Genomic DNA, 47,562 nt, shown 5'->3' with positions numbered 1-47,562 from the left:
TAAATATGAAGGGAATATCGCAAGCACTTCATTTTGGAAAAAGCGTCGCTGATAATGCTTGGGGTATGTTCACTTCTTTCTTAGCTTATAAACTAAATGAACAAGGCAAACAGCTTGTGAAAATAGACAAATGGTTTCCTTCGACAAAAACATGTAGCAGTTGTGGAAATGTGAAAAATATGTCATTGTCTGAGCGAGTCTATTCTTGTATATGCGGTGTAAATCTCGATAGAGATTATAACGCCGCTATCAATATCAAAAATGAAGCAATACGCCTATTAGCGTTAGCATAGATAGCAATAAAATAACCCTTGGAACAAGGGAGTTAGCTTGGCTGTCTTAGGACGAATTCGTTAGCTACCAAAAGTAACGACTAACCGAGAAGCCCTCACTTCAAACAGTCCGTTAGGACGTTAAGTGGCGGGTAGTTCACTTGTATAAATTCTTAAAATTATGATATATGAGGAAATCACAAAAAAGGGAATATGTGTTACCAATCTGTTTAATTGATAAGGTATGGATTTTTTGAGCCGCAAAATATCACATGCCTTATAATCAAAATTAAAAAATAAATTTCAAATTATTTTATCTTATATTTTTGATTTATGTGAGGGACACACCTTAGGTACCACTCCAATGGTATAGGTGTGTCCTTTAATTTTATATAATTAAATAATGTTAGTGATTCTCGTGTAAACTAGGGATTATTATATAATGAGAAATTAGTAATTTAAAGTTTATCTCAAATCTTATAGCTCTGTGTTGTTTTAAGGAATGATAGTTAGGGCTTGTCTGCCTAATTGAACCCATGCTTCTTCAAAATCCTTCTTATCAATTCTTTTATTTTTTTCCGTATCTAATGGATCATTAATGTATACATATTGATCGGTGTATCCAGTTAGTAAAACACTATGTTGACGGTATGTAACCTGTCTCTCACCCATATTTGTTTTCCAAGTACGAAATTCATAATCAGGTAGTTTGCGAAAGCTCGCGTTTGTTAAAATCCAAACAGGGTGTTCTTTATCAATTGCTTTATATAAATCCTCAGGATTACTTCCGGTTAAGTCTATAATACAATTCTCTGATATGTATAATTTGGCTAACTCTAAAATCGGCTTAATATGCACACCTAAACCAGGCATATCTATGTCATACATATCTCCAACAAATCCTTCGTCCATATTTCCCATAAATCCATTGTTTTGAAAAGGTACATATTTAATATTTTCAGCTAACTCTAATTTATCAACGGATAGACCCTTAAAATTTAAAAGCATTGCTAAACTTGTAACTTCACATCCACGTTCTAATTCTGGATTTTGTAAAATCAAAGGGACTTCTAAAGGATTATTCTCTTTAGAAGATAGTTTTTTTTCATCAATTTTAACAAGTTTATCCATCTCATATGTTGTATTTTTAACGCTATTATTTTCACCTTTATGGACTAGAATTATTATACATAATACCGTGCATAAAATAATTAATAGATAAATATTTTTGTGTCGTTGCATTTTAGTATGTCTCCTTAATTAAATTAATACTTTAATTTAATACGTAACGTGGTTGCAAATGTGTCAATATTACAGTGTTCTCTTTAACACGTTTTCAAAGGTTTAAAACTCTTCTTAAACAATTATTAAGAAGAGTTTTTTAGATAAAAGTTATAAAGAATTATTTTTAATTAACTAAGAAATTATGCAAAAAGAGTATTTGTCTGTACATTTGTTATATGCTCGGCTAATACAGTAGCTTGTGCGTGGAGGGGGGCTGGAAATCCTAATGTAATACCATTGTGTTCAGTGCATTCACCAATTGCATAAATTAATTTATCATTTGTTTGCATATACTTATTAACAACTATGCCACGTTTAACATATAAGCCAGCTTTTTTTGCTAAATGTGTATTAGGTCGCCTACCAATAGGTATTACAATTAAATCGTATTTTTTAATAGTGCCATCTTCGAATTGGATCCCCTCTGCATAGTCTGTACCTAGGATTTTAACCGTGTTTTTTTCCATGAGAAATTGAATCCCTTTTGCTTTTAGCTTGTTACATAGTAATGAACAAGCCAAGATATCTTGTTTTGCCATTAAGTGTGAACTGAAATGAACTACGTGGACGTCTATTCCAAAATCAAATAATTTTTGTGCAATTTTTAGACCGAGCATGCCATTACCAATAATAATAGCTTTTTTTGCATGCTTCTTAATATTTAATAGAAATTGGATTTCTTCAGTTGTTCTAAGTTTATTTACTCCAAATAATTGCAGTCCTTTAACGGGAAAAATAAAAGCAGTAGATCCTGTTGCAATGATGAGTTTATCGTAGAAAACAATACGGCGTTTATCTGTAACAATGACCTCGTCCTCACGATCAATTTCTATTACCTTTTCGTTTGTAAAAAGCTTAATATTATGTTGTTTGTACCAATTATATTGCTTTTGTATTCTATTTTTAATATCTAATTGTAATGAAATAGTGTTTATTTGATTGTAGAGAGGATAGAGTTCATCACTGAAAATAGAAATGCTATACATATTAGGATTTTGTATTAAAATCTCTTCAATACAGCGTAAACTAGATATACTATTACCGATTATTACTAAGCGTTTTCGTTTTCTCATATCAATTTCTCCTTTCGATTGTGAAGTATTGAGCAAAGATGTTCGTTCATATTATAACAATTTTAAAAAGCAGATTGCTTGATATATAGTTTATTTTAAAATATGTCACAAATTATCTTTATTCGGGTAATGAGATACAAAGATGATCCCATTAAACTCATAGGTTAGAGGAAATTTTAAAAATGTTACTAAGATATTTCAGATGGAAAATGTTGAATATGTTTGCTGCTAGTAGTATTTCTTCAATTTTTAAAGAATAACGCATACAAACACACTGTAACCTTATAATTAAAGTTTTTTTATGTATAAATGCGAATAATTTCCTGATAGGTCACTATACAAGTAAGTGAAAATTAAGATGGAGTGCTTTTCCTAAACATGATAAATTAAAACTTTTTATACCAGATTAATTATTCTTTTATTCTATATTGACTAGGTATATTCGTGTATTATGCACCTTCTAGGATTTAGTGAATATAGCAGATTGCACATCATTTGAATCATTTTGTAAAGTGAGTATGTTTATTTTGTGAAATATTGAACAAAATCTTGAAAGTGAATATTGAAACATGTAGTTTATTCTTAGGATTATTTATAATAACCATGAACTAAAGGAGTGTGTAATTTTATGTTAGAACAAGGGATAGCTGATGCTATAAAACTTGCACAAAAGAAGAAACAAATATTAGATATAAACCCAATACAATATTTTGTTCGTGCATTACTAGCCGGCATCTATATTGGATTTATTATAGTATTATGTTTTAAATTAGGGGATTTTTTTCACGTTGTAAATTCACCTGCAACTTATTTAAGTGCTTCTTTATTTTTTGGAATTGCACTTATATTAATAATATATGGTGGAGCGGAATTATTTACTGGGAATACAATGTATTTTACAATTTCGACCTTACGAAAAAAAACAACGGTCTTAGATACTTGTCGTAACTGGGGTGCTTGTTTTTTAGGTAATCTGGTAGGTGCAATATTTTTTGCGTTATTATTTTATGGTACTGGTATTTTTGATCAAATTGAATATGAACATTTGATAAGTAATGTTGTTGAAGTAAAAATGAATACACCGACAATACAGCTATTTTTCAAAGCTATTTTATGTAATTGGCTTGTTTGTCTAGCATGCTTCCTTCCTTCTCAAGTAAAAGGGGATACAGCAAAAATAATTGTTATGATGTTATTGGTTTTTACATTCTTTTTATCTGGATATGAACATAGCATTGCAAATTTATCGCTATTTGCAATCTCCCTGGTATCGCCACATCCCAATACTATTTCTTTTAGTGGGGTTATTTATAATTTAATTCCAGTTACAATTGGAAATATTATTGGTGGATCTGTATTTGTTGGCATGGTATATCATTATATAACCCAAAACAACCCTACAGCTGAACAGAAGGGCGATTTAGTTGAATCTCAATGTGAGGAAAACATCCCATTACAAACACAAATAAAAATTTAAGCTACTAATATAATCATTTTCGTATAAAAATAACATAATTATTTTGAATGTTATTTTTATATCAGTTGGCCTAATTAGCCGGAAATACCGTTTTAATAATTCTTTTAAATATATTTTTTTCTTTTATAAAATATATTATTTGTTTTTGTTAGACATATAAGGGAAGGGAAATATACAAAAAACATTCACAACTTATGTGACCTAAATTTGTTAATATAAAATGCAAGATCACATGTCGAATTTATTACAGAAAACTCTAAAAAATCAGTGGGAGGTTTACTAGAAAATGAATTTTGAAAAAGTTTGTTTGGTATAGAAGTGCTTTTAGGGGGTTATTGCTAAAATAGGTGAAATAACCTTCGATATACAAAATAAAAATTTGCAGTAATTAGATTTGAATGAAGATAATATAAGCATGAATGTCATTATGAAAAGTGATAATCCGTTAGTGAATCTTAATAAAAATGTAAGCGTTAACAATTTTATTTAACTAGATGTATAAACTAGATTTTTCACAGAATATCAAAGAATCTTTGAAATGTAGATAAAGAAAAATTATCTTATCTAGTGAAGCTATACATAATATTTTTTTGAGTTAAATAAGAAATAATGTTGGAGCAATATTTGCTGGAAATACATATAAAAAGGAATTTAAGTTTAACTATGTGGTATTGAACATTAATGTATTTCGAGTTCATTATTTGTTTATTCAAAATCAATTAAATCTCTTTTTATTAGAATAACAACAATGCACAAAAACATAACATAAATAGTGAGGGATCTATAAATGAATAAAAATATTAATCGTGTAGTTTTAATTGGTACAGGGGCCGTAGGATGTAGTTATGCATATTGTATGATTAATCAGGGCCTGGCAGAAGAATTCGTTCTTGTGGATGTAAATGAAGCAAGAGCAGAAGGAGAAGCAATGGATTTAAGTCATGCAATTCCTTTTTCACCATCACCAACAAAAGTATGGAAGGGTAGCTGTGACGACTGTAAAGATGCGCAAATAGTTGTAATTACAGCTGGATTACCACAGAGACCAGGTGAAACACGTTTAGACTTAGTTGAAAAAAACACTAAGATTTTTAAAGAAATTATACGTAATGTTATGTCAAGCGGATTCGATGGCATTTTCTTAATTGCAACAAATCCAGTGGACATCTTAACATATGTAACTTGGAAAGAATCTGGGTTGCCGAAAGAACGCGTAATTGGTTCAGGTACAACACTTGATTCTGCACGTTTCCGTTACATGTTAGGAGAATATTTTGAGATCGATCCTCACAATGTTCATGCTTATATAATTGGTGAACATGGTGATACGGAGCTTCCGGTTTGGAGTCATGTGTCAGTTGGCGTTCAAAAGCTGCAAACCATTTTAGAAAATAAAAGTCAGTATAATCAAAGTGACTTAGACGAAATTTTTGTTCGTTCACGTGATGCGGCCTATCATATAATTGAACGTAAGGGAGCGACCTGTTATGGAATTGGAATGTCTTTATTACGTATAACAAAGGCAATTTTACATCATGAAAATAGTGTGTTAACAGTATCTGCATACCTTGAAAATGAATATGGTCATAATGATGTATATATAGGAGTTCCTGCTGTTATTAATCGCGAAGGTATTCGAGAAATTATAGAAATTGAGTTAAATGCGGAAGAAAAGTTTAACTTTAATCATTCGGTACATACATTAAAAGATACCATGTCACCAATACTATAAGATGAATTTATCGTATAACGTTATGTTGAATATATAAATACTTAGCAACAGTTTAAAGGTACCTAATCTAATATACTCAGAAAGCAAATAGTATAGAAAAAATGTTTGTTTAAATAGAAATTAAGTACTTTCATCTTGTAAAGAATCATTTTATAAACATTTTTAAGAAATTAAGATTCTGTACGACATTAGTTCATAATATATCAAGATTGAACGTTTTTAGAAGCGACATAACTATTTATAGCCAAATATGTTATGAATTTCACAAATGATTGATACCTTTTTTGTATACTTTCTACTTAGTCACTAATTGCAGATAAATTTGATTAAATAAAAAGCACTTTTTTTAAAATTCAAGGAAGTGCTTTTTATTTGTTAATCAACTACATACATTTATATGAGAAGAGCGGTTCCTTTGTGCATCTGGCTATCGTTTAATTACATCCTTAAAGGATATTTATATAACAATGAACATACGTAAGAGATGTGATAATTAAGGAGATAATGGAACATACAAAGTTGACAATACACCTTAGGGAAAAGGAGGGAACGAGATGAGAAATTTTTTTGAAGAAAAATATACAAATTTAGAATTTAAGAGAGAACTAATAAATACTATAAGTAAAATCAGTGAATATAAGGGAGCGATAGCGGCATATCAAACTCAAAAACCAGAGATATTTAATCTTTTGGAAAAGAGTATATCACTGCAATATATTAAAACTTTTCCTAATATATATGAAAAGTTTACATTCTCAAATAAACAGTTAAAAAAATTAGTTGATCATCATGCTAGCCCTCAAACATTAGAAGAGGACGCTTTATTTTGTTATTGCAAAACATTAGAACTTGTGCAAAAAGAAAGCCACAAATTACCTATTAAACCGCAAACAATTCAAGAATTGCACTTCCAATTAATGAATTATTCAACTTCTGAAAGTGGTAATTGGAGAAAAAGCGAACTTGTACTATCTTCTATTCCAAAGTTAAAAGATCAATTTAAATTACGTACAGTTGTTTTATATGATATGGTTCCGCAATATTTGTATCATCTATGCGAACAGTATAATGCATTAAGGGCTAAAGGGAATTTTCATCCGCTCCTACTAATTCCTCAATTTATCTTAAATTTCCTATGTATTTATCCATTTAATAAAGGGAATGGCAAGTTAGCAAAAATATTAATTCAATGGTTATTAATTGAAAGTGGATTTACATTTGTAAAATATACATGTATAGATAAATATTTCAAAGAATATGAATCAGATTATTATGATGCTCTGTATAAATCTGCAGCTCACTGGTATCAAGGCGATCATAATGTAGTTTTCTGGATGAAAATTTTTTTAGATATTGTTTTAGTTGCATATAAAGAATTAAATTATGTAATAAAAAATTGTATTAGCACTCATACTAAAAGAAAAAGAATTGAAAAATACATAGACAGACAAGATAATCCTTTTACTAAAGAAAATATTCGAAACATGTATCCAGACATAAGTGAAAGTACTATAAATAAAACATTACACGCTTTAAATTCACAGGGATACATTAAATTAGTTTCTAAAGGTAGAAATGCAACATGGATAAAGCGTAAATTAACTTAGGGTAAAGAACTAGAACACTGGCAAATAATAAACAAGGAGAACCCTAAAAGGGTTCTCCTTGTTTATTATTTGTTAGACTAATGTATCTTTTAGAAGGATAAAGAAGTAAAATAGACTATTTATTAATTGCAATCTAATCATAAAGTTTTGTATCACATCTTTAAGAAAGGCTGGTCTACTCGTTATGATTTTCTAAACCAAATTGTCCCTTTTTACGCATAGTGTAATAAATAGGGAGGCCGAGTGCAGTTAGACCTATTCCACATAAAGCTAGCAGAGGTTGAGTGAATAAGGTATTAATAACAATGAACAATCCGCCAATAATAGCAACTAATGGTATAAAAGGATACAATGGAACTTTATAAGGTCGCACAAGTTCGGGTTCCTTTTTTCGTAAGATGAATACAGCAAGGAATGTCATTGTGTAGAATATCCATATTACAAATACCAACATATCAGTAAGAGTATTGAATCCGCCGACGGCCATCATAATAATTGAAATAAATAGCATAAATAGACCAGAATTATAAGGGACCCGACTATTTTTAGATAATGTAGCAAACCATTTACTAAATGGTAGTTTGTTCTCAATAGCCATGGCATAAGGAATTCGCATTCCTGTCATAATATAACCATTAATTGTTCCAAATACGGAAATTAAAATGCCAATGGTAACTAGTTTTCCTCCCATAGCTCCAAATAGAATTGTAGCTACTTGAGAAGCGGGTGTATCAGTACCTGCGAGCGATGTTGCAGACATGACCATTAGAAACGCGACATTAATTAGTAAATAAACAACCATTACTGTTGATAATCCTAATACGATTGCTTTAGGCAAGTCTTTTTTAGGGTTTTTCATTTCTCCAGCAATATTCCCTACATGAATCCATCCATCATAGGCGAACATTGTTGCGAGTAAACCAGATCCAAGGGCAGATATCATAGATTTGTTCGGCCCTGCCTCAATTGGAAAAAGCTGAAAAGTAACGTCACTTTTGTGTAGTAATCCAAAAATAATAATCAATGCTAATGGAACCAATTTGCATATAGTCGAAGCCATTTGGATTCCACCAGCTGCTTTAGCTCCTAAAAAGTTCATAAGAGTTACAAATGTTGCTGTGATAATTGCAATTGCGATAATTAGCATTTTGTGTTCATTAACATTTAGGCCAAATAAACTAACCGTTTGTGTCCCGAAAATAATAGCAAGAGCTGCAATATTTGCAGGGAAGTATATGACAGTTTGTGCCCAGCCAAGCAAGAAAGCAGTTAAGTTTCCATAAGTCCTCTTTAAATATGCCATCATTCCCCCCGTTTCAGGAATAGCGGCAGATAGTTCAGCAGCAGTTAGTCCTGCGCAAACGGTCAAGATACCACCAATTACCCATGCAAGTAATCCTAGGCTAGCTGTTCCTGTTACTCCATATAATGCAGTGGGCTTGAAAAATACTCCGGCGCCGATAACGGTACCAATAACTGTGGTTAATGCTGCAAAGAAACCAATATCCTTTTTTAGTTGTTGTTGTGACAAAATAATCACTCCCAATTAGAAAAATATATAAATTCTCTTATGAATTCTTTATCCTGTTTGTTAAATTATTTGATAGTATATCCTGTATCCATACAAATAGCCGCCCCTCATCCTTACCAGCTAGAGAATTTGAATACATTTCAGATACTAAATAAAAAAGAAATTAAACGTATAAGTAAAGAAAGTTTAATTTCGCCTCAAATCATGTGAAATTTTTCACATGATTTGAGGCGAGTAAAATTCCATGAATTATACATTAAAAGAAATTCTTTAATTTAACCCGAAACATGAAGTTAAAAACGAGATTTCTTTTATATGAATAATAAGAATAAATGGGGTATTTTAATATTGTGATATAGTAAAATGAAGAATCAAAATTCAAAAGAGAAGATATATTCTTGTGAAGAATATCACAAAGTATTGAGGGATTCAATCATATTTTCGATATAAAATATAGAAAATCAACTAAATAAAACATTTTGTGAAATGTTTCACAAAATTGTTGACCTCTTATTTTTACTAATGGTATCTTGTAGGTGCAATCCAATGTTATAAATTAAATTATATTTGAAAAATATTGTAAGGATGAATATTTAGAATCTTATATTTATCTGACAATAATTAATTTAATTTATAACTCACTCTAAAAAAGGATGTGTAGATATGAAAATTGGTGTAGTGAAAGAGATAAAAAAAGGGGAAGCTCGTGTAGGGATGACTCCAGAAAATGTTCAAAAATTAGTTTCAGCTGGAAATGAAGTTTTAGTACAAAAAGATGCTGGATTAGGTTCTGGTTATACAAATGATGAATATATAAATGCAGGAGCAAGCATAGTAAATCAAGGCCAGGCATGGGATGTTGATATGGTAGTAAAGGTAAAAGAACCACTACCTGCAGAATACCATTACTTTAAAAAGGATCTAATCGTTTGGGGCTTTTTACATCTGGCTGCGTCGAAAGAGTGTGTAGAAGCAATGAGAAATGCTGGTACTACTGCGATTGCTGGTGAAACTATTAGTGAGGATGGAAATTTAGCATTATTAAAACCTATGAGTGCAATTGCTGGAAGACGTGCGGTATTTATGGGAGCTTATTATTTAGAAAAACAACATCAAGGAGAGGGGATTTTATTATCAGGTATTGAGGGAATCCCAGCCGGAAAAGTTGTAATCCTAGGTGGAGGGAATGCTGCAACTAATGCCTGTGATATGGCAATTGGAATTGGATGTAGTGTTACAATCCTAGAGGTTAATCAAGAAAGAATTGCATATTTAAGAAAGCAATACGCAACAGAAGAAGTAAATATAATTGAATCTAATACTGAAAATCTAGAGCGAACGATTAAAGAAGCAGATTTATTTATTTCAACAATTTTAATACCAGGATCTCGCCCTCCTAAAATTGTTAAAGAGTATATGGTTCAATCTATGAAGCCAGGAAGTGTCATTGTGGATATCGCAATAGATCAAGGTGGTACAGTAGAAACTATTAATCATTATACAACTCATGATAATCCTGTATTTATTAAACATGACGTAATTCATTATGCAGTACCAAATATGCCTGGTGCCACCCCACGTACTTCAACTATGGCGTTGGCAAATGGAAATATTGAGTATTTATTAGCAATTTCTAAAGATGGATTAGAAATTGCAATTCAAAATAAATCATCATTAGCATCTGGGGTAAATGTATATAAAGGTATTATTACCTACGAAAATTTAGGTATGACGCTAGGTTTGGACTTTAAAGAATTGAAAGAAGTGTTAGTATGATTACCAAAAAAGTATTGTTAGATATCACTGACATTAAAAAAGCCAAAGAAATTCTTGATGTAAATGCCCGAAAAACACCTTTGGTTAAATCTTTCTATTTAACTAGTAAAACGGGTGGAGAAATTTATTTAAAGCTGGAAAACATGCAGTTAACGGGTTCATTTAAATTTCGTGGTGCATTTAATAAAATTTCCCAACTAACAAATGAAGAGAAAGAACGTGGTGTAATCGCTTGTTCAGCTGGAAATCATGCACAAGGTGTTGCATTATCTTCCCATTTACTAGGAATCAAAAGTAAAATTGTGATGCCAACCTCTGCACCGCAAGCTAAAGTGGATGCGACGAGAGGATATGGTTCTGAAGTTATTTTATACGGTGATACGTTTGATGATGCAAAAGCGAAGTGTGAAGAGATTATAAAAGAAACAGGCGAAACATACCTACATCCATATGATGATGTAGAAGTAATGGCTGGCCAAGGGACAATTGGGTTAGATATTCTGGATGATATGTGGGATGTTGATACTGTTATTGTACCTATTGGTGGAGGAGGAATTATTTCAGGAATTGCTGTAGCGCTGAAATCATTTAATCCCTCCATTAATATTATTGGGGTTCAAGCAGATAATGTTCATGGAATGAAAGCTTCTTATGATGCGGGGAGAATTTTAGAACACTATGAAGCACCAACAATAGCGGATGGTTGTGCGGTAAAAATACCAGGGAATTTAACTTTTGAAATTGTAAAAGACCTAGTAGATGATATTGTAACTGTATCGGAAGAAGAATTAGAAGTAGCAATGAAAGACTTACTGCAACGCGGAAAAGCTGTCGTAGAAGGTGCGGGAGCATTAGCCACAGCCGCTCTTCTGGCAGGAAAAGTTGATAAATATGTACAGGGTAAAAAAGTAGTAGCGGTTATTTCAGGTGGCAATGTGGATTTAAAACGTATTTCAACTGTTTGTGAGCATTTCTTTGTTGCCAATGAGGTAAAATAACGATTCAATAATCTTATAAAATAAAATTATTTTACTTAAGGGGAGCTAGGAGGCGATATCTTAGCTCCTTTTTAAATAAAAGGAGGCGTGTGTTATGGCCAACTTATTTAGGAAAAAATCAGTAAGGAAATTGTTAGAAGATAGTAAAAGTAAGACTTTGACAAAAACGTTGGGCGCATTTGACCTTACCATGCTAGGGATTGGTGCAATAATTGGTACAGGAGTACTTGTATTAACTGGATTAGTAGCCGCAAGAGATGCGGGTCCAGCAGTTATTTTTTCATTTATGATTGCCGCAATTGTTTGTGGGTTTGCAGCCCTATGTTATGCAGAAATCGCATCTGCTCTTCCAGTTTCGGGTAGTGTATACACCTATTCATATGCGACGATTGGTGAGTTTGTAGCCTACTTAATGGGATGGACTTTATTGTCTGTATATATAGTTACAACTGCCGCAGTAGCGGGTGGATGGACAGGCTATTTTCAAAACTTATTAAACGGGTTTGGGATTGAGATACCAAAATCACTTTTAACAATTCCAACACAAGGTGGAATCGTTAACTTACCAGCAGTAATCATTACTTTGTTATTAACTTGGTTATTATCAAAAGGCACGAAAGAAAGTAAGCGAGTGAATAACGCAATGGTATTAATAAAAATTGGTATTGTTGTTTTATTCATTTCAGTTGGTATATTTTACGTGAAACCAGAAAACTGGATTCCGTTTGCACCTTATGGTATAAGCGGAATCTTTGCCGGAGGAGCTGCAGTATTTTTTGCCTTTTTAGGATTTGATGCGTTAGCAACGTCTGCTGAAGAAGTAAAAAATCCACAACGTGATTTACCGATTGGTATTATTGCTTCGTTAGTTATTTGTACAATTATTTATGTTATAGTTTGCCTTGTTATGACTGGTATGGTTTCTTATAAGGAATTAGATGTACCAGAAGCAATGGCCTACGTATTAGAAGTTGTAGGACAAGATAAAGTAGCGGGTATAATCGCAATTGGAGCTGTAATTGGTATTATGGCTGTAATTTTTGCTTACATTTATGCAACAACACGTGTATTCTTTGCGATGAGTCGTGACGGTTTATTACCAAAATCGTTTGCGAAAATTAATAAGAAGACAGAAGCACCAGTATTCTCAACTTGGTTAACAGGTATTGGTAGTGCTTTAATTGCTGGATTTATCGATTTAAAAGAATTAGCGAATTTAGCGAATATTGGAGCGTTATTAACATTTGCGATGGTTGGTGTGTCAGTTATTATTCTTCGTAAAACACATCCAAATTTAAAACGTGGTTTCATGGTACCACTGGTACCAATCTTACCGATTATTTCAATAACATGTTGCTTATTTTTAATGGTAAATCTACCTTTAAAAACCTGGGTTTACTTCGGTATTTGGTTATTTATAGGGATAATAGTATATTTTATATATTCTAAAAGACATAGTCAATTAAACAAACTATAAATGAGATATATCAGTGACAAAGGTACCATGCCCTGCATGTTTGGACAAGTAGGATTCTTCTCATTTGGGATGTACCTTTTTTTTTTATAAAAGATTTAATCAAAAGAACTTGAAAGTTTATGTTATACGTAAAAAAACGGATCTATTTTCAAAATAGATTCGTTTTTTAGGGACATTCCATATTTAAAAGATGTTTGGTTAATATCCGCTTATATTTTTTCCTTTGGGATAGTGAAAATTCTTAAATCTATGAGCAAGAAATCTATCTAAACGCTATCAAGGTGATATTTTGAAATAACAAATAGATATAAAGTACCAAGCATGTACACAATAAGAACAAATAACCCTTTGTATACAAATACACATCAGGAAGCAAAAATATATTTATTTTCTTGTATAGTTAGTTACTAAAAACGAATGGAGAGTATGTGTTTATGAAAATAAACCAGTCAAATCTTAAAGGGGTATGGAAAAAAAGAATATTAATAATTCTTTTGATTGTTTTCGGATTGATTATTGCAGGAGTTAGTTATTGGAACCTTTCACCTACTCCAAAAGCGTTTCTAATAAAAAAAGCATTTGAAGGTGGAATGTTTGTTCAATCGGATAATTATCAAAACGCTTTAAAAGAAACACAAATTGTTAAGGACATCAATTATAATTCTAAATTTCCTGATGGTATATTAGATATTATTTATCCGAAAAACCATCCTGACAAAACACCTGTTATTTTTTGGGTACATGGGGGTGGATTTGTAGGCGGAGATAAATCCGATATCACTGGTTATGCAGTAGAATTGGCAGCTCAGGGTTATACAGTGATAAATATAAATTATGCTCTTGCACCTAAGATGAAATATCCTACACCAGTATTCCAACTTGGTGAGGCTTATGAATATATAAAAGAAAATGCAAAGAAATATAATTTAAAACTTGATCAGGTTTATTTTGCAGGAGATTCTGCTGGAGCACAAATATCTGGACAATTTGTTAATATTCAAACATCTGCCAATTATGCAAGGTTAACTAAAATTGATCCTGTTGTTGAGCCTGCTACAATTAAAGGTACGTTACTATTTTGTGGTCCATATAATATGCCTGCATTAGCTAAAATGGAAACAACTAAAGAAGTACAAGATTTTATGCGTACCACTGGTTGGGCTTACTTTGGGAAAAAGGATTTTGAAACATTACCTGAAATAGAAATTGCTTCTATCATTAAACACGTTACAAAAGATTATCCACCAACATTTATTACAGATGGAAATACTGCATCATTTGAAAATCAAGCCAAAGCATTAGCGTCCGAGTTAGAAAGTAAGAGAGTACCTACAGAAAAACTCTTCTTTGATAGAAATGTTTCTGGTGAGTTGGCTCATGAATTTCAATTTAAAATGAACACACCAGCAGGGCGAGAAACTTTTAATAAAGTTCTTGAATTTTTAAATGAAAATAAATAGTTTGCCTAAAATCGAATACAAAAGTTCAACCATCATTTTAAATTATAAGAACTACGCTATCTTTTCTGTGGAATCCTAGGAAAAGATAGCGTTTTTTTCTCTTAATAACTTACAAAATTAAACTGAAATAGAAAAAAGGAATGAATTATTCGGATGATAGTAAATGTCTTAGTGATTTCAATGTATATATGACAAATCAGTTTGTATTTATTTCCTTGATAGGATTTTACATAATATTAATTTTTTGTGAATTATTAATCTGAAAATAATTTGATTTAAAGTAGTATTCATACGAAATGAATACCTTTATGTAATTTATTTGATTTATAAGATAGTTAAGAATACCAAATCAAAACATAAAAGCTCATTATTGATTGATATTTTATAAAGTTGTATTAATATGTGTCATAAAATAATATCAAAATATAATTATAAATAGAATAAGGGAGGACTATGTAAAAAAGTAATAAATACAAGTTCATAAACTGTTTTTGCACGTAAGTACATGCTAAAGAAACCAAAACTATTAAATTTATTAAGGAAATGAGAGGGAGATACTATGGGGAATAAATCAAAGCATAAAACTAAAAGAATACTTGTAGCTACTGCAACATTAACTATAATTGCTTCTGGAATGGCTTCTTCATCAGATGTCTTTGCAGAGGAAACGCAACAGCAAAAAAGTTTATCGACATCACTGCAAAGTGAAAAGTCAGTTAAATCAGAAAATAGAATATTTACAGTCCCAGGAAAAGGGGATGTTGAGGTACTAAAACAACAGGAAAGAAAAAGTATGGCATTTAGTCCATATGAACCAACTGGTTTATATGCAAAGCCAAATGAACAAATAACGATTAATGTAGAAGGTAATCAAGATATTGAGGTATATATTGGAACGTATTCATATGATGCTTCTTGGAGAGAAGATTCTAAGATAAAATCATTTACATTAAAACCTGGTATAAACACAATCCAATCTCCAAATGGGGGGATGATTTATTTTTATAATAAACAACAAGGAGGTAGCATTCGAACAACAATTACAACAGGTGGAACGACTACGCCTTTCTTTGAACTAGGAAAGCATACAAAACAAGATTTAATAAACATGCTGGACCAGTATCCTAGTGCACATGCAGTGGAGTTAAAAGGCGAACGTGTATTAATTACGGCCAGCCCTGCACGTGTTAAGAAATATTTGTTGGGTTCTAATACAGATCCTGTACAACTCTTAAAAAAGATGGATGAAGCTACTCGAATTCAAGACAAAGTAGCTGGATTATCTGAAGAACAAGTAGATAAACATTATGTTCATTACGTAGAAGAAAATCATTCTCCTGATTATTATATGTATGCAACTTCTTATCGAACAGCATATGTAGGAGACGCAATCCAATACGTGTTAGATATTAATAAATTTATAACAGATGGCTGGGGCCCTTGGCATGAGGCAGGACATTTGAGACAACAATCGCCCTGGAAGTTTTATAATATGACAGAAGTACAAAATAATATATACAGCCTTTCTGTAGAAAAAGCATTTAATCAACCATCCAACTTAGAGAAAAGTGGAATTTATCCAAAAGCATTTCAATATCTAGAACAAGTGAATAAAAATTATGATGAAATTAGCGATGTTTTTGTAAAGCTTGTTATGCTTTGGCAACTACAGTTAGCGTATGGAGAGGATTTCTATCCTAAATTGCATCAATTGTATAGAGACATGCCTTCAAGTGAACTTCCACAAACTGATGAAAATAAAAAACAATTATTTATGATTTCAGCATCAAAAGTAGCCAAACAAAATTTGATTCCTTTCTTTGAGAAGTGGGGATTACATCCAAACAACGATACCATTCAAAAAGTAGCTGCATTAGGATATCCAATTTTAACAGCAGAGATTTGGAAGGGTACAGATTCTAATCCAATTAAACCAGATATGCCTAATGTAAATAATATTTTAGAAGGAAACCAGTTTGCATGGTCGCTGAAAGGGATTGGAGATTTTGAATTCGCAAAAGTAAATTTAAATAAATCAACAGAAGAAATGCAAATAGATTTAAAAGCAGGTGTACCACATAACTACTTTGATAGTACATATGCAAGTATTAAAGTGCAAAACACATCAGGTAAAGTGGTCTATAACAAAGAGATTTATGGAAATAAACAACAAAATGCTGAATCGCAAAAAGTTTCGGTTAAGGTAGGAGACTATATAGAGTTAACACATCTAGAAGGTGTGCATAGAGCTACTATTACAAATGTGGAAAAAAGCATCCAGGAAAGTTTTGGGAACAAAGTGGTGTATGAGATTACAAAAGAGGGATTGAAGAAAGTAGATAAAATTGTTAATCCGGAACCAGATACAGAAGCTCCCACACAGCCACAAGGATTATATGCAAGCAACCTTACTTCTAACAGTGTAGAGCTAAAATGGAATCCGTCTACAGATAATGTAGGTGTAAAAGAATATCAGGTATTACGTGATGGACAATTGATTCAAACCGTACAAGGAACGACATTTACTGATCAAAACTTAACAGTTAATAAGGAATATAAATATGCAGTGAAGGCTGTAGATGCAGCTGGAAATACATCAATTCAAAGTGAAATTCTTCTGGTAAAAACAAAAGATCAAAATGTATCTTATGAGAAATGGGATCCAAAGAAGGCATATACAAAGGGCGATAAAGTTGAACATCAAGGGACAGTGTATGAAGCGGTTCAAAGTCATCAAGGAAATGGGGACCCGAATTGGATATTTGCGTTATCTTTATGGAAACCAATTACAATCAAATAACATGTAAGAATCAGATGTGAAGATAGAACAACATAAAATTGGGGCAGTATTTTAAAGATTTACTGGATGTTGCTTGAATTTTGATAGATTTCTCTACTAAGTTATTATTCAATATTGAACTACTCACCACTTAACGCCCTTACGGACTTTTTGAAGTGGGAGATTCCTGCGAACACCGGTGTATCCACTGGTTATCTTAGCAGGCTCTACCCGTAGTCCCTACGGTGAGAACATAAGTATCTTGTACGTTAACGCACCACACTCCCTACTTTAGCTTGGTTTTCGCAACTTCGGTAAGCATGGGGCGATAGAACGTTGAAGATTTTACGGTTGCAACGTTTTTCTGCAACCAACTCCATATCTTCAGTTTTCAAAGAGCAATCTGTACAAGTAAATGATAACAAACATGTTGGCTTATGCCAACCGACATTCATCTCCCACCTAAAATTGGTGTTTCACACCTTCACATTTTTGAGGAAGGAGTCTTCTGTCGGGAAACAATAAAAATTAGAAAAGGATGTAGATTAGTGATTAGTCAGAAAACGAAGAAAAGATTTAATAAAGTTATTATAATGACCGCAGCATGTAGCATGTTTTCTATGTTTGGAACGTCTATGTTGCACACTAAAGCTGCAACACATTCAGCTGCTCCAGCAGTTTATGTGAGTCCCCAAAATATACCTGTCTCAGATATTATTAGTATAGACTGGTCACCAGTTCAGACTCCACCTTATACGTACTGGGCTGTACACAACTGGAATGCAGGTGGTGAAGCTGGAGGATATGCTGGTTTTCAACAACAAAGTGGGTTTGATGAAAATGGAAAACGTACTTTACATTTTGCCTTATGGGATCCAATTTCCTCTAAAGAAGCAATAAAAGCCGAATACTTATCTCCGAATTCGCAAGCTGGCCCCTTTGGAGGAGAAGGAACAGGAATGAAGGTTCAAACAACTTATGGTTGGAAAGACAACAATTGGTACAGAATGACAATGCGTTCATGGCAAGAAAATGGTCATACCAAATTTGGACAATGGATGAAAGATGTAACAAAGAATAAATGGCATCAAATTGCAATTATGGACTTTCCGGTTGCTAATGTTGCATTTAATCATGGATTAGGAATGTTTCAAGAAGACTGGGCTGATAGTGGACAGAATGTTCGAGAAGCGCGCCTAAAAAATGGTTATAGCCGAAAATTAGTTGATAAACAATGGAGTTCTTGGAATAATCAAAGTATTTCTGGAACGCATGATAATACTTATCAATATGATGGAGGAGCTACTTCAGAATATGTATGGGTCAAAGCAGGAGGTAATACGCAGTCTACTATTGGGTCAGGAAAAATATTCACGCTAAATCAACCTACTCAACCTGAAATAGGAAAATTAGATTTTGATATCCAATCTATATATTATGAAAATGAAAAATTAAATGTATCTTGGAAACTAAAAGAAAATAGTACACCGCAATTTAAGGGGAAAATTGAAATTTATAACAATGAAAATATGACGGGCCAACCTATTAACGTAATTGATGATATTAAATCTTATCAAAATGGAATCAGTCAATCTATATCATTACCAACAAATGCTTATGCAAAAATTGTATTAACGGATATATTTGATCAAACTGTTGAGAAAAAGGTACAAATCAAAAATGAATCTCCAAACATTTTTGAAGGTAATGAATTTGCTTGGTCGCTGAAAGGGATTGGAGATTTTGAATTTGCGAAAGTAAATTTAAATAAATCAACAGAAGAAATGCAAATAGATCTAAAAGCAGGTGTACCACATGACTACTTTGATAGTACATATGCAAGTATTAAAGTGCAAAACACATCAGGTAAAGTGGTCTATAACAAAGAGATTTATGGAAACAAACAGCAAAATGCTGAATCGCAAAAAGTTCCAGTCAAAGTAGGCGATTATATCGAGTTAACACATCTAGAAGGTGTACATAGGGCTACTCTTACAAATGTAGATAATAGTAAACAAGAGAGCTTTGGAAAAAAAGCCATATATGAAGTTACAAAGGAAGGCCTGAAGAAAGTAGAAAAAATGCCAGAAGCAACAATTTTAGAGGGAAACAAGTTTGCGTGGTCATTAAAAGGATATAGTGATAGAGAATTTGCAAAAGTAGATTATGATAAAACGGTAGAAGAGATGAAGGTCAAACTAGAAGCAGGTGTACCACATTCCTACTTTGCTAGTACGTATGCGAGTATTAAGGTCCAGAATTCTTCTGGCAACGTTCTGTACAATAAGGAAATCGTGGGAAATAAACAACAAAATGCTGAAAGCCAAATTGTGCCCGTCAAGGTAGGGGATTACATTGAATTTACCCATATAGAAGGAGAAGCAACAAAGGAAAAAACGCGAGCAACTTTAACTAACCTTGAAAATAACAAAAATGAAACCATTGGAAAGACAGCGAGGTATCAAGTTACAAAAGAAGGCTTGAAGAAAGTAGAGAAAATGCCAGAAACAACGGTTTTAGATGGAAATCAATTCGCTTGGTCATTAAAGGGATATAATGATCGAGAAATCGCGAAAATAGAATATAACAAATCAACAGAAAAAATGCAGATTAAATTAGAAGCGGGTATCCCCCATTCTTATTTTACTAATACGTATGCAAGCATTAAAGTCCAGAATTCATCCGGTAATATTTTGTACAATAAAGACATTATAGGAAATAGACAACAATCTGCTGAGAGCCAAACCGTTTCAGTCAAAGTAGGGGATTGTATTGAGTTTACTCATATAGAGGGAGAAGCACAAAAGGAAAAGACACGCGCCACACTTACTAATCTTGAGAATAGTAAACAGGAGTATATGGGAAAGAAAAGAATATATCAGGTTACCTCTATGGGATTATTAATAAAGTCATAGATTTTACTACAAAAGTTAAATTATAGATTTATATATTATATAAAAATTTTAACCATTATACGCATTAAAAAAATCTCAAGAGAATATAGATTGGCGGGTATAGTATGAACATATTCAAAGGGTTTCTAATTTCATCAATTGCAATGACAACTTTTGTAGGAACAGATCTAATCCTACAAAATGATAGTATTCATAATAAAGTTTATGCTGAATCTTATAATGTCACATACAAGGAAAGAGATTCACAGGAAGAAAGATTAATTGTAAAGTTTAAAAATCAAATTGACTTACCTTATGAAGATGGTATTGAGAAAAGAATAAAAAATGGGGATTATGATAACAATTTAAAGGAGTTATTTTCTGAAAATAAAGAACTTACTTTGAATCGTCTGTTCTCATCTGTAAATCCGATAGAGATTGAAAAGTTATCAGTACACTCTAAATCATTTGCTAATCAATCAGCTAATAATTTATTAAATTATTATATTGTACAAGCTCCTAATAACATAGAAATAGAGTTGTTACTGAAAAAATTTGAAACATCACCTCTTGTAGAGGAGGCTTATATACAAGAAAAACAAATTTTGACACCCCCTGAAATACAGGTACAAGATTTATCTGTTAATCCGTACGATGATCCTAGATTTAAAAATCAAGGATATCTTGAAGCGGCACCAAAGGGAATTAATGCCTCGCATGCTTGGAGCATTAAGGGTGGTGACGGGAAGGGTACAACTTTTGTGGATATGGAATATGGGTGGTTATTGAACCATGAGGATTTAGTCAATAAAAATATAAAGCTTATGTCTGGACAAAATATAAGCCAGCATAGAGCTCATGGTACTTCAGTTTTAGGAATTGTTTCATCCGAAGATAATCAAATTGGAAATATTGGAATTGCACCAAAAGCAAATGTAAAAGTAATATCCCAAATTAGGGATAATGGAATTTATAATACAGCAGATGCTATTTTAAGTGCTGTACATAATTTACAATCAGGGGATGTTCTTTTATTAGAGGCACAAGCTTCATATGATGGGTATGGGGATAAATATTTACCTGTAGAAGTACATCCAGATATTTTTGATGCAATTCGTGTTGGTGCAGATAAAGGGATTATTATTATAGAAGCTGGCGCAAATGGTTCAAACGACTTAGATAATTTTAAAGATCGTAATGGAAAAAAGATCTTAAATCGAAATAGTCCAGACTTCAAGGATTCAGGTGCTATTATGGTTGGGGCGGGATCATCAACTGTTCCACATAAACGTTTATGGTTTTCAAATTATGGAAGTCGATTAGATGTATATGGATGGGGAGAAAATGTTGATACAACATCAGCAAATCCAAATCAAAATACTACAAATTTATATACATCAACATTTAGTGGAACATCAAGTGCTTCACCAATTATTGCCGGGGCAGCAACTTCGATTCAAGGTATTGCTAAAGAACATCGAGGTTCTCCTTATACACCAGCCGAATTAAGAAATATTTTAAGTAATCCAAATACAGGAACACAATCTCAAGATCCTTGGAATGATAGAATAGGTGTTTTACCTGATTTAAAATCTATATTAAATAACTTAGGTTTTAATTCAGATATACCGAACTCTTCTAGTATTTTAGAAGGAAAGCAGTTTGCATGGTCACTAAAAGGAATTAGTGATTTTGAGTTTGCAAAAATTAATTTCAATAAGTCAACAGAAGAAATGCAAATCGACTTAAAAGCAGGCGTACCGCATCATTATTTTAATGAAACGTATGCGAGTATTAAAGTACAAAATGCAACAGGAAAAGTAGTATACAATAAAGACATTTATGGAAACAAACAACAAAATGCTGAAGCGCAAAGAGTTCCAGTCAAAGTAGGCGATTATATCGAGTTAACACATCTAGAAGGTGTACATAGGGCTACTCTTACAAATGTAGATAATAGTAAACAAGAGAGCTTTGGAAAAAAAGCCATATATGAAGTTACAAAGGAAGGCCTGAAGAAAGTAGAAAAAATGCCAGAAGCAACAATTTTAGAAGGAAACAAGTTTGCGTGGTCATTAAAAGGATATAGTGATAGAGAATTTGCAAAAGTAGATTATGATAAAACGGTAGAAGAGATGAAGGTAAAACTAGAAGCAGGTGTACCACATTCCTACTTTGCTAGTACGTATGCGAGTATTAAGGTCCAGAATTCTTCTGGCAACGTCCTGTACAATAAGGAAATCGTGGGAAATAAACAACAAAATGCTGAAAGTCAAACTGTGCCCGTGAAAATAGGGGATTACATTGAACTTACTCATATAGAAGGGGAAGCAACAAAGGAAAAAACGCGAGCGACTTTAATTAACCTTGAAAATAACAAAAATGAAACCATTGGAAAGACAGCAAGATATCAAGTGACAAAAGAAGGCCTGAAGAAAGTAGAAAAAATGCCAGAAACAACAGTTTTAGATGGAAATCAATTTACCTGGTCTTTAAAGGGGTATAATGATCGAGAAATCGCAAAAGTAGAGTATAACAAAGCAACAGAAAAAATGCAGATTAAATTAGAAGCGGGTATCCCCCATTCCTATTTTACTAGTACGTATGCAAGCATTAAAGTCCAGAATTCATCCGGTAATATTTTGTACAATAAAGACATTATAGGAAATAGACAACAATCTGCTGAGAGCCAAACCGTTTCAGTCAAAGTAGGGGATTATATTGAGTTTACTCATATAGAGGGAGAAGCACAGAAGGAAAAGACCCGTGCCACACTTACTAATCTTGAGAATAGTAAACAGGAATTTGTAGGCAAGAAAAAAACATATCAAGTTACTCCTACAGGATTATTAATAAAATAGATAAAAAGGATGTCTAAAAAAATAGTGTTTTTTAGACATCCTTTTTTATTATTAAAAAACGTTAATTATTAATAGTGATGTAGGATGAATTCTATAGCCCCACTAACTATTATATATACTCAAAAAATCAAGTTATAGCTAATGTTCCAAGGATTGACACATCTATTCTTAGTTAATCATGTTATACTTTTCACAAATGAAATGCTACAATATCAAATCCTAGTTTTATGACATCCTTCTGTTGCCACAGTTTATAAAAGGTCAATTCCAATGGGATTGACTTTTTATAGTTGTAGCACAAAGTTATAAACGCCCATATTTATTATAAGATAAATGTTGTAATTTCACGTACCTCATTTATGAATGTATAAATAATTACAATAAATATTATTCTATATGTAGCTTTGCGATATGTAACTGTTAAATAGATAATATTTAACCTTCTCGTGATATTTTAAATTAAGGTTAAAAGAAAGGAACGTAAAATAAAGTAATTCGTTAATATATAAGGATATTAATAATAATTTGTGGGAAATTGAAGAACTAAGGTATATGATTGTGATTTTTTTCACAATCATATACCTTAGTTCTTCAAAATTATTTCAAAAGGAGGTTATAAACAATGAAAAGAATTATAACACTGAGCACTTGTAAACTGCAAGATACTATAAAACATGGTGGGTGTGGTGCATGTCAGACATCTTGTCAGTCTGCTTGTAAAACCTCATGTGGAGTTGCAAATCAAAAGTGTGAAAATACAATAAATAGGAAACAAGAAGTATAGTATTCAATTATATTTTATTTAGGTGGCAATCTTTATGAAAAAGGAGTTTGGTTATCCAGTATGATTCATCAATATAAATTAAATGGATACAATATCGTGTTAGATACTTATAGCGGATCCGTACATGTCGTTGACGATCTTGCTTATGAAATAATTATGCTATATCAGAATACTCCTATGGAAGAAATCCTGTCAATAATGCAGGAAAAGTATAAATATGATTTCCACGTTTCCAAGAAGGAAATTCGAGAAACAATTGCGGATATTGAAGAACTAAAAAGAGATGGGAAGCTTTTTACCGAAGATGATTATAGGGACCTTTCAATTGATTTGATAAATCGTCCCACTTATGTAAAAGCTCTTTGCCTTAATGTAGCGCATACATGTAATCTGTCGTGTGAATACTGCTTTGCTAGCCAAGGAAAATACAATGGAAATAGAGCCATAATGAGTTTTGAAGTTGGAAAAAGAGCCATAGATTTTCTATTAGAAAACTCAGGTAATCATCGAAATCTCGATGTTGATTTTTTTGGTGGGGAGCCACTCATGGCGTGGAAAACTGTCAAACAGATTGTCGCCTATGCAAGAAATAAAGAAAAAGAGTACAAAAAAACTTTTCGTTTTACCTTTACTACAAATGGTATGCTGCTTAATGATGAAATTACTGAATTCTTAAATCAAGAAATGCACAATGTTGTATTAAGCCTTGATGGAAGAAAAAAAGTTCATGATTATCTTCGTAAAACTGTCAATGGGAAAGGTAGCTATAATCATATCGTTCCAAAGTTCCAGGAGTTTGTTGAGAAGCGTGGAGATAAAGAATACTATGTACGTGGAACCTATACCCATAATAATGTTGATTTTACCAATGATATTTATCACATCGCTGACTTAGGTTTTAACAAAATCTCAATGGAACCTGTTATCTGTAATCCCCAAGAACCATATGCGCTCTGTGAAGAAGACCTGCTGGAAATTTACAATCAGTATGAAATTCTCTCGAAAGAAATGCTAAACCGTGAGGAAAAAGGAAATGGTTTTACATTTTATCATTACATGCTCGACCTTTCAGAAGGTCCGTGCGTTCAAAAGAGAATTTCTGGTTGCGGTTCTGGGACTGAATATCTAGCTATTACCCCGTGGGGGGAGATATTTCCTTGTCATCAGTTTGTGGGAGAAGAAGAATATAGTATGGGGAATATATGGGATGGCATTACAAAAGCAGAGATACAGTCTCAGTTTAAGGAAAGTAATTGCTATTCAAAACCGGAATGTCAGGAATGTTGGGCACAGCTTTACTGTAGTGGCGGTTGTCCAGCTAATACAATACATGCAACGGGTTCTCTTAAGGGAACACATGAGTTCAGCTGTAAAATCTTCCGAAAGAGAATAGAGTGTTCTATGATGGTTAAAGTAGTTCAATCCATTAGAGCTATGAAGAAGGAAGAGCAAGGCATGGTTCAGTAAATAAAAAAGTGCACAAGTGTTGTTATAGCATAAATTTATAAAGATAGTTACAAACAAGAATTCTTTAGTCCAATTTAGAATAAATGAGTTTAAAAGAAGATAGCCATTTGTAATGGCTGTCTTCTTTTGTAAAAAATATATAATTTATTCAATTATTTTTTCGATAACAGGCATAACAGCGATTGGTGGAATAGAGTGAGTCCATCCTACGGAAAATATATTTAGTTTTTCACCTACGCTATAGTTATCCTTGCTAGTAATAGGAACACGTAAAATTTTATTCTGAGAAGCTAATTCCCACCAATTATTTTGATAAGAAAGTGCCTCCTCTTTTGTATTAGTGTCAGCTACAACTAAATAATTATCATCTGCTGAAATAACATATCCAGTAAAAGGTATCTGTATTCTTACTTGTTCTTCCTTAATAGGAGTAGGATTACTTATAGAATCTGCGGAAGTAGGAGTTAATCCGAAAACTAATCCACATCCTAGCGTCAGAGTGGTAACCACTGTTACTAATTTTTGTTTTTTTGAAAACATAATATAAATCCCCCTTATATTTTATCCGTACACCATCACCTTTCTATTTTTTATATAGAAAGCCTTTTTATATCCCTAAATTTAACAATTATGTCACAAATAATCCATTGTTTTTTCAAATGGGTATTATTTAAAGATAATATATGTTATAATTCACCAAATTAACTATTAATTTTACCTCTATTTTCTAGTGAATATATATTTTTGAAAAGAATGATAGCGCTATCTTTTGTGAATGTTCCTATTTGCATGATTACCTAATTTTTATGTACAATAAAGAAAAGAGAGTTTCTTAGACAGGAAGAGGAAAGTCATGACCAAGTCATTAGTAAATTTACGAATTGATTTTGCTTTTAAGCAATTATTTGGGACAAGTGGTAGTGAGGATATTCTTATCACATTTTTAAATGCCATGCTAAAGAATTCATTAGAATCACCTATTATGTCACTACAATTAGAGGATCCACATTTACATCGAGAACACGAGGATGATAAATTATCAATTTTAGATGTCTCAGCCACATTAGACACAGGTACTAAAGTAAACGTAGAAATTCAGCTGAATAATAATCACGACATGATTAAACGAAGTTTGTATTACTGGGGTAAATTATATACTTCACAGTTACAAAAAGGGATGCCTTACAGCTCTCTTAGTAAAACAATTACTATTAATTTGTTAAACTTCGTACTTTTTCCCGAATATGAGGAATTTCATACAACGGGAAAGCTATGGAATGTACAACAGCAAAAGCAGTTTAGTGATGATATAGAGATTCATGTTATAGAGCTTCCTAAACTAATGGAACAATGGCGGGAAGAGAAAGTTAATCCGTGGGAAGATTCATTTGTTCGTTGGCTGTTATTACTTCCGGCAAATGAAGATGAACACTTAACTCAAACATTGGAGGACATTGCGATGAATCAAGATCCGATTTTACAAAAAGCAATGAATAAGTGGGAGCGAATGAGTCAAGATTCGACATTCCGACAAGCCTATGAAGCGAGGGAAAAAACCCTAATGGATGAAGCTGCAAAGTTTGCTCACGCAGAGGAGCAAGGAATCAAAAAAGGTATTGAAAAGGGTATTGAAGAAGGCAAAAAAGCCGAACGTATACAATTGGTATGTGGTATGTATAAAAACGGAATGTCTGTAGAGGATATTGCCAAATTTACGAAGTTACCTATAGAAGAAATAAGAGAAATTATCCAATTATAAATAAAAAAGAACACCTACAGCATTTTGAAGTGAACCCCGAAAACGGGACACCAATCAAAACACCTAAACCACTTGTTCCCTAAATTCTTTAGGGGATAGGTGGTTTAATTTTTCTTGAATTCGCACACAATTGTAGTAATGAATGTATTCTAGCACAATCTTTCGCACAGTTGTGTTGGATACTTTTGTTATCTTTTGTGAATAGAAAGCTTCACTTTTTAAATGACCAAAGAAGCTTTCCATGACGGCATTATCATGGCAATTTCCTCTCCGGGACATGCTGGTGATCATGCCGTTTTCTTTGGCATACGCTTGAAATTCTTTTGCTGTATAAATACTTCCTTGATCCGAGTGAAGAAGGACATCTTTTACTTTTCGCCCTCTCATTGCTTGTTTCAATGTTTTCATCGCTAATGTCAGTGTTTGTGATTCGCTGATGACACAACTAATAATTTCACGATTAAAGGCATCCATGATCGTTGATACATACAAGGTACGCTCTCCAAATAAGAGATACGTCACATCCGTAAACCACTTTTCATTTGGTTTGGATGCATCGAATTGGCGCTCCAATCGATGAGGGGCTACCATTGGTTCCGCACCATTGATATATTTCTTTTTCTTTCGACGCACTTTGGAAAGAATATGATTTTGTCTCATGATTCGTAATACTTTTTTATGATTGACACACAGTCCCATTTTTCGAAGAGTAGCGGTCACTCTTCGATATCCATACCGGAATTTATGCCTAAGACAGACGTCCTTTACTTTTTCTTCTATATCATCTTTCAGATCTTCCGTTCGTTGTAACCAACGATAAAATGTAGAACGGGGTAATTCTAATACGTTACACAAGTCTTTTACCGTTATTTTTGTTTGTACATTTCTCCATAAAGTAACTACAGTTTCTGGTTTCAGCCCCTTTCGATTTCCAGATACTTTCCCCATACAAGTAATTTTGTTTTTAGATGTTTATTTTCTAAACGTAGCTGTTCTAATTCACTGAGCTCTTTTGGTCCTTTTCCATAAGAATATTGTTTTCCTACAGGTTGTTGAAAACGGTACGATACCACTTCACCCACGTCTTAATTTGGGAAACATTTTTAATTCCAAGCTTCTCCATAATTGTCCGATTGGAATATCCATCCTTTTTCATTTCAATCACTTTCCACTTTACTTCTTCTGGGTAATGAACTCTTGTCTTCAAACGAAAAACACCTCCAATGAATTTGCATACTTAGTATGCGAATTCAGGAGGTGTTTTTTTCATGTACCACTATTCGGGTTCACTTCATTTGTAGGTGTTCTTTTATATGACCAATAATGTCCGGAGTATAATTATTAGTTGATGTGTCGTCAGGAAAATAAAAATTTACAACATTAAATATTTTTTTAAAGAACTTACATGGATTCTATCTTAAATACATGCTCTATATTCCATCATAATATTGTTAATAATTGTTTGGACGGGCAAAATCTCTTTGATTTCATTTACTCGTGCACCTGCGAAAACAAGACCATTTTCACAATCACCATCCATAGAGGTTATCAAAGAATCTAGCGTGCAGAAACGATAAGAACAGTTTTTTAAGCAATTTATACACTTTTTTATTTTTATCTTTTTATTATTATCAGCTATTAATTTAGTAAAGTTATTTTTAACCGCACGACCTTGGAGCCCGACAGTTGTTTTGACTAATATAGTATCTTCTAATCGAGCATTTATATATTTTTCCTTAAAGGATAGTGGTGCGTCACACTCATTACTTGCAACGAATCTTGTACCCATTTGCACACCAGATGCACCCATTTTTAAGGCATGCGCAATATCTTTTCCAGTCATAATTCCTCCAGCAGCAATTACGGGAATTTCGACTGCTGCAACTACTTCCGGTAATATATCGAATAAAGGTCGATCGGTACCCAGATGACCTCCTGCTTCATGACCCTCTACTACAACAGCGGCCGCACCCAAGCGTTCAGATAATCTAGCGAGTTTGGCTGAGGATACTATTGAAATAACTGGTATGTCAGCATTTTTTCCCCAAGTATACATATCTCGTGAAATGCCAGCACCAGATATGATGAAATCAACTTTTTCCTCAATAGCCGCTTTCATTTTTTCAGCAAAATCATTCATTGCAAAAAGGACATTTACTCCAATATAACCAGTATTCTGGATCTTTTCTTTCGCCTTCCTAATATGCATTCTCATTTCATCTATGGAAATACCAGTTCCTGATATAATCCCAATTCCTCCAGCATTTGCAACTGCAGATGCAAGTTTACTTAATGAAATGCCTACGCCCATTCCTCCCTGCATAATTGGGACCTTTGGCATCATATGACCGATTTTTAATTGTGGAAAGTTCAAGTAAATACCCCATTTCATTAATGTTATTAGAGTAGATCTGTTAAACCCTCTCAGTTTAACACAGTGCTTGGAACAAACACTAGGAAATTAATACCTACTACTAGTAGTTTGTATTGTTTTTTGTTGGTTTTCACAAAATGTTCAAATAGTGCGCTATAAACTTTAGAATAATATCAAATGTATATTTAGGCTTCTGGATAAAAAAACAATGAAATTTAGATTTTCTAATAAAAAATGTCTTTAAAGAATTGATTTGTCAAAAATGAAGTGGGATGTAATCATTAATTATTTTAAGTGGGGATATAAACAGAGCTAAATAGAAATTTATATTCTTTTTAATAAAAGGACTTTTTGTATTATAAGTGTTAAATAATCATTAGTTATAAAGGGAAAAATCTATGTTTTTAGTAATCTACACAATTGGATTAGAGACAATTAGATGTGCAGTCCATTTTAGAGGTATTAAATATCAATATTCCAAAAATCTTGATAATCAATATGCTTATCAAATTTTTTTAGTATTCTAATGATTTTAGTTGCAGATGTTAAAGTGGGAATACGATCCTTTTTATTTGCTAAATCACTTATCAGAGATTTACTTAATCCAGTTCTTTGTACAAGCCATTGTTGTTTGATTCCTCTGTGATCTAAATACTCCCCAAATGGAGTTCTTTTTTTTCCTAGACCAAACATAAAGAATCCCTCCTAATTAAAAATAGCGTATAAATAGCTTGTACAAAATTCCATAAATTTAAACTTTTGTCCATAAATATGGAATTATAATATAGAACAAATCATAGAATAATATAAATAAAATGAAAAAATATGGAATAATTTTGAGGAATCTAGCATTCATAGTAATAGCTACAAGTTGCTGATACACTATCCTAATGGCAACTTGTTGCAAAGGGTATTACTAAAATAAAAAAATCTGAAACTCCTTACGTCAGAAGGATCTTCAGATTTTTTCTTTTTTAAACTTTTAATTTATAGATACGTATTTTATAGATTATTATGCATAATATGGCGAATGAGTAGAATGGATTATCTGCTTATATAGTTTAATCGACCTTGTCACTAAGCATATAAATCTGTTTTAGATATGATGAAAGGAAATACTAACAAAAAATGTGAAATCCGAAATCAGTCATATCTGGTCCAGTATACTCATCATTTTCTACCCAGCTGTTAAGTTATCAGTTTGTAGTGAAAAAAGTACAGTCGGCCAGTTTGTGTAACAAAAAATATTTCTATCCCGTATCCAAATTTAGTTACTTTTTCACTGAGATGACTAGGCTTGTAGGATTCATATTATTTTCTAATAGATGCTCCACATGCAAAATACCAAAAAAGCCCGTCAACGCCAAACTTACTGTCAGTGTGAAAGGATAATAGGTCTTATTGTCGCGGTAAAGCTAATTATAATAAAACAACTTTAATATCTCTGTACCCCAAATTATGTTTGGGTTGCCATACCCAACATAATATGAAAAATCTCAATCTCATTTTTATAGGTTGAAATGAGATTGAGACTCTTTTGTTATTTATTTGCTGGATAATGGAATGGTAACTAAAAATTCTACGCCTTGTTTGGTATTATTTATAGAATGCGTGATAAAAAGGGATTCAAAAATTTGTTTTACAATATATAACCCTAAGCCACTCCCTCCTGTATTTCGATTTCTTGACTTTTCGATTCGATAAAATGGTTTGAAAATATGTTGTATATCTTCTTCTTTTATTTTGACACCTGTATTGATAACTCGCATTTGGATATTGTTTTGTTTAGAATCCTTTGTTAACTTTATATAGACTTTTTCGTTATACGGTGAATACATAATCGCATTATGAATGATGTTTTTACAAGCTTTTTCTAAAAGAACATAATCCGTATAAACAAAAATGTCAGAATCGACTTCTTTTATTATTTGAATGCCTTTTTGAGAAGCAAAAAATTCGAGGTTCTTTGTGATTGTATCTATTGATTTCGAAAGATTTACTTCTTCCACTTGAAGTTTAAAGGTATGTTGTTCTAATTTTGACATGCTTAAAATTTCGCGAACCAGTTGTTCCAGACTTTCAATTATTTGATAATTTTTCTTTAAATACTGGTCACGATTTTGATAAGGGCCGATATTATATATCATCCCTTCTAAGTATCCTTTCATAACAGTAAGAGGAGTTTTTAATTCATGTGCTACAATAGCAAAGAATTCCCTTCGCTTAGTTTCTAATTCTCTTTCTTTTTCAATATCACTTTTTAATTGCTGATTCGCTTTTTGTAAATCAAAAATTGCCTGTTGTAAATTTATGGACATATCATTCAAGCTATTGGACAATTCCCCTAATTCATCCATAGAACGAACCTCAATTTTTTCGGAGAAATCCAAGTTTGCCATCTTTTGTGCACCTTTATTAATATAAATAAGTGGTTTAGTAATAAACCTTGAATAGAGATAAGCACTTCCTAAACCAATAACCAGTACAATGATACTAATATAGGGTAGAAAACGTACCAAGACCTGTGAAGCTTCATCGATTGGTTGAAATGTTGCGAACACCACAAGCGTTAAGTCAACATCTTGGAATTGTATTGGCTTGGTAGCCTCATATGAATTACGAGATTGAGCCAAACCCTTTATTGGTACTGTTGTAACAAAACCTTTTGCTGGAGTACCCCCCTGAACAGTACCCCCTCGAACAGTACTCTCTTGAATAGTACTCCCTTGAATAGTACTTTGAAGAAAAGGAGAATAAATAAGCCTTCCCTCATTATCTTGAAGATATATAATTGCATTATTTTTTTGTGCGTATTCATCAACAAGTGGTGTTGCATTTTGAAGCGTAAGATCTTTAGATTTATCAATTATTTCTTCAATTCCCGTTTGAAGCTGATCTGTTTTGTATTTCTCATAAAATTTAGGGAGAAAGAAGTATAAAGTTACATAAATTAAGGTTGCAAAGGCTAACAAAATGAGGGATGTAGTCATAAAGAGTTTATAGGTAATTCTCTTCATCTTCATGATTTTTACAATCTTATTCATCGATTTTATAACCAATGCCCTTTACTGTTTTAATATAGGGTATATCTAATTTTTTTCGTATGTTTTTCATATGCGTATCAATCATTCGTGTGTCTCCGGCATACTCATATCCCCAAATTTTTTCTACGATATTTTCTCTTGTGAGTACCTTTTTTTCATTTTTAAGTAGTAGTTGCAAAATTTCAAATTCTTTCGTCGTTAAGGGAACTTCAGCTTTATTTACATATACTTTATATGCATCGCCATCGACATGTAGTTCTCTAAATACAAAATGATTATCTGTACTTTGATTATTACTTCTTCTCAGTACTGCTTCGACTCGTCTCATCAAAACATGAAAAGAAAAAGGTTTCGTAATATAATCATCGATTCCAAGATCAAATCCTTTCATTTGATCTTGTTCTTCTTCTAGCGCAGTTAGCATAATAATTGGTATATTTGACTGACTTCGAATCATTTTGGCAACTTCAAATCCATTCAGGTTTGGCATCATCACATCTAGAAGAATTAAATCGAAGGACTGCTTATTAAATTGTTTCATGCCCTCTAATCCATCTGATGCAACTATAACTTTATACTGTTGTGTCATTAAAAATTGTTTGATTAATTCTTGTATTTCTTGATCATCCTCTACCACCAGAATGTGATAGTTCTTCATAATATCACCTCTTGTAGTCATTATAACCCTCCAATCTGGAGTTGATGTGGAGACGTATTAGAAACACTATAAAAACTTCACAAGAAGACTACATGTATTTCAAATTAGCTCCAGATGCATGAGATAGTTTATATACATAACAAGACAGAGGGAGGTAATTAAGATGTCACTAGAAGCAAACATCATTCTTTCTTTATTAGATGTACAATTGTGGATGGCCCCTCATTCGAATAATAGACGCATAAAAGAGAAAAAACAAAAATTGAAACCAGCACCGGGCTTAAACAAATACACAAGTGTAAATAAAAGAAAGCTATATAAGTCTAGTGAACAAAAATAGGGAGGATTAAATTGATTCTCTCTATTTTTGTATTCCATAATTAGGTACTGAAAATCTTTACTATAACTCTAGATTAGCTCCATATAGAATACAGATTAAGTTTGTATGATACATGTACCAAATAGAAAGGAATGATACATGATGTTGACGACTTACACAATCTATCAAATTTTATCCCTTCCTTCTTATTTACACACAAACCTATTACCATCCATTCTCACGAGAATGCTAGAATCTAAGTTTATAACAAAAGAATAAATAAGCTAATGGATGTTTATTGTCCCTTGTTTCCAATTTTTGCAAAACACCTGTATAAACACGTATCCTACTTTGTACATTGAATACTCTATTTGTTAAGAGCCAAATAGGCTCTTTTTTTTAGAGACAAGCTCGAAGTGGGTTTGAATATCGTCATACATATATTCATAGGAAATTTCAAATATAATGTTACCCCTACGAAAAAACAGTTGATTTATGTTTAAACATGCCTAAAGGTGAAATTTTCTTTTTTTGAAATGGTGATGCTTAAATATTACATTCATACATCGTATTTCAAATATTAAGATAAAAACATTCAATTGTAAATTAAAGGAGAAAGGGATGTTCATAATGGGACACGATGATACAAATCAAACAAAAAGCAATAGGCGTAAAGTCTATAAAAAAACAGGGTATTTTTTCACAGGAATAATTGGTGCAATTACCATTGGATTGACCACTCCTTATATAAATGAAATCAAAGGAGGTGAAGATCAATCTCCTAAGCACAACGAAGTAAATCAGGCTACGCCGATCTCTTATAAACCAGAAGATGTGAGCAATCCTCAAAATATGATTGAATCTGCAAAAGAAGTTGTCGTAGGTGTCATTAACTATAAACAAAATGCAGATTCATTTAATGCGCAAGTTCAATCAGAAGAAGCTGGTTCGGGATCAGGGGTCATATATAAAAAAAACGGCAATAAGGCTTTCATTGTTACAAATAATCATGTGATAGACGGTGCGAATAAAGTAGAAGTGAAATTGAATAATGGTAAAAAAGTTCCCGCTAAAGTAGTAGGGACAGATCCATTATTAGATTTAGCAGTATTAGAAATTGATGGGGCAGATGTAAAAAGAGTCGCAACACTTGGAGACTCAGAAAAAATTCGTACAGGGGAAACGGTAATAGCTATTGGGAATCCATTGGGGTTAGAAGGTAGTGTAACAAAGGGGATTATTAGTAGCAAGGAACGAGAAATACCTGTTAGTACACTTGGAAATCAACAAGTGGATTGGCAAGCACAGGTAATTCAAACAGATGCAGCTATTAATCCTGGGAATAGTGGAGGAGCTTTGTTTAATGAACAGGGTGAAGTCATTGGAATTAATTCGAGTAAAATTGCACAACAAGCTGTTGAAGGAATTGGATTTGCAATTCCGATTCATATAGCCAAAACGATCCTAGAGTCTCTTGAGAAAGATGGAACAGTTAAACGTCCGATGATGGGTGTACAGTTATTAGATGTGGAGAAAATGACAGATTCTGCACGCAATCAGTTAAAATTACCAAAAGAGATATCAAATGGTGCAGTATTGAGGAATATCTCAAACCAATCACCAGCAGAAAAAGGTGGATTACAACAGTATGATGTTGTGATTGCATTAGATGGACAAAAAATAGAAAATGTCGTTCAATTCCGAAAATATTTATATGAAAAGAAAAAATTGGGGGATACAATTAAAGTAACAGTTTATCGAAATGGTGAAAAACTAATAAAAAACGTGAAATTAGCGGATTAAACAAGTGCCGCATAAAAATATAGCCACCTTTCGGTGGTTTTTTTATATGTGCTTTTTGTGTGGGTACTAGATATATCAGAGGTGGTAAATGTCATGAAGCAAAAAGAATGCCCGCATTGTTATTCCGTGTAGGAGGCTAATTTTTCTAGCGATAGTATCTCATCTTGTACTGTATGGGTCATAAATAAAGGGAGTTATCCCGTGTTTGTATTCCTTCCTCAAGTTAATTAGTTGGTGACTAATATTTTATACCTATTAATATTATTATTATTCCGTTTGTCCTCATTCCACATTAAATGGACTGACTCTTTACCAATGTTCAAAATCGATTACATATTTTAATTTGTTTTCCAGCTTTTCTTGACTATATTAACAAATCACTACATATGCACTCCAGATAAACCCTAATATCTTTAGATAATCTACTGAATATCTTCATATAAACTCCAGATAGTGTATTTAGAATAACAACTATCAAGGAGGTTAGGAAAAATGAATTTTATAAAACGCGCAATTCTCAGTATGAAAAAAAGGATAGGAACATCGTTAATTTTGATGGCGGTCTTTCTAATTGTTACAAATTTAGTATTGGCGGGATTCACAATTCAAAATGCATCAAAAAAAGCTGCGGATGCAGCAAGAAAAAAACTAGGCGCAGATGTCACTTTAGGTCTTAATTTTGATAAATTAGGTCAACAAGCTAGGGAAACTGGAGAGATGCCTAAACCACCAAAGCTCAACACAAAAGAAGCAGATCGATTAGCGAAGTCCAAGTATGTAAAAGACTATAACTACATAACCAATACCTTCGGAATTTCAGATGGATTTAAACTAGTAGGTGCTTCAGAAGGTGAAGAAGGAAAAGGTAAAGCAGGAATGGTGGCAGTAGCAGGTGGATCAGGTTCGGGTACAGAAATAGATATGAATTCTTCTCTTGTGATGGAAGGAGTTCGCAAAACTGCATTACACGAAAGTTTTAAAAATGGAAAAAGTAAAATCATTGATGGAAAACCAATTACAGAACAGGTAAAAGATCAAAATGTAACTTTAATGGAAAAACGATTAGCGGAACAAAACAATTTAAAAGTAGGAGATAAGGTGAAAATTCAATCAGGGGATAAGAAGAAAACTCTCGAATTTGAAATTATTGGTATTTATGAAACGAATGAGAAGCCAATGGGTGAACATGCCCCTCCTATGATGGACCCAGCTAATAAGCTATATATGCCTTATTCTGCATTGAAAAAATTAGAAACAGATGAAGGTATGGGTAGTGGTATTCAAATCGTGTATTTCTTGAACGATCCACAAAACATTGATGCGTTTAAAAAAGAAGCAAAGAAATTTGATATTGATTTTAATTATTTTAAGTTAGACGCAAATGATTCGTTGTACAAACAAATGATTGGCCCTATCGAAAATATTTCATCAACCTCTCAAATGATTATTTATATTGTATCAATTGCAGGTGCGATTATATTAGGTTTAATTATTATGTTATCGATTAAAACACGTCGTAAGGAAATGGGGATTCTATTGTCCATTGGAGAGAAAAAGTGGAAGCTGATGGCGCAGTTCGTAGTAGAAGTAGTATGTATCGCTATTTTAGCATTTGGATTATCCATAACAACAGGAACTAAAGTTTCTCAATATATAGGGGATAATTTACTTTCAAGTGAAATTGCTACAGCAGACGAAGAAACAGACACCTCTCAAAATGGAACTGTAATGGTGGCTGGACCAGGTGGTACTGTACAAAATCAAAAAGAGGATCCAATTAATAAAATTAATGTAAGTGTAACAGGAGAAGACGTAGGGAAAATGGGGGGGATTGGACTAGCTATTGCTATATTAGCAACACTTCTTCCTGCATTATCTATTCTACGCTTAAATCCAAAACAAATTCTTTTAAAAGATGAATAAGGAGGCTCGATATGGAGACAATTTTACAATTTAAAAACTTAGATTATTATTATGAAAGTAATGGAAAAAAAGTAACGATACTAGATAATGTGAATTTTTCTTTTCAAAAAGGGCATTTTTACACAATTTTAGGACCATCTGGATCTGGTAAAACCACAACTCTAAGCTTAGGTTGTGGGCTGGATATACCTAAAAATGGTTATGTACTGTATAATGGCAAGGATATTCGAAAAATAGGTTTGGATCGATACCGTAATCAAAATGTATCTGTAATTTTCCAATCTTATAATTTGATTACCTATATGACTGCTCTTCAAAATGTCCTAACAGCAATGGAAATTACAGGTGTGAAGGTACAAAATAAAAAAGCAAGAGCATTAGAATTATTAGAAAAGGTAGGAATCACAGAAGTAGAAGCTAAGCGAAATGTCTTACAACTAAGCGGAGGGCAACAACAACGTGTAGCAATTGCTCGAGCACTATCTTGTAATGTTGATTTACTGATTGCAGATGAGCCGACAGGAAACCTTGATGAAGAAACAGCAAATGATATCATTAATTTGTTCCAGGAGCTAGCCCATCAAGAAGGGAAATGTGTAATTGTTGTGACACATTCACAAGAAGTTGCAAAAAAATCAGATCGAGCTGTTTATTTAAGTAAGAAAAAATTAGCAGTAAAAGATGCGTCTAGCATCTAAAAAACAAATTCTATGATTAGAAGAGTTTGCAGGGTATGAAAATCGTGAAAATGATAAAAAACTAGTTAATTATTTTCCGAAAAAATATATGATTAATCTAAAAAGGAATGGAGATAAAAATCTCCATTCCTTTTTAGATAGATAATTTAATCCTTATTTAACAGCCTCTTTTAAAGCTTTCCCAGCTTTAAATGCAGGTACTTTTCCTCCTGGGATATGCATTTCTTCGCCCGTTTGGGGATTGCGCCCAGTACGTGCAGAACGCTCACGTACTTCAAATGTACCAAATCCAATTAACTGTACGGATTCCTCTTTTTGAAGAGATTGTGTAATTTGATCTAGGATAGCTTGTACAGATGCGGTAGCATCTTTTTTAGTAAGTGATGTTTTCTCGGATACTTGGTTAATTAGTTCTGTTTTATTCATTATGAACCTCCAATAAATAATATTTGTTAATTTAATTTTATAGTATAGTATGTTTTCAAGAAAGGGTAAATTTTATATAAATATAATATTAAAAGGTTGAAGATACTCTTACAGTTTTGTATAGGGGGATTAGGTATGTTTACTTTTAAATCTAGACTATATAAATAGTTAAATAAGGGGAATTGTATTGTAGAGAAGATACAGGCTACCCATGTGCATAATTTTAAACTAGAAATAAAAATTAATTAATTGAAGTAGTATCACTTAACTATAAATTTAAGAGCAAATAGACCCAAACAAAAAAATTCACACCTTTTAATTAAAAGTGTGTGAATTTCTTGTTTTGGGTGCTTAATGATTTTTAAGTCAATGATTAAACGTCGGAAATTAAGTTATATATTAGACTTCTCAGCAATATTAAACATATATGGCGTAAAGATTAAAAAGAAACCCAATATCACCATCAAAGAATTTAATGAAAATAACGAAGAATCGTTAATCAAAGATGATCCAAAAATAATTACAAAAGTCATACCAGTTCCACGCAAAATAGATTTAAAAGAAAAAGAATTTGTCATCATTTCAAAGGATTTCAATTGCAAATTTTGAATTGATTTAGCTACTTTGGTTTTCATGTTCAATCCTTCTTTCTAAAAAATAAGGTATATACTATATTCATTGTATTCCTGGGTGTTTTGAAATTCAAATTTTTATCATTTTAGCCAAGAAGACTCCTTCCTCAAGGAGTGTGAAGGGTCACAGTCCAGTGAGTAGGTGGGAGATGAATTGGCTTCGAACAAGGGATGGCAGGAAGCCATCTTAATTGTTCAATTTACAGAAAGTTTTACTCCACTACCTATCGAATGTACGTTTGGTATATAATAGTCATATACCGAAATGGAGGTGAATCAAATGATAATTAATAAAGCTTATAAGTTTCGTATCTATCCAAATCAAGCACAAGCAATTCTAATTAACAAAACGATAGGTTGTTCTCGCTTTGTATTCAATCATTTCCTATCCCTATGGGATCACGCATACAAAGAGACTGGAAAAGGTTTAACATATGGTACATGCTCTGCCAAACTTCCTGCCATGAAGAAAGAGTTCGTTTGGCTCAAAGAAGTGGATAGTATTGCGATTCAGTCGTCTGTTCGCAACCTTGCGGACGCATATACACGATTTTTCAAAAAACAAAATAGTGCCCCGCGTTTCAAATCCAAGAAGAATAACGTACAATCTTATACCACAAAAAAAACAAATGAAAATATTGCCGTTGTAGGGAACAAAATAAAGTTGCCCAAACTAGGCCTTGTTCGATTTGCCAAAAGTCGTGAAGTAGAGGGACGTATTGTAAATGCGACTGTTAGACGAAACCCTTCTGGTAGATATTTTATGTCACTATTAGTTGAAATAGAAGTACAAGAACTTCCGAAAACACATTCTTACATTGGGATAGATGTAGGACTAAAAGATTTCGCCATTTTGTCAGATGGAACACCCTATGAAAATCCGAAGTTTTTCCGATCATTAGAAGATAAGTTGGCGAAAGCACAGCGTGTTCTTTCTAGAAGAATGAAAGGATCTTCTCGCTGGAATAAACAACGAGTAAAAGTAGCTAGAATTCATGAATACATATCAAATGCTAGAAAAGATTACTTAGACAAAATCTCAACTGAAATCATCAAAAGCCACGATGTTATCGGTATAGAGGATTTGCAAGTATCAAATATGTTAAAGAATCATAAGTTAGCAAAAGCAATTAGTGAGGTATCTTGGTTGCAATTTCGATCAATGTTAGAATACAAAGCAAAATGGTATGGCAAACAAGTCATTGTCGTATCGAAAACATTTGCTTCCAGCCAATTATGTTCTTGTTGTGGATATCAAAATAAAGACGTTAAAAATCTAAACCTACGTGAATGGGACTGTCCTTCTTGTCGTACACACCATGATAGGGATATTAACGCAAGTATCAATCTAAAGAATGAAGCGATAAGGCTTCTAACCGCAAGGACTGCGGGGTTAGCCTAATCAATTAGAGTTCGATAGAACTCTTTACTTAGGAATCCCCCACTTCTAAACGAAGTGAAAGTGGGGGTAGTTCAAAATCCTAAAGATATGTCATATGAAATTTTTTTAAGTTCACTGGATTCTTTATTTCCTTTAATATAGCATACCTGGAGAGAATGTTCTTTTGATACATAAGGTAATTGAACTTCTTAAGCCGACGGAGGGATAAAGAAATCCTTTAAAAAATTTAATTGGTGATAGCATATACTTTTACTGTAAATGGGTGATTCACACCACTTGGATTTGCGATATAATATTTAGAATTTGTATCTGCTGCAGTCCTGGATTCATTTGAAATATTGCTCCAACTAACACGATCTAGACCCAGAGAAACATCGACCATAATATTGAAAGAGATACTGTCAGAAGTCTCTCCCTGGGTAGGTTCAATAATCCATTTTAAACCGATTGTCCCTGGGGGTAAATTATTTATACTAAAGTTTTGGCTGGATCGGTTCTTTTCTCCAGGCAATGGCTTAGAGTCAGAAGAAATTTGGGAAATTAATATCTCTTTTTCATTAACGTTTATCCCATTTAATTTAATGATACTATCTATTAAACCTGGACCTGGAAAATCAGCTGCAATGATACCAGAATGTCTGATACCACCTTGTAGTATGAAATCTGTCCCCATTGTATTCATTCCACCATAAAATACTTGACCATTTGTATCACGAGGGAAGTCTTTCCATTCATTTGTTGTGTTTTTTTGAATTAACTGTGGGTTACTACCAGTATCTCGATTTTCCTTTCCACTTGCAACAAACCAAGGATAATAATTATTCCATAATGCTGTAGCGCCACCTGTACCACTAAAATGGTTGAGATAGATATGATTATTGTTAGAGTCGTTATTTGCCTTTAGAAGCTGGTTTTTTACTGCACTCCATTTCTCATACATTCCATCCGGTCCAGCGCTAACTTCAAAATTATCTTGGATATTTAATGATTCATAATTAATTCCGTATTCTTCAACTGCTGAGAAGTTTTGTAGTATTACAATTTTTCCACGGATATCTCCTAACTTAGGGTTATTTCTTTCTGAAAATGGCACAGAATTAGGTTCCCAAAAATAGGACACATTACGGTCTTTATAACTTTTAAATATCTCCTCGAATGACTGTGAGCCGTTCTCTGGATCAGTTTCCTCTTTTAAGCGCATTAAAATTGTTTCTTGAGGGTTTTCTCTTAAAAATTGGATTGTTTCTTTTAATACATCTTCAAACATTGCTTTTTGATTCACAATACCATGCTGCATGGCAAAAGAATTTTTCACACGTTTAACACGCATGTCTACATACCGTATTCCTGCATTGAACTGCTGAGGTAGGGGCATTGTTTGATTTCTTGTCAAATTCTCATCAATAAAACTCGCTCCATGTAAAGCCATAGAACCATGAGTACCTGGAATAGATAATTCGCTTATTCTTTTTGTATCTTCCAATTTTGACATCCAGTTTGGATTTCGATAACCTAAATCGGAGTCATATGAATAACCTGAATGTCTATCAGCAAATACAATTGAAGTTGTACATAAACTCGCTAGTGTAAAACAAGTAAGAATCCCGATTTTTAAATGTTTTTTTATCTTTATTTTCTTCATTATATCTCTCCTGATTTTAAACAGATTAGTCTTATATAATAATTTGGGTGCTTTTACCATATGCATAAAGTCCAGCATGAGAATAACGGACTATATTAATTTGGAAATTTAGTTTTTATAAATAGTGCCAAATTTATAATAGGTACCAAAAGGTTTGTAAAGTTAAAAAGAAAGTAAGTCAAATAAGATAATATGTTAGCTACCATCAGATTTACTATTTTCATTGGCCTTAAAATATTGTGTTAGCTTTAAAATTTAGAGTGGGATATTCTCATTTAGATTTGCTCAAAAGCCATCGTACACTGGGAACATAAGTTTAGAAATGTAATCATACAAGGATGGGAAGGCCAAAATAATCATGTGCAAGTTTAGTGAAATGATGACAAAGTATATTATCATACTTCATGTACTTTATAGGGCATGCAATTTAAATCTAATATTATACAAAGAAAACAGAAGTCTTAAACTAGACGTCTGTTTTCCGAAGTACAATGATTTATTAAAATCGGTAATATTTACATAATTATTAATGTAAATTAATGTAGATATTATATGACAAAATTATATGAATTCCATATCTGAGATCAAAAGACTTTTGGGGAGAGTCTCTCTCTTATTACTGCATTAAAGTTAGAAATGGATTTGTTACATATAATATCATTTTAGAAAAATTTATGAATAATACTTCTCTGTAATCCTAAATAATGCCTATAAGCTTATTTCTCATTAAAGCTTAAACTAACTGCAGTAGCAATAGATTGTCCTGCATGTTCCCAACTACCATCGATAACTTTTCCAAGTTGTTGACCGAGTGAATTTAAATCATTTGGATTAACAGGAATTCCGTTATATGCAGCAAGAAGTGATAAGAGTGGAGTTACAATTGGTGTCCAGCCGCCTCTATCAATATGGAATTCGAATCCCGTTACCTCACCATCTTTTTTTGTGAATTTATAGTAAAGTTGATCATCTGGACGGAAGCTTAAATGATGAGAGATTTGTCCGTATACATCTTTACCGGCTGCACCTCGATCCACAACTTCAATTTCTTTTACATTAAATTCATGCTCAAATACTTTTATTTTTTTTACTTCGGGACCATTTAATGCAGCTTGAACAGCCGTTTCTAGATTACTTTGTGCAAACGGTTGAATACTAACTTGTGATTCCTGTTGTTGGATAGGAGCAACTGTCTCAGCAGCAAATACTGATGTTGTAGGTAATGCCCCTGTAGCTAATGTTGCAGCCAGAGCAGTTGCTGTAATGATTTTCTTCTTCATAATTTTACTTCCTCCTTTTTAATGTATGATAATAAACTATAAATTACTGACAGATAAATTATTTCTATACATATATAGAAAAACATTATTGTGGGTAATGGAAGTTAGACTGACAGATAATTTATATCATAATAGTATCAATATGCATTTGATTTCTCAATTTTCAGTCAATGTATTCAATACTAACCAATTTTAAGTATGTTTTAGAAGGTAAATCTCTAATAGCAATCTAGAAACATGGCAATATTAGAGTGAAAATGAAATGATAATCATAAAATATTCAATTAATATCAAAAAAATATAAAAAATTTCACAAATATTTTTAGGTTATTTGATTTTATTGTAATGTACAGAATTATAAATGTTTATGTATGTTAAAAATGAAGAATATTAAGGTGATGGTTAAAATTAACGAAATGTTCAAGGTTTCAATCTCAAAATATGAATATTAGTTATATAATCATTTTAAGGGGATAATTCACCCCTTCCTCTAATGTTGTTGTTTACAAGTTTATAGTTCCAATGTGTTGAAGCTACGATAAAAAGAACTTGTAATTATATATTACAAGTTCTTTTTGTTTCGATTTTTTTGAAAGGTACCTTAACTAGTTATGTTTTTCATATTTTATTAAGAGAACGGTAGAATTCTATCGGAAGCATATGTACATTATCTTAAAATAAATGGTAATGTGTATATAAATTAAGTGATTCTTAATCGTATTCTAATAACAAAAGGAAAGACCAACTAAAAATATAGTTGGTCTTTCCTTTAAGTTGGTGTAAAAACAAATAAATAAAAGATAGGTGAGAATTAATGCTGCTAAGCAGTATTGATTCTGAATTAACTATAACACACTTTCTAAGAAGTAGTTGTGTCGGTTGATTGAACATTCATCCTTCCTTTTTTATCAAATAAGTATCTAAGATACATCACTTAATTGACAAGGGATGCATTTTAATCGAGACATAAATCAATGCTCAAAATTTAGAAAGTAAATAACGAAATGTTCGAAGTGAAAGAAACCTGCTAACATCGATGTATCTACCAGCTTTCTTAGTAGGCTTTTTCAGTAGTTCCTACGCTGAGAACTGAAGTATCTTGTGCGTTGACGTAACTTCGATAAGTATGGGGCGATAAAACATATTTTTTAAAATGCCCCTTAAACTAATTATAAATCTTTTTTTGCATATATCTTTAGTGAAATTATCATTGATATAATGCCAATAACTATTGAAATGAGACAAGGCATCCATGCCATGATAATTGATGGGAATGGAAGAGGGAGTGTAAAATTCAGATGGCTCAACTGAATTTCTTTTATAAGAGTAGGAGCTACAAAAGGTGTCAAAAAGACAACAATAAAAGAAATCATTCTTGTTTTATCAAAACCAAATTTAAATTGGAAAGGGAGTAGTATTCCAAACAAAATACTAACAACTAAGAATGTTAGTCCGAGAGCGTTTATACTAAGATTCTCGATACCAGATGGTATAATAATTGAAGTTATCATTCTAATAATTGAGGCGCAAAGAAAAACTACCAACAGAAAGAGATATTTTGCTTTTACAAAGGCACTTCTAGTATATGGTGTTGCACAAAGTAGAGTTGCTCCTTTGTATTTGTCTTCGAACTTGGATATTGTACCAAACAAAATATGCTCCATAAAAACTACTGTTAAAAGAAAACCAATAAGTCCACCATCGTTGAGTTGTAACTGAGTAGAAAGATAGATTGGTGCAATAGCTGCAAAAACGAGTAAAATAGAAAAATATCTTTTTACTAATAGTATGTCTTTTACAACAAGATTAATTAGCATAGTTGTTTCCTCCAATATAAGACAGCATTATATCTTCTATAGTTGGTCTTTCCATCAAAACACCAGGCATAAGCCGGCACACATCATCTATTTTATGAGTAATCCCTTCAAATCCATATTTAGTTTGACTCAAATTCAAAAAGAGTTTTTCTGTTTGATTATTAATCAATTGATTATCACCTTTTACTAATGCATGTGTTTCCACTAGTGCATCTTTTTCTTCATCAATTAATATTTGACCATCATCTATCAAAATAATCATGTCTGCTATTTTATCTAAATCTGAGATAATATGAGTAGAAAAAAAGACACTCTTTCCTGGTTCTTTCATAAAATCTAGAAGTATGTCTATTAGTTCACTTCGAACCAATGGATCAAGTCCACTTGTGGGTTCATCCATTATTAATAAATCTGCGTGGTGGGATAAAGCTAGAGCAACTGCAAATTTCATTCGCATTCCTTTGGAGAGGGTAGAAATTTTTTGTCCTAGATTTAAATTAAATCGTTTAATATACTTTAAAAAAACCTGCTCATCCCATTCAGTATAGGAAGGGGCGATTACTTTCTTCATTTCTTTTAATGTTAATTCATCGTAAAAGTACCCTTCGTCTAACACGACACCAATTTTATTTTTGGATTTTCGTTCATGTTTATCTATATCCTTTTCTAAAAAATTAATTTTACCCGAATCTTTGAGTATAAGCCCGAGGATAGCTTTAATAGTAGTAGTTTTCCCAGAACCATTAGTACCAATAAAACCAGTTATACAGTCCTGGTTAAGTGAAAATGTCACGTCTTTTAATGAAAAATTCTCATAAGCTTTGTTTAGATTCTTCACTTCTAACACTGCATTCATTCTTCATTTTCCTCCTTTAAGATTAAATCTAACATCGAATAGAGTTCCTCATTATGGATTCCAATACTTCGAGCCATTTTGTACACTTCTGTCAATTTTACTTCAACCATATGACGCTTTGATTCCATTAATAATTCCAAGTTTGTAGATGCTACATAAGTACCTTTTCCAACCCTGGTAACGATAAAACCTTCGGATTCTAGTTCCGCATAAACTCTTTTTGTGGTTAACATACTTACATGTAAATCATTAGCCAATACACGGATTGATGGTAATTGTTCACCTTCCGTCAATTCATTATTAAATATAGAATCTTTAATTTGTTCCTTTATTTGTTGATATAAAGGTTGATTTGATGCATTATTTAAAATAATTTTCATTTAAATACCTCTCCATCGACAAGTGTGACTGTGTATGATGCACACCATACACACCATACACAGTTAAGATTATAAGTTATTGAAAATGGTTTAACAAGTTATCTTGTTATAAAGTTCACAAAATTTTCATTTTAGGAAAATCTATAACGAAATCCTCATATAAATTTCTTACTTTTTTTATTAATATAATGCTAAAATCTTAAGTTTTAGATACTGGGGCAGAGGAGCTTAAATGGTGGAGTTATATTAATGACTTGTGAGACATATGAAAAAGAGTAATAAATATATAAAAATGGGGGTTAAGGATAGATGAAAACAAGCTATTGCTTCATTGCTGAAGTTGCTAACTTGTTTTCATCTATAAAACTTTGTTTTTTTAAATATTTCTAGTGAACCTTTCAAGAATGAAAGGAATTGAAAAATAGAGATAAGATAATTGATGTGTAAAATAAAAGAGAAGAAATAAGATAACTATTGCTAGTAGCCTAATTACTTTAAAAATAAATAGAATTTTGTTTGCTTGCATAAATATCCTCCTCTAAAACCTTAAATTCATTTTTAAAACAATAGCATTTTTTACTGTTTTTATATTGTTATTAATCGTGCCAATTAGTTATTAGATATTTCTCCCATCAAGAAAATATAGTTTGCTGTTTATCAAGTTAAGCTTTATTTATATATCCTCTGAATGAACTTTTTATATATTTATTTGGATATAGGTCATTAATCATTGCGTATGGGCTTCCATTCCAGTATCTTACTACAGGTGTCCATAGTCTATGACTTTTAAGCCACTGCATTGTGTATTGCTGTAATAATTGATTATCTGTCAGCTTTTCTTTTTCTTCAATTGTCCACCGTAATGCATCTAGCGCTTTTTCTCTCGTCCAAAAACCACTAGGTGTCATCTTAAATTCCCATTCTTTAAATTGATTTGGATATAAATCATTAATCATTGCATATGGACTATCATTCCAATATAATTGACAGGCTCCACGCAATCCTGATTGGGCTAACCATTTATTTTCGTATATATTCTTCAATTGATCCAGATTTAATTTTTCTTTTTCTTCAATT

Annotated in this window: 35 protein-coding genes and 1 pseudogene; 19 read left to right on the top strand and 17 right to left on the bottom strand. The window is 32.4% G+C overall.

The window, feature by feature from the left end; genetic code table 11:
- The coding region (locus tag MR160_RS16700) for an RNA-guided endonuclease InsQ/TnpB family protein (RefSeq protein WP_242297772.1) at positions 1–293 on the top strand (293 nt) is incomplete at its 5' end.
- Positions 294–767: 474 nt separating this feature from the next.
- Here the strand turns inward: MR160_RS16700 and MR160_RS16695 are convergent.
- A complete protein-coding gene (locus MR160_RS16695; protein WP_001188811.1) occupies positions 768–1,514 on the bottom strand; it encodes a C39 family peptidase in 747 nt (248 codons plus the stop codon).
- A 182-nt stretch (positions 1,515–1,696) separates the two neighbouring features.
- The gene (locus MR160_RS16690; protein ID WP_001231608.1) at positions 1,697–2,629 is read right to left on the bottom strand and encodes an FAD-dependent oxidoreductase; all 933 of its coding nucleotides are present in this window, start codon (positions 2,627–2,629) and stop codon (positions 1,697–1,699) included.
- Between the two features lie 628 nt (positions 2,630–3,257).
- On the opposite strand from MR160_RS16690, the gene MR160_RS16685 reads away from it, so the two are divergent.
- From MR160_RS16685 to MR160_RS16675, 3 genes are all read left to right on the top strand, one after another.
- Positions 3,258–4,106: a formate/nitrite transporter family protein gene (locus tag MR160_RS16685; protein WP_000893014.1), complete on the top strand. Its 849-nt coding sequence runs from the start codon at positions 3,258–3,260 to the stop codon at positions 4,104–4,106.
- 787 nt (positions 4,107–4,893) lie between these two features.
- A complete protein-coding gene (locus tag MR160_RS16680) occupies positions 4,894–5,838 on the top strand; it encodes an L-lactate dehydrogenase (RefSeq protein WP_061660649.1) in 945 nt (314 codons plus the stop codon).
- A gap of 554 nt (positions 5,839–6,392) precedes the next feature.
- The gene (locus MR160_RS16675; protein ID WP_001243463.1) at positions 6,393–7,445 is read left to right on the top strand and encodes a Fic family protein; all 1,053 of its coding nucleotides are present in this window, start codon (positions 6,393–6,395) and stop codon (positions 7,443–7,445) included.
- Positions 7,446–7,620: 175 nt separating this feature from the next.
- Here MR160_RS16675 and MR160_RS16670 read toward each other — a convergent pair whose 3' ends face one another.
- A complete protein-coding gene (locus MR160_RS16670; RefSeq protein ID WP_000082758.1) occupies positions 7,621–8,976 on the bottom strand; it encodes an APC family permease in 1,356 nt (451 codons plus the stop codon).
- Positions 8,977–9,639: 663 nt separating this feature from the next.
- Between MR160_RS16670 and ald the strand changes: the two genes are divergently transcribed.
- The 9 genes from ald to scfB all read left to right on the top strand — a co-directional run bounded on the left by ald (position 9,640) and on the right by scfB (position 25,472).
- Complete coding sequence (gene ald / locus MR160_RS16665) at positions 9,640–10,752, top strand: alanine dehydrogenase (protein WP_242297770.1); 1,113 nt, start codon at positions 9,640–9,642, stop codon at positions 10,750–10,752.
- Positions 10,749–11,750 (top strand): bifunctional threonine ammonia-lyase/L-serine ammonia-lyase TdcB, encoded by a 1,002-nt coding sequence (gene tdcB / locus MR160_RS16660; protein WP_000628924.1) that lies wholly within the window; start codon positions 10,749–10,751, stop codon positions 11,748–11,750. The genes ald and tdcB overlap by 4 nt, the downstream gene beginning before the upstream one ends.
- A gap of 94 nt (positions 11,751–11,844) precedes the next feature.
- Positions 11,845–13,227 carry an amino acid permease gene (locus tag MR160_RS16655; RefSeq protein ID WP_001284904.1) on the top strand — a complete coding sequence of 461 codons (1,383 nt, stop codon included), beginning with the start codon at positions 11,845–11,847 and terminating at the stop codon, positions 13,225–13,227.
- A 434-nt stretch (positions 13,228–13,661) separates the two neighbouring features.
- Complete coding sequence (locus MR160_RS16650) at positions 13,662–14,687, top strand: alpha/beta hydrolase (protein ID WP_000700712.1); 1,026 nt, start codon at positions 13,662–13,664, stop codon at positions 14,685–14,687.
- 559 nt (positions 14,688–15,246) lie between these two features.
- Positions 15,247–17,487 carry a M60 family metallopeptidase gene (locus tag MR160_RS16645; protein WP_003256157.1) on the top strand — a complete coding sequence of 747 codons (2,241 nt, stop codon included), beginning with the start codon at positions 15,247–15,249 and terminating at the stop codon, positions 17,485–17,487.
- A gap of 527 nt (positions 17,488–18,014) precedes the next feature.
- Positions 18,015–20,381 (top strand): putative mucin/carbohydrate-binding domain-containing protein, encoded by a 2,367-nt coding sequence (locus tag MR160_RS16640; protein WP_043333206.1) that lies wholly within the window; start codon positions 18,015–18,017, stop codon positions 20,379–20,381.
- Positions 20,382–20,485: 104 nt separating this feature from the next.
- Positions 20,486–23,221 (top strand): putative mucin/carbohydrate-binding domain-containing protein, encoded by a 2,736-nt coding sequence (locus MR160_RS16635; RefSeq protein WP_043333208.1) that lies wholly within the window; start codon positions 20,486–20,488, stop codon positions 23,219–23,221.
- 622 nt (positions 23,222–23,843) lie between these two features.
- Positions 23,844–24,005, top strand: a complete 162-nt coding sequence (gene scfA, locus MR160_RS16630; RefSeq protein WP_000821353.1) for a six-cysteine ranthipeptide SCIFF — start codon at positions 23,844–23,846, stop codon at positions 24,003–24,005.
- A gap of 60 nt (positions 24,006–24,065) precedes the next feature.
- Positions 24,066–25,472, top strand: coding sequence for a thioether cross-link-forming SCIFF peptide maturase (gene scfB, locus MR160_RS16625; RefSeq protein ID WP_097982124.1), 1,407 nt, complete (start codon positions 24,066–24,068; stop codon positions 25,470–25,472).
- A gap of 144 nt (positions 25,473–25,616) precedes the next feature.
- Here scfB and MR160_RS16620 read toward each other — a convergent pair whose 3' ends face one another.
- Entirely contained in the window at positions 25,617–26,012 is a 396-nt protein-coding gene (locus MR160_RS16620; RefSeq protein ID WP_000491774.1) for a DUF3221 domain-containing protein, read from the bottom strand.
- A gap of 313 nt (positions 26,013–26,325) precedes the next feature.
- On the opposite strand from MR160_RS16620, the gene MR160_RS16615 reads away from it, so the two are divergent.
- Positions 26,326–27,231, top strand: coding sequence for an Rpn family recombination-promoting nuclease/putative transposase (locus MR160_RS16615; RefSeq protein WP_000167466.1), 906 nt, complete (start codon positions 26,326–26,328; stop codon positions 27,229–27,231).
- A 63-nt stretch (positions 27,232–27,294) separates the two neighbouring features.
- Here the strand turns inward: MR160_RS16615 and MR160_RS16610 are convergent.
- From MR160_RS16610 to MR160_RS16590, 5 genes and pseudogenes are all read right to left on the bottom strand, one after another.
- Positions 27,295–28,438 (bottom strand): annotated as a pseudogene (locus MR160_RS16610) (IS3 family transposase).
- Between the two features lie 210 nt (positions 28,439–28,648).
- Complete coding sequence (locus MR160_RS16605; RefSeq protein WP_242297768.1) at positions 28,649–29,623, bottom strand: NAD(P)H-dependent flavin oxidoreductase; 975 nt, start codon at positions 29,621–29,623, stop codon at positions 28,649–28,651.
- A 444-nt stretch (positions 29,624–30,067) separates the two neighbouring features.
- Positions 30,068–30,298, bottom strand: a complete 231-nt coding sequence (locus MR160_RS16600) for a helix-turn-helix domain-containing protein (RefSeq protein ID WP_000467334.1) — start codon at positions 30,296–30,298, stop codon at positions 30,068–30,070.
- An 851-nt stretch (positions 30,299–31,149) separates the two neighbouring features.
- Positions 31,150–32,628, bottom strand: coding sequence for a sensor histidine kinase (locus MR160_RS16595; RefSeq protein ID WP_242297774.1), 1,479 nt, complete (start codon positions 32,626–32,628; stop codon positions 31,150–31,152).
- Between the two features lie 13 nt (positions 32,629–32,641).
- Complete coding sequence (locus MR160_RS16590) at positions 32,642–33,307, bottom strand: response regulator transcription factor (protein WP_149287553.1); 666 nt, start codon at positions 33,305–33,307, stop codon at positions 32,642–32,644.
- 163 nt (positions 33,308–33,470) lie between these two features.
- Here MR160_RS16590 and MR160_RS16585 point away from each other — a divergent pair, with 163 nt between their 5' ends.
- The 4 genes from MR160_RS16585 to MR160_RS16570 all read left to right on the top strand — a co-directional run bounded on the left by MR160_RS16585 (position 33,471) and on the right by MR160_RS16570 (position 38,050).
- Entirely contained in the window at positions 33,471–33,647 is a 177-nt protein-coding gene (locus tag MR160_RS16585; protein ID WP_000050958.1) for a hypothetical protein, read from the top strand.
- Between the two features lie 600 nt (positions 33,648–34,247).
- Complete coding sequence (locus MR160_RS16580; protein WP_242297767.1) at positions 34,248–35,429, top strand: S1C family serine protease; 1,182 nt, start codon at positions 34,248–34,250, stop codon at positions 35,427–35,429.
- A gap of 492 nt (positions 35,430–35,921) precedes the next feature.
- Complete coding sequence (locus MR160_RS16575) at positions 35,922–37,352, top strand: ABC transporter permease (RefSeq protein ID WP_242297766.1); 1,431 nt, start codon at positions 35,922–35,924, stop codon at positions 37,350–37,352.
- Positions 37,353–37,363: 11 nt separating this feature from the next.
- Positions 37,364–38,050 carry an ABC transporter ATP-binding protein gene (locus MR160_RS16570; protein WP_242297765.1) on the top strand — a complete coding sequence of 229 codons (687 nt, stop codon included), beginning with the start codon at positions 37,364–37,366 and terminating at the stop codon, positions 38,048–38,050.
- A gap of 153 nt (positions 38,051–38,203) precedes the next feature.
- Here MR160_RS16570 and MR160_RS16565 read toward each other — a convergent pair whose 3' ends face one another.
- A complete protein-coding gene (locus MR160_RS16565; protein WP_016083288.1) occupies positions 38,204–38,476 on the bottom strand; it encodes an HU family DNA-binding protein in 273 nt (90 codons plus the stop codon).
- A 392-nt stretch (positions 38,477–38,868) separates the two neighbouring features.
- Positions 38,869–39,111 carry a hypothetical protein gene (locus MR160_RS16560; protein WP_242297764.1) on the bottom strand — a complete coding sequence of 81 codons (243 nt, stop codon included), beginning with the start codon at positions 39,109–39,111 and terminating at the stop codon, positions 38,869–38,871.
- Positions 39,112–39,388: 277 nt separating this feature from the next.
- Between MR160_RS16560 and tnpB the strand changes: the two genes are divergently transcribed.
- Positions 39,389–40,510, top strand: coding sequence for an IS200/IS605 family element RNA-guided endonuclease TnpB (tnpB, locus tag MR160_RS16555; RefSeq protein ID WP_242297763.1), 1,122 nt, complete (start codon positions 39,389–39,391; stop codon positions 40,508–40,510).
- Between the two features lie 226 nt (positions 40,511–40,736).
- Here the strand turns inward: tnpB and MR160_RS16550 are convergent, their stop codons facing one another.
- The 6 genes from MR160_RS16550 to MR160_RS16525 form a co-directional block, all read right to left on the bottom strand.
- The gene (locus MR160_RS16550) at positions 40,737–42,152 is read right to left on the bottom strand and encodes a phosphatidylinositol-specific phospholipase C (protein WP_242297748.1); all 1,416 of its coding nucleotides are present in this window, start codon (positions 42,150–42,152) and stop codon (positions 40,737–40,739) included.
- A 716-nt stretch (positions 42,153–42,868) separates the two neighbouring features.
- Positions 42,869–43,432, bottom strand: coding sequence for a methyltransferase (locus tag MR160_RS16545; protein ID WP_242297746.1), 564 nt, complete (start codon positions 43,430–43,432; stop codon positions 42,869–42,871).
- Positions 43,433–44,601: 1,169 nt separating this feature from the next.
- On the bottom strand, positions 44,602–45,249 hold the full coding sequence (locus MR160_RS16540; protein WP_242297745.1) for an ABC-2 transporter permease: 648 nt from the start codon (positions 45,247–45,249) through the stop codon (positions 44,602–44,604).
- On the bottom strand, positions 45,239–46,105 hold the full coding sequence (locus tag MR160_RS16535) for an ABC transporter ATP-binding protein (protein WP_242297744.1): 867 nt from the start codon (positions 46,103–46,105) through the stop codon (positions 45,239–45,241). The genes MR160_RS16540 and MR160_RS16535 overlap by 11 nt, the downstream gene beginning before the upstream one ends.
- Positions 46,102–46,485, bottom strand: coding sequence for a GntR family transcriptional regulator (locus tag MR160_RS16530; protein WP_242297743.1), 384 nt, complete (start codon positions 46,483–46,485; stop codon positions 46,102–46,104). Before MR160_RS16530 ends, MR160_RS16535 begins: the two co-directional genes overlap by 4 nt.
- Positions 46,486–47,147: 662 nt before the next feature.
- Positions 47,148–47,562: DUF4046 domain-containing protein (locus MR160_RS16525; RefSeq protein ID WP_481746734.1), on the bottom strand; the 415-nt coding region annotated here is incomplete at its 5' end.

It is taken from the genome of Bacillus cereus group sp. BfR-BA-01382, assembly GCF_022663475.1.
Lineage (GTDB): Bacteria > Bacillota > Bacilli > Bacillales > Bacillaceae_G > Bacillus_A > Bacillus_A thuringiensis_S.
The sequence above is the reverse complement of the archived record's forward strand: the minus strand, read 5'-3'. Positions and strand labels throughout refer to the sequence as shown.

What these genes read in the sequence shown, in the direction of transcription:
- MR160_RS16675 (WP_001243463.1), top strand. Translation starts at nt 6,393, where the DNA reads ATGAGAAATTTTTTTGAAGAAAAATATACAAATTTAGAATTTAAGAGA.
- MR160_RS16580 (WP_242297767.1), top strand. Translation starts at nt 34,248, where the DNA reads ATGTTCATAATGGGACACGATGATACAAATCAAACAAAAAGCAATAGG.
- scfB (WP_097982124.1), top strand. Translation starts at nt 24,066, where the DNA reads ATGATTCATCAATATAAATTAAATGGATACAATATCGTGTTAGATACT.
- tdcB (WP_000628924.1), top strand. Translation starts at nt 10,749, where the DNA reads ATGATTACCAAAAAAGTATTGTTAGATATCACTGACATTAAAAAAGCC.
- MR160_RS16585 (WP_000050958.1), top strand. Translation starts at nt 33,471, where the DNA reads ATGTCACTAGAAGCAAACATCATTCTTTCTTTATTAGATGTACAATTG.
- MR160_RS16690 (WP_001231608.1), bottom strand. Translation starts at nt 2,629, where the DNA reads ATGAGAAAACGAAAACGCTTAGTAATAATCGGTAATAGTATATCTAGT.
- MR160_RS16590 (WP_149287553.1), bottom strand. Translation starts at nt 33,307, where the DNA reads ATGAAGAACTATCACATTCTGGTGGTAGAGGATGATCAAGAAATACAA.
- MR160_RS16570 (WP_242297765.1), top strand. Translation starts at nt 37,364, where the DNA reads ATGGAGACAATTTTACAATTTAAAAACTTAGATTATTATTATGAAAGT.
- scfA (WP_000821353.1), top strand. Translation starts at nt 23,844, where the DNA reads ATGAAAAGAATTATAACACTGAGCACTTGTAAACTGCAAGATACTATA.
- MR160_RS16535 (WP_242297744.1), bottom strand. Translation starts at nt 46,105, where the DNA reads ATGAATGCAGTGTTAGAAGTGAAGAATCTAAACAAAGCTTATGAGAAT.
- MR160_RS16695 (WP_001188811.1), bottom strand. Translation starts at nt 1,514, where the DNA reads ATGCAACGACACAAAAATATTTATCTATTAATTATTTTATGCACGGTA.
- MR160_RS16655 (WP_001284904.1), top strand. Translation starts at nt 11,845, where the DNA reads ATGGCCAACTTATTTAGGAAAAAATCAGTAAGGAAATTGTTAGAAGAT.
- MR160_RS16615 (WP_000167466.1), top strand. Translation starts at nt 26,326, where the DNA reads ATGACCAAGTCATTAGTAAATTTACGAATTGATTTTGCTTTTAAGCAA.
- MR160_RS16645 (WP_003256157.1), top strand. Translation starts at nt 15,247, where the DNA reads ATGGGGAATAAATCAAAGCATAAAACTAAAAGAATACTTGTAGCTACT.
- MR160_RS16595 (WP_242297774.1), bottom strand. Translation starts at nt 32,628, where the DNA reads ATGAAGATGAAGAGAATTACCTATAAACTCTTTATGACTACATCCCTC.
- MR160_RS16600 (WP_000467334.1), bottom strand. Translation starts at nt 30,298, where the DNA reads ATGTTTGGTCTAGGAAAAAAAAGAACTCCATTTGGGGAGTATTTAGAT.
- MR160_RS16550 (WP_242297748.1), bottom strand. Translation starts at nt 42,152, where the DNA reads ATGAAGAAAATAAAGATAAAAAAACATTTAAAAATCGGGATTCTTACT.
- MR160_RS16650 (WP_000700712.1), top strand. Translation starts at nt 13,662, where the DNA reads ATGAAAATAAACCAGTCAAATCTTAAAGGGGTATGGAAAAAAAGAATA.
- ald (WP_242297770.1), top strand. Translation starts at nt 9,640, where the DNA reads ATGAAAATTGGTGTAGTGAAAGAGATAAAAAAAGGGGAAGCTCGTGTA.
- MR160_RS16540 (WP_242297745.1), bottom strand. Translation starts at nt 45,249, where the DNA reads ATGCTAATTAATCTTGTTGTAAAAGACATACTATTAGTAAAAAGATAT.
- MR160_RS16605 (WP_242297768.1), bottom strand. Translation starts at nt 29,623, where the DNA reads ATGAAATGGGGTATTTACTTGAACTTTCCACAATTAAAAATCGGTCAT.
- MR160_RS16575 (WP_242297766.1), top strand. Translation starts at nt 35,922, where the DNA reads ATGAATTTTATAAAACGCGCAATTCTCAGTATGAAAAAAAGGATAGGA.
- MR160_RS16530 (WP_242297743.1), bottom strand. Translation starts at nt 46,485, where the DNA reads ATGAAAATTATTTTAAATAATGCATCAAATCAACCTTTATATCAACAA.
- MR160_RS16560 (WP_242297764.1), bottom strand. Translation starts at nt 39,111, where the DNA reads ATGAAAACCAAAGTAGCTAAATCAATTCAAAATTTGCAATTGAAATCC.
- tnpB (WP_242297763.1), top strand. Translation starts at nt 39,389, where the DNA reads ATGATAATTAATAAAGCTTATAAGTTTCGTATCTATCCAAATCAAGCA.
- MR160_RS16565 (WP_016083288.1), bottom strand. Translation starts at nt 38,476, where the DNA reads ATGAATAAAACAGAACTAATTAACCAAGTATCCGAGAAAACATCACTT.
- MR160_RS16545 (WP_242297746.1), bottom strand. Translation starts at nt 43,432, where the DNA reads ATGAAGAAGAAAATCATTACAGCAACTGCTCTGGCTGCAACATTAGCT.
- MR160_RS16620 (WP_000491774.1), bottom strand. Translation starts at nt 26,012, where the DNA reads ATGTTTTCAAAAAAACAAAAATTAGTAACAGTGGTTACCACTCTGACG.
- MR160_RS16685 (WP_000893014.1), top strand. Translation starts at nt 3,258, where the DNA reads ATGTTAGAACAAGGGATAGCTGATGCTATAAAACTTGCACAAAAGAAG.
- MR160_RS16635 (WP_043333208.1), top strand. Translation starts at nt 20,486, where the DNA reads ATGAACATATTCAAAGGGTTTCTAATTTCATCAATTGCAATGACAACT.
- MR160_RS16680 (WP_061660649.1), top strand. Translation starts at nt 4,894, where the DNA reads ATGAATAAAAATATTAATCGTGTAGTTTTAATTGGTACAGGGGCCGTA.